Origin of the sequence: Leptolyngbya sp. Heron Island J, assembly GCF_000482245.1 — a bacterium.
Lineage (GTDB): Bacteria > Cyanobacteriota > Cyanobacteriia > Phormidesmidales > Phormidesmidaceae > Leptothoe.
Genome location: NZ_AWNH01000108.1, coordinates 1 through 45,562 on the forward strand (window position 1 = coordinate 1; position 45,562 = coordinate 45,562).

The 45,562-nt window shown below is 47.0% G+C and carries 36 protein-coding genes and 1 pseudogene; 9 read left to right on the forward strand and 28 right to left on the reverse strand.

All coding sequences use genetic code 11. The features are described 5' to 3' along the window. Positions 1 to 589 precede the first annotated feature (589 nt). From ltrA to N836_RS68235, 3 genes are all read left to right on the forward strand, one after another. A complete protein-coding gene (gene ltrA, locus N836_RS68230; RefSeq protein ID WP_031291219.1) occupies positions 590 to 2,317 on the forward strand; it encodes a group II intron reverse transcriptase/maturase in 1,728 nt (575 codons plus the stop codon). A gap of 50 nt (positions 2,318 to 2,367) precedes the next feature. After that, a complete protein-coding gene (locus N836_RS76145; protein ID WP_200867479.1) occupies positions 2,368 to 2,541 on the forward strand; it encodes a hypothetical protein in 174 nt (57 codons plus the stop codon). A 666-nt stretch (positions 2,542 to 3,207) separates the two neighbouring features. Further along, positions 3,208 to 3,762, forward strand: a complete 555-nt coding sequence (locus N836_RS68235; RefSeq protein WP_023076230.1) for a COP23 domain-containing protein — start codon at positions 3,208 to 3,210, stop codon at positions 3,760 to 3,762. 25 nt (positions 3,763 to 3,787) lie between these two features. Here the strand turns inward: N836_RS68235 and N836_RS73920 are convergent, their stop codons facing one another. From N836_RS73920 to N836_RS68265, 8 genes are all read right to left on the reverse strand, one after another. Next, positions 3,788 to 6,709 carry an AAA-like domain-containing protein gene (locus tag N836_RS73920; protein WP_023076231.1) on the reverse strand — a complete coding sequence of 974 codons (2,922 nt, stop codon included), beginning with the start codon at positions 6,707 to 6,709 and terminating at the stop codon, positions 3,788 to 3,790. Between the two features lie 3 nt (positions 6,710 to 6,712). Next, positions 6,713 to 8,431, reverse strand: coding sequence for an AAA-like domain-containing protein (locus tag N836_RS68245; protein WP_023076232.1), 1,719 nt, complete (start codon positions 8,429 to 8,431; stop codon positions 6,713 to 6,715). A gap of 204 nt (positions 8,432 to 8,635) precedes the next feature. Then, positions 8,636 to 10,267 (reverse strand): DNA translocase FtsK, encoded by a 1,632-nt coding sequence (locus N836_RS73925; protein ID WP_023076233.1) that lies wholly within the window; start codon positions 10,265 to 10,267, stop codon positions 8,636 to 8,638. Positions 10,268 to 10,340: 73 nt separating this feature from the next. Then, a complete protein-coding gene (locus N836_RS68250; protein ID WP_023076234.1) occupies positions 10,341 to 10,850 on the reverse strand; it encodes a hypothetical protein in 510 nt (169 codons plus the stop codon). A 4-nt stretch (positions 10,851 to 10,854) separates the two neighbouring features. Beyond that, positions 10,855 to 11,349: a hypothetical protein gene (locus tag N836_RS68255; protein WP_152532287.1), complete on the reverse strand. Its 495-nt coding sequence runs from the start codon at positions 11,347 to 11,349 to the stop codon at positions 10,855 to 10,857. A 64-nt stretch (positions 11,350 to 11,413) separates the two neighbouring features. Then, the gene (locus N836_RS77995; RefSeq protein WP_268744348.1) at positions 11,414 to 11,539 is read right to left on the reverse strand and encodes a hypothetical protein; all 126 of its coding nucleotides are present in this window, start codon (positions 11,537 to 11,539) and stop codon (positions 11,414 to 11,416) included. Between the two features lie 71 nt (positions 11,540 to 11,610). Next, positions 11,611 to 11,880 (reverse strand): hypothetical protein, encoded by a 270-nt coding sequence (locus tag N836_RS68260; RefSeq protein WP_023076236.1) that lies wholly within the window; start codon positions 11,878 to 11,880, stop codon positions 11,611 to 11,613. After that, the gene (locus tag N836_RS68265; protein WP_023076237.1) at positions 11,823 to 12,884 is read right to left on the reverse strand and encodes a ParM/StbA family protein; all 1,062 of its coding nucleotides are present in this window, start codon (positions 12,882 to 12,884) and stop codon (positions 11,823 to 11,825) included. The genes N836_RS68260 and N836_RS68265 overlap by 58 nt, the downstream gene beginning before the upstream one ends. Positions 12,885 to 13,087: 203 nt before the next feature. Here N836_RS68265 and N836_RS68270 point away from each other — a divergent pair, with 203 nt between their 5' ends. The 3 genes from N836_RS68270 (at position 13,088) to N836_RS68280 (ending at position 18,446) form a co-directional block, all read left to right on the forward strand. Beyond that, positions 13,088 to 13,312 (forward strand): ribbon-helix-helix domain-containing protein, encoded by a 225-nt coding sequence (locus tag N836_RS68270; protein WP_023076238.1) that lies wholly within the window; start codon positions 13,088 to 13,090, stop codon positions 13,310 to 13,312. A gap of 268 nt (positions 13,313 to 13,580) precedes the next feature. Continuing rightward, complete coding sequence (locus tag N836_RS68275) at positions 13,581 to 13,877, forward strand: Pepco domain-containing protein (protein WP_023076239.1); 297 nt, start codon at positions 13,581 to 13,583, stop codon at positions 13,875 to 13,877. A 3-nt stretch (positions 13,878 to 13,880) separates the two neighbouring features. After that, positions 13,881 to 18,446: an HD domain-containing protein gene (locus tag N836_RS68280; RefSeq protein WP_023076240.1), complete on the forward strand. Its 4,566-nt coding sequence runs from the start codon at positions 13,881 to 13,883 to the stop codon at positions 18,444 to 18,446. Positions 18,447 to 18,508: 62 nt separating this feature from the next. Here N836_RS68280 and N836_RS68285 read toward each other — a convergent pair whose 3' ends face one another. Genes N836_RS68285 through N836_RS68295 form a run of 4 tightly spaced genes read right to left on the reverse strand, consistent with a single transcriptional unit; the run spans position 18,509 to position 20,573 of the window. Continuing rightward, positions 18,509 to 18,895, reverse strand: coding sequence for a hypothetical protein (locus N836_RS68285; RefSeq protein ID WP_023076241.1), 387 nt, complete (start codon positions 18,893 to 18,895; stop codon positions 18,509 to 18,511). Continuing rightward, positions 18,892 to 19,395 carry a hypothetical protein gene (locus N836_RS68290; protein ID WP_023076242.1) on the reverse strand — a complete coding sequence of 168 codons (504 nt, stop codon included), beginning with the start codon at positions 19,393 to 19,395 and terminating at the stop codon, positions 18,892 to 18,894. Before N836_RS68290 ends, N836_RS68285 begins: the two co-directional genes overlap by 4 nt. 45 nt (positions 19,396 to 19,440) lie before the next feature. After that, entirely contained in the window at positions 19,441 to 19,725 is a 285-nt protein-coding gene (locus N836_RS77760; RefSeq protein ID WP_023076243.1) for a hypothetical protein, read from the reverse strand. Beyond that, entirely contained in the window at positions 19,722 to 20,573 is an 852-nt protein-coding gene (locus N836_RS68295; protein WP_023076244.1) for a ParM/StbA family protein, read from the reverse strand. Before N836_RS68295 ends, N836_RS77760 begins: the two co-directional genes overlap by 4 nt. A gap of 644 nt (positions 20,574 to 21,217) precedes the next feature. Here N836_RS68295 and N836_RS68300 point away from each other — a divergent pair. From N836_RS68300 to N836_RS68310, 3 genes are all read left to right on the forward strand, one after another. Beyond that, entirely contained in the window at positions 21,218 to 21,535 is a 318-nt protein-coding gene (locus tag N836_RS68300; RefSeq protein ID WP_023076245.1) for a hypothetical protein, read from the forward strand. A 10-nt stretch (positions 21,536 to 21,545) separates the two neighbouring features. After that, the gene (mobF, locus tag N836_RS68305; RefSeq protein WP_023076246.1) at positions 21,546 to 24,194 is read left to right on the forward strand and encodes a MobF family relaxase; all 2,649 of its coding nucleotides are present in this window, start codon (positions 21,546 to 21,548) and stop codon (positions 24,192 to 24,194) included. 198 nt (positions 24,195 to 24,392) lie between these two features. Next, complete coding sequence (locus tag N836_RS68310; protein ID WP_023076247.1) at positions 24,393 to 25,163, forward strand: hypothetical protein; 771 nt, start codon at positions 24,393 to 24,395, stop codon at positions 25,161 to 25,163. A 366-nt stretch (positions 25,164 to 25,529) separates the two neighbouring features. Here N836_RS68310 and N836_RS68315 read toward each other — a convergent pair whose 3' ends face one another. The 16 genes and pseudogenes from N836_RS68315 to N836_RS77765 form a co-directional block, all read right to left on the reverse strand. Continuing rightward, positions 25,530 to 26,189 carry a phycobilisome protein gene (locus N836_RS68315; protein WP_023076248.1) on the reverse strand — a complete coding sequence of 220 codons (660 nt, stop codon included), beginning with the start codon at positions 26,187 to 26,189 and terminating at the stop codon, positions 25,530 to 25,532. Between the two features lie 150 nt (positions 26,190 to 26,339). Further along, positions 26,340 to 26,882, reverse strand: a complete 543-nt coding sequence (locus tag N836_RS68320; protein WP_023076249.1) for a hypothetical protein — start codon at positions 26,880 to 26,882, stop codon at positions 26,340 to 26,342. A gap of 26 nt (positions 26,883 to 26,908) precedes the next feature. After that, complete coding sequence (locus N836_RS68325; protein WP_023076250.1) at positions 26,909 to 28,933, reverse strand: hypothetical protein; 2,025 nt, start codon at positions 28,931 to 28,933, stop codon at positions 26,909 to 26,911. Between the two features lie 15 nt (positions 28,934 to 28,948). After that, the gene (locus tag N836_RS68330; protein WP_023076251.1) at positions 28,949 to 30,337 is read right to left on the reverse strand and encodes a baseplate J/gp47 family protein; all 1,389 of its coding nucleotides are present in this window, start codon (positions 30,335 to 30,337) and stop codon (positions 28,949 to 28,951) included. Further along, entirely contained in the window at positions 30,330 to 30,809 is a 480-nt protein-coding gene (locus N836_RS68335) for a hypothetical protein (RefSeq protein WP_023076252.1), read from the reverse strand. The genes N836_RS68330 and N836_RS68335 overlap by 8 nt, the downstream gene beginning before the upstream one ends. Positions 30,810 to 30,818: 9 nt before the next feature. Beyond that, a complete protein-coding gene (locus tag N836_RS68340; protein ID WP_023076253.1) occupies positions 30,819 to 31,187 on the reverse strand; it encodes a hypothetical protein in 369 nt (122 codons plus the stop codon). A gap of 10 nt (positions 31,188 to 31,197) precedes the next feature. Then, complete coding sequence (locus N836_RS68345) at positions 31,198 to 33,264, reverse strand: hypothetical protein (RefSeq protein WP_023076254.1); 2,067 nt, start codon at positions 33,262 to 33,264, stop codon at positions 31,198 to 31,200. A 33-nt stretch (positions 33,265 to 33,297) separates the two neighbouring features. After that, positions 33,298 to 33,891: a hypothetical protein gene (locus tag N836_RS68350; protein WP_023076255.1), complete on the reverse strand. Its 594-nt coding sequence runs from the start codon at positions 33,889 to 33,891 to the stop codon at positions 33,298 to 33,300. A 1-nt stretch (position 33,892) separates the two neighbouring features. Next, a complete protein-coding gene (locus tag N836_RS68355) occupies positions 33,893 to 34,393 on the reverse strand; it encodes a hypothetical protein (RefSeq protein WP_031294312.1) in 501 nt (166 codons plus the stop codon). 31 nt (positions 34,394 to 34,424) lie between these two features. After that, positions 34,425 to 37,847 (reverse strand): hypothetical protein, encoded by a 3,423-nt coding sequence (locus N836_RS68360; RefSeq protein ID WP_023076257.1) that lies wholly within the window; start codon positions 37,845 to 37,847, stop codon positions 34,425 to 34,427. Beyond that, a complete protein-coding gene (locus N836_RS68365; RefSeq protein ID WP_023076258.1) occupies positions 37,831 to 38,085 on the reverse strand; it encodes a hypothetical protein in 255 nt (84 codons plus the stop codon). The genes N836_RS68360 and N836_RS68365 overlap by 17 nt, the downstream gene beginning before the upstream one ends. 51 nt (positions 38,086 to 38,136) lie before the next feature. Continuing rightward, the gene (locus tag N836_RS68370; protein ID WP_023076259.1) at positions 38,137 to 38,574 is read right to left on the reverse strand and encodes a hypothetical protein; all 438 of its coding nucleotides are present in this window, start codon (positions 38,572 to 38,574) and stop codon (positions 38,137 to 38,139) included. Between the two features lie 16 nt (positions 38,575 to 38,590). Beyond that, positions 38,591 to 39,928, reverse strand: a complete 1,338-nt coding sequence (locus tag N836_RS68375) for a hypothetical protein (protein WP_023076260.1) — start codon at positions 39,926 to 39,928, stop codon at positions 38,591 to 38,593. Between the two features lie 83 nt (positions 39,929 to 40,011). Further along, entirely contained in the window at positions 40,012 to 40,770 is a 759-nt protein-coding gene (locus tag N836_RS68380) for a hypothetical protein (RefSeq protein WP_023076261.1), read from the reverse strand. Positions 40,771 to 41,285: 515 nt separating this feature from the next. Beyond that, the gene (locus N836_RS68385; protein WP_023076262.1) at positions 41,286 to 45,149 is read right to left on the reverse strand and encodes a strawberry notch C-terminal domain-containing protein; all 3,864 of its coding nucleotides are present in this window, start codon (positions 45,147 to 45,149) and stop codon (positions 41,286 to 41,288) included. After that, positions 45,146 to 45,562, reverse strand: a pseudogene (locus N836_RS77765) (IS701 family transposase); the annotation flags it as partial. The gene N836_RS68385 and the pseudogene N836_RS77765, both read right to left, overlap by 4 nt.

The following is a 45,562-nucleotide window of genomic DNA, read 5'->3' on the forward strand; positions in this document are numbered from 1 at the left end:
GGTGCGACGTGAAAGTTGCACTTATTGAGTGAGAGGTCGTCCTCTCTGGGGATGTTCTTCTCCCCATCGTCACGTAACGGAGTCACTGACTCTGCCTACGTTGTTAGTAAGTAATGAACGCAATGGAATGCAAGGCACGAAAGCAAGACCACTGATAGCCTCCAACCGGTGGGAATGCAAGACGAAGACTGTTAAGGGTTAACGCCAGTGAATCATCATACGTTTCGTTACAGTAGCCGAGTGAAAGAGGCTGAAACACTCTGACCAAAAGGTAAGTGGGTGAGCTATCAAAGTCGATCAGTTGATAGTGAAGAATTCGCACTCCCACCGGAATATAGATGGAACCCGAAACAGTTGACTCTCATAGGTGCGGAACACGGTAAACCCGATGGGTTCTTTGAGGGGATTGACCTATCAAAGTAAGCAAACCGTAAGGAATGCCGAGAGACCCAGCGGGTAAAGGAATCTGGAGAAAGCGAACGCTGTGGGTAATGCCGCAGATAGAGGTTCAAACGTTACCTTGACCTGAAAGGGTGCTGACTTCCAGGGGGTCTCAACTGATAAACCAACGTAAGGGAACCTAATCTTTGTGAAAGATAGAGTCGGCAACGACATCGGAGCAAAGCCACCGTTAACGGACTGGTCTTCCTTAGATTGGAAGAGCATTAACAAACGTGTGCGGAACCTGAGACAGCGAATTTATCAGGCGACCGAGAAACACCAGTGGAATCGGGTGAGAAGCTTGATGAAACTGATGCTGCGCAGCTACACAAATCTGTTGTGGTCAGTGCGACGAGTAAGTGAACTCAACGCCGGACGAACCACCGCAGGCATTGATGGTCAAACGGTTTTAACGCCGGACCACCGGGTAAAACTGGTCCATCAGATGCACGTGTACAGCCTAGGGCAGGTACGCCCGGCCAAACGGATCTATATCCCCAAAGCCAACGGCAAACAACGCCCGTTAGGCATTCCCTGTATTCGAGACCGTGTCGCGCAAGCGATGGTTAAGAATGCATTGGAACCGTCTTGGGAAGCACGCTTCGAGGCTAACAGCTACGGGTTTCGCCCCGGTCGCAGTTGCCAAGATGCGATAGACCAGACGTGGATTCGTCTGAACAAAGGTCACGACAGTTGGGTGTTAGATGCCGATATTCAAGGCGCATTCGACAACATCAGCCATGACTTTATTCTGCAAGCGATTGGGCAATGCCCAGGTCGAGAGCTGATAAAACAATGGTTGAAAGCAGGATACATGGAAGCGGACGTGTTTCATTCCACCCCAGCGGGAACGCCGCAAGGTGGCGTGATATCGCCACTCTTGGCCAACATTGCACTCGATGGCATGGATGCCCTGCTCAAGCAGTTCCATGATATCAAGCCCTATAGGGTGCCTGCCTCGGGCAAACGAGGGAAACGCAAGGTTAGTCGCTATGGCTTCATTCGCTACGCGGATGATTTTCTGGTGACGGCCCGCAGCAAAGAGGCCATTGACGCGGTGATTCCGATTCTCCAGGATTGGCTGGCGGTGCGCGGACTGCGATGGCATCCTCAGAAGACTCGCATTATCCATAAGGATGAAGGTTTCGACTTCTTAGGATTTCACATTCAATCGCGACGGGGAAAGTGCCTGATTACACCTCAAGCAGACAAGGTGAACGCCAAACTGCATGAGGTCAGAGCTTGGCTCAAGGCCCATCTGCACACCCCGCCAGAATTCGTGATTCGATTTCTCAATCCTCGGTTACAAGGATGGGGACACTACTACCGACATGTCGTTAGCAAGCGAGTCTTCAATGCGATGGATGACCAGATTTGGAGAGCGATTTGGCGATGGTGTCTTAGACGGCATCCCAATAAATCCAAAACATGGGTGGCCAAGCGCTACTTCCAAACCCTAGGCCATCGGCACTGGGCATTCGCCGCGACGATTCAAACTTTGGCCGGTCATCAGAAGACGATTTCACTCTTTCGATTGGACTCGTTGACCATTCACCGGCATATCAAAGTTAAAGGCTCCGCTTCCCCGGACAACCCCAACCTTCGCGACTATTGGCTGCAGCGGCAATTGCAGCATGGCAAGCGGTATTGGGCCAAAGGCTCCAAATATTATCAGCTGGCACAGCGGCAACAGTGGCGCTGCCCCCAGTGTGGTGAGGCGTTGGTCGCTCCAAGGGGAGGTATCCATGCTCATCATCTTCATCCAGTTAAACTGGGAGGACGGGATACGAATGCGAATCTTGAACTTTTACATGCTCACTGTCACAGGCAAGTGCATGGACAGGCAGCCGCTGCCTCTCGATTGCAGGAGGCTTGAGCCGGATGAGAGGAAACTATCATGTCCGGTTCTGAGGGGGGAGAGGGGCTGTGAGGCTCTTCTCTCCTACCCAACAACACTCGGAGCAGCAAGTTGTGATGGTGCTGACTTTAAAGGATGGTTCGTATCAAGAAGCTAGTTTTAGTGGTAGCGATCGCATCGTTTCCTCTACATTGCCAGATTTTGCCCTGACTGCTGAGCAGGTTTTTAACCCACCCGAATAAATCACCAGCGACTTGATGCTTTGTAAGGACCGTCAAGAATGCCTGAATACTCTACCAATCAAAAAAATATTAATATTTATTTCGAAATAATTAAAAGCATTAATTTCGACAACAAAGGCTTTCAAGCCTAATACATTTGCAAATTTTACAGTTAAGAACTTGTGATTGTGCTGAGTAAATCTTGGGTGTCTTGGAACCTCCATAAAACTTAAATAAGTCAGTTCCTCAAAAGCTTGTCTCAAGCTTTTTTACTAAAGGGTAGTGTAGTTCTGTATTACGCACTGTTAAGGAGCCGCACCAAATGGTAACTGTCTTTTTATCCGAATCGGTTTATCTAGGCAATCCTTAATAAAAATACCTACAATAAGGGCGTAATAAGTCGATTGCCTACTGTCGAGTATTGTTTGGTTAATGTTACTCTTAGATAGCTCATCGGAGATTTCTCAAGACTGAGCTACTATAGGCGATTACCTTCTTAGCTTCCTGATTCGAGCAGTAATCTATTCGAATGAAATATACGTTAAATGATTTACAAGGTGTTTTTATCTAAAGTTAATTTGCACAAACAATGAGGTTTGTATTATGAACCTAAGATGGGCTAGATTACTTTTTTTTCGATCTCTTATTGTGTTTTCGGTAGTATCTGTAGTTCTAGAGAGTCCCTCTATGGCCGAAAATGAGATCTCCTCAACTAGTGTGGCAGATGACTCTAGCATTACTTTTTATTGTGGGACTTCCAGAGAAAGTCAATCAGCAACTCCAGCAACAATTATCGATAGCCCACTAGGTACTTATACTGTAGTTCAGTGGACTAAGGAGTTTTATCCTGAGACGAATGAAACTCCAATTGAGCGCTGTTTAAGCGTATCTTCAGTTTTTCAAAATTACTACAAACAAGATTTGCTTAGTGATATTTCGAGTGAAGAGTTTCGTGATACTACAGCAATTTGTACATCTGACTCATCAAGAGCTTCCTGTGCAAGAGTAATATTTTTGCTCGACGAAGGAGAAAATGGACAGGAAATTGCCGAAGCGTTGCAAGGTGCCCTCAGAATCTTATTTTCGTCAGACACATCTGTATCGCCTGATAGAGAGCTTATTGCCTGGTATTTAGAACGGGTAAATGGGATAGGTCCTAACAGCACCAGAAGACGTTTCCCGATCTATAGAGAAGCACCTGAAGGAATTCCTCAGCGCAGATTATCTGGCGGTACTCGCTAAAGAAACAAAATAAGAAAACAAACAACTATGAGCAAATATCTAAAATCTTAGGATACTGATTTGCATAGCCTGATAACCAATCACAACTACGCTCCAATAAGCCACTTAAACCTTCTAAAGGATAACTGTTTAGAGTTCCATTTCTTTCCAAGAACAGTAGCTTATTGTTTTGAGAAAAGGTAATATCAACAATACTATCATTTGGATTGAGCTCAGCTACTTGCATGCCTGCAAAGCTCCAAACTTTTATACTTCCATCGAATCCAAGTGTTGCAACCATCTGTTCATCAGGATTCAAAGCAACCTTTCTAACTCTATCTTGATAGCTATTAAAACGCAATATCCCTTGTTGCAGCTCTTGAAGATTCCAAATAAAAATTACCCCTTCCAAATCAGTAGCAGCAAGGTAATTACCTCTAGGACTGACAACAATATCTCTTATAAAACTTTCTCCTTTGCTTCTTAACGTATATTCTTGATTAGTAGGTAGCTCTAAAAGCCTGATTTCACCGTTGCCATAAGCTATTGCGACTGTTTGAGTGCTTGGCACAACACTGATGTCTACAACCAAGCCTTTATCTTCAGAAGCTATATGTTCTCCTTGAAGTTCACCTGCTTTATCCCAAATTTCAATTATTCCATTGAAATCTCCCGTAATCAAATAGTTGTCGTTCCAAAAACTAATGCTAGAAAGAGGACTATATGTTCTGAATGGGCGAAATTCTTGATCACGTTCTCCTAAAAAGGTGATACTGCCATTGGGCTCTGCCAATGCAATGTATGATGCATCGGCATTAAACGTTGTCGCGCTATTCAAGGGGATTCTCTGTCCCATCTTTTTTTCGACCCTTCCTTGCGATTGAAGTTCATTTAAAATGATTTGCAGTGCTAAGATTGGGCTAGTTGTGGGATATTCCGAAAATGTAAGCTTATCTATAAGCTTTTCTAACTCTTTTCCAGCAATAACAGCTGAGATTAGTATCTGAATATTTTTCTCGTTTTCACTTTCTCGAGTAAATGCAGAGGTTTCCAAAAGTTGTTCTGCAACTGCTCCACCGATTCGAAATTGATTTATAATGGCAACTCCTGTCTGTTCAAGTTGAATGCCTTTCTGAGCAAAATCAGCTGTTCTTTTAGCATCTTCCAATTTCCTCGTGACATCATCAAGAAGCAAAATTCGTTTGTCTAATTCTTGTTCTATATTTTCTTGCGATTGTGCTAATTGGGTAATATTTTTCTCTGCGAGATCGGCACGTTGAAGAGCTTCGCTAGCCTGAGATTCTGCTTCGTTTAATTTTCGTGAAGATATTTCTAATTGTTCACTTACCTTTTTTACTTCTTTACTAGCTTTTTCTTCTTCTTGTTTTGCAGAAGATAACTCTCTATTGATTTCTCTATTGGCATTATTGATTTTTTTGTTTTCGGCAAGGAGAACCTTATTTTCCTTTTGAAGGCTGTTCCTCTTATTCAAAAGTTTGCCCATGTCTCTTTCGAGTGCTTCTTTGTCAGTCTCAGCTATTTTTGCTAAATTAATGTTCCATATTGCAATTCCTCCGGCTGCTAACGCCAAAGCCACCATGACACCTAAAATGACTTTGCCACGTCTAATGAGCCAACGTGCTTTAAGGTTGGCTGCCTCCAGAATTTGAGCTCGTTCTCGAACTGCTTGTTTGTCAACTTCCTGGCTTGCTGATAAAAACTGGTAATCGACCTCTCCTAGACTTTTTTCCTCAGCCCAAGCTTGTGCATCTTCAAGCGATTTACCCCTCAACAGCTTTGACTCATCCTGCCCTTCTGAAGCCATCCATGCATTCAACGATTCTGCATAAGGTCTCAACTCGGCTAATGCTCTATCTAACCAAGTTAGATTGAATACCTCTGCATAGATCCGGTTGTAAACTCGCAAATAACCCGCCTGCTTAACTACCAATCCTGTTAACCGCAGTTCTAACTGCTCAGAACTGTCATCAGCTATCACTTCACCCTGTCGTAAAATCTGTTGATAGAGTCCAAGCAATCGTCCCGTCCGTTTATCTCCACTGCGCAATAGCCGATCTCGAATTGTCTTCAAATGTTCTGGAATATCCTGAGCTTCCCAATTTTCAATTATTTGTTCCCGGATCAAGCCTTCTAACCATTTTGTCTCCTGCTCTCCCGTTGACGGGAACTCTGTTTGAGAAACCAGTTTGCAGACTTTCTGTGTTAGGAATGGTTGTCCTCCAGTCCACTCCAGCACAATCTGCATCAGATTTTCAGAATGATTTCCCTTTGAGGTCAGTCCTTGTGTTAACGGTGTGGACTCTTCTAATCGAAAGCCTGATAGCTCAATTGGAAGACCAATATTAAAGGGCGTTCGTTGTTTATCTTGAATCAGGTCTGATGGTGTACATACTCCCAAAAGTACAAATGTCAATCTTCGATGCGCTGAATTGTCTGCTCGCTGGTTATAGCACTCTCGAATAAATGCAAAAAAATCGTCGGTGTCGAATGGCAAATTTAGAACACTATCAATCTCATCAATAAAGATCACGATGTTTTGGGGAATTAACTCCAGCAAAACATCTTCAATGAAGTGGCTGAATCGTTGGATGTAAGACAGTAGATGGTTTTCTTCCCACCAGGCCTCAAGATTGAACTGATTACGCAACCGCATTGGACGAACAATGCGGTTAATCATCCCCACATACCATTGCTCTTCTGTGATTGACGTACCAATGGCCGTGATATCGATGGCAGCGCAAGCTATTTCCTCTGCTTGCAGGCGTTTCATAATTTGAACTCGCAAGCTAGATTTGCCCATTTGCCGGGAGTTGAGCACATAACAAAACTCGCCCCTTTTGACAGCAGCATAGAGGTCGTCATCTGCCTGCCGTTTCACATAGGTTGGCGAATCAACAGGGAGGCTACCTCCTACTTGGTAATCAATAGGGTAATTTGGTGTGCTCATGACTTATGACACCTCCAGTCGGTCCTTGAAGTATCTGCAATAGAGATCACATAAGGGTATTACATTATTGCCTTGAAAACGCACTAACCCCATACTTGAGAGCTTAAAAGCGTCTGTTGCACTAATCGAAACAGGCTTGTCTTGAGTCACAATCACTTCTTTAAAGGCCTGTAACAACGCTTCATTTTCCCCTAGATTATGTAAATGACGTCGCAGATGCTCACTGTAGGCCCATTCTTCGGTTGGGCCAATCTCTATTAGCTTTGCCATTGTCATATCCTTTCTGGCAATGTGATATAAAGCCACTCTGACTAAATAGGGATGGCCACCCATTAACTCCATCAGTTGATCAACTTCCGCATCAGACCATTCCAAGCCATGACGTTGAATCAGATCCGCCACTTGTGTATGAGTTAGGGGGGGCAAATCAATCGGGATTCCCACATTAAAAGGTGACTGGTTACTATTCAGGGGGATATAGACTTCTTTAGAGTGAGTGATGACAATACGAAGATTCTGCCAAATCGGATTGATTTTAGATTCTTCGTGCCAGGCTCGTAGCAATCCAAAAAAATCACTAGCTATCTCACGATGTAAAAACAACTCATCTACTTCGTCCAAACAGAGAACTAACGGCGATGAGATGGCTTCAAGGAGATAGTATTCAAAATAATCAGTGCATTTGTCATTACCACCCATTGGACTTTGCCAATATTCATCTAACTTATTGGGCAGGTTCAACTTGCGAGTAATGCGGGCACAAAACCAGTACAGAAAACTATCCAGGCTAGACAATACTTTGCCACCAGAGGCTTGTAGGTTCAGGAGTACTACTCGGCAGCCTTGCTCTACAGTATGATTCAGAATCCTCAGCATCAATGAAGACTTGCCCATCTGCCGAGGAGCTTTAATGCGAATCAGTGCCCCGCGCTTGATAATCGTTTCATAGCATCGTTCTTCGATTGGTGGCCGCTCAATATAAAATGCAGAGTCTAGTGGTACCTGCCCTTCTGGTTCATCAAGGGCAATAACCGGCGAGGACACATTAGGAGTGGTTAGTTTTTCAATCGATTCTGAAACGCTAATATTACTAAGATGCTCTTTTGGGGCTGGGGAAGCATTACTTGGAGGGCGACTTTCGACTAAGTCTGATTTGCATTTCAGTACAGGTGTCAGATCTTCTGGGATACCTGCCATTAGGATGCTGACACGAGCCAGCTTAAAGGCTCGCTCAATTGAGCAACCCGAACCCAAAGCGTCATAAAAACCGATGGCGAATTCTAAGGCAGCTTTATCGCCAATAGCCTTGTTCATACCAATCACATAGGGCACATGCTCAGCAATAGCAGTTGCCTGTACCTCTGAATAACATGCATTCAAAAGCACGCAGTCTACCGCACCTGCATACAGTTCAAATAAACTGGCTAAAGCTTCAGTAGACACTAACTTGGTTTGGCCAGTCGCATCTTCCATCACCAAACCATCTTCTCCAGTTCCATGGCCAGAGAAATGCACAATATTAGGCTCAAAGTCTAGCAGTGCCCGCTGCATATCCCGAGGACGAACTGCCCATTTTTGTTCTAAATTAAAACAGTCTCGGTTTTTAGCAATCCGTAACGCCTCATCAATTTCCCGAACTTCTTCATCCAAACGTAATTGCGTCGTCGCCTTTGGATTAGCTGCCAAAATTAGGATTCTCTTGACCGCATTACCATTGTCCATGCCGAGTCCAGGGATTGCTTTTTCAAATTATATGGCTTGTATAGGGATGAAACCGCATTCTTAAGCTCACTATTCGATAGTGCGATGTGAAACTTCGAGGCGCTCAAAATTTTAGGAATTTAGGCAATTTGGGTTTATGCCCTCTAGTGCATAGTACGAAACCTAGGATTTATCTATAAGGTACTGGTAGCAATTCATTTCCTGTCAATTGTCATTGTCCAGTTCTGACAAGCTGATCAAGGTACTCTTACCCTCTCTGGACAGTTCTACTTTTCCCTGGTTTTCAAGCTGCTTCAGTAGTTCCCCGACTTCCTCTGCATTAAATCGTTGAGCTAGCGCATTACGTTGAAGCTCCCGCTGTGTGGCTTGTCCACCTTGCCCAAGCAGGTAATTGACAATCGTTGACAATGGATCGTCAGCCTTTTCAGAGGCTCCCTTTTGATGTACAGCTGCCAATCCCCAGGGCCTTGCAGGTTCTACCGAATCGACATATTTGTCAGAGAACCGATCGATCAGCGTCTGGTTTACATGTAATGCTTGCAACCGCTCTGTTTCCGTCGTTGCTAGAAAGCAATCCCCTTTTCCCAGTAGGTTTACGGCTGATCCGTCGTCATTGCCAAAAATCATGCGACTGTCTGCGTCCGTTTTGGTACGCAATGCGATCCGTCCTGGGAGGTTGGAGCGGATCAACGGTGTGAGGACTGACGCTTCAGGTCTTTGGGTGGCCACGATGAGGTGGATGCCGGTGGAGCGGGCTTTCTGGGCAATCCGTACCATGGCTGTTTCTAACCGCTTGCTGGTAGGTAGTTCCGATTCCTCCTTCAAGGTCTTGGCAGGTAGTACGCACATGCAATCGGCCAGCTCATCAAATACGGCTAGCAAACGTGGCATGGGTTTAACCAAATGCTTCTGGTTGTACACGTCGATATCTTTGCAGCGGGCAGCGGCCAGCACCCGATCGCGATGGTCCATTACCTGACATAGGTGCTCCAGGGCATAGACTGCCTCGGTGGCTTCTGACACTACTGGTCCATAGAGCCAGGGAATATTCTGAAAGTCAGGAAACTCAGAGCGTTTGATGCTGATCAGTAGTACCTTGGCCAGATCCGGGGAATAGCGCCAGAACAGACTGTAGAGCATGGCGCGAATGACGCCGGATTTGCCGCCGCCTGTAGTGCCGCCCACGAGCAAATGGCAACTGTTGGCATCGGAAATATCCACTTCTCTTAGGGTGCCATCTAAACCTACGCCTAAGGCTAGGGTGATTTTTGAGGGGGGTGACGATCGCAACTCTGACTGTACATAATCCTCAAATAGGACAAACTGCCGATCCGGACGCGGTACGTCCAGGGCCACACAGCCTGATTGGGCGGAAATGATCGGCACGGTGTCTAACCCCAGATGGACTTTCAGGTCAGTGGCCAGAGCAGAGATGGCCGATACCTTCACCCCCAAGCGTGGCTTGAGTTGGTGTCGGGTGAAGGTTGGCCCTGGTACTTCTCCCAAATAATCCACCTGCACTCGAAAGGCTTTGAGCACTGAGACGATTTGACCACCCATGCCCTTGGGTAATGGTTCTGCTTGGGAAGCTTCAGGGTCCGTTCCTTGATTGGGTTCATAGGCAGGTAGGTTGAACGCCTCTTCCGCCATCAAGACATTCCAGCCGGTTTCAAATTCTTGGCGATTGCTGACTACTCCCAATGCCATCGCTACCTGAATAAGGTCGCGCCAGATTTGCTGCCCGGAGACGCCCTGAAATTCTTGGGGATATTCTTGGGTGTATTGGTTTGCGATCGCACAAAACTGCTTGAATCGTTGGAACTGTGCGGGGGACATGATGACTTCCTCTAAACATGGCAAAGGGCGACTACCCGGAAGCAGTCGCCTGATAATGGGTGTGTGGGCTGACCTACACCAGTGAGCCGGTGATTAGCCAGTGCAGACCAACTGCGCCAAAGGCCCCCAGGGCAAAGCGAGTACACCAGGCGACTTTGCCATTGCCATCGCGGAAGAGATCGTTAAAGATCCACCAGGCGGTGGCCACCAGGGGCACCAGTAAACCGGTCTTCCACATGGGGAAATAGTTGAGATTCTCCAGCAGGAGAGCGACCCAAAGGGTAAAGCTGGCTGTGGTTAGGGGCTTGGGATTAGGCCATTCGGAACAGAATTTGAGCAAAGTTGCAACAGCAACAGTCCAGCCGAAAAATACGAGATGGTCCATCCCTGGTACCAGGCGTGGAGCCAGGAAAAGGCCCGCAATAGCAAGGAGACCAGCAAAGCCTACTGCTGCCAGTAGTTCATCTCCAGAGGATTTGCCCAGGCTAAAGTTTTTGATGCCCGGCATCGGGGTTGAGGTTCCGGCACCCTGGACTGGCGGTTGCATGGTGGAGATTAGCCGCTTTAGTTCATTAAAACTCATGGTGTTAGTCCCCCTCGGTGATAAGACCAATACACAGCACTGTGAGCACAGCGAAGAAAATGGCTAGAAACCCATTGGTGGACTCTCCTCCAGCTGTTGCCTCAACCTTGTTATCTACAGTCAGATTGATGGTGGGGATCATCGGCGGGGGCGGCGGCATGTTGAATTGTTGCTGGGCCAGCTGACTCAGGAGATCTCGATGGGCTTGTTGTTGAGCTAACAACATCTGTTGCAGTGTTGCCATGTGGTGGGTCATCTGCTGCGCCTGCTGTTGTTGCAGTCCCTGAAACTGGCTGATCAGGGCGCAGAGTTCCTGTTCTCGATGTTGGGCCAGTCCCTGGCAGATATCTGCCACCATCTGGGCGGTTTGGTAGGGCTGAGGGATGAGATTAAATACGTCATAGAACAGCTGTTGCCGCTCGGTGTCGAGCTGGGTGGGGTGGATGATGTCACCCGCTAGCACAGGCATGGTATTGGGACGTCTTACTAAATGTGTCATGGTTCATATCGGTTGAATTAGGTAAGGATCTGCAGGGATAGAAGAGAGTTTGAGTCTGGTTAGTTTACGGATTTGTTAATCGCTGGGGGACCTCGCCAGCGCGGTGGAGTGGGTCAGTTTTGGAGATAGGGGATGTGTTGGCGGCAATTACAACAAGGAGTAACAAGATTGCGCCCAGTGCAATTTTCATCGTTGGTAACCTCCCTGGAGTGGATGGTATGGAGATTCATGGACCTATTGAGGTGGGAAATAACAGAAATATCAGGACCAGAGGGGAGCTAGATGGGTGCCAGGATCCCTTGGAGTGGTGGACTGTTCTGGAAGGGTGACGGGCTGAGCAGTTGGTGTTGAGGGCACCTCAGGCATGGTGTCAGCGCCTGGCTCCAGCTCCCACGTGGCCTTCAGGTGTCGTCCGTAGCGGGTTAAGAGCACTCCCACCACTTCGGTCAGGCTGCCTAGCCGAGTGTTTTCTTTCAGGTCATTGGCAATGGTGAGATGCTCTTCCCGCAGGACAATCCGTGCTTGCGCCATGGCTTAGTCCTCCAACAATCCATAGAGGCTGATGAGTTGGGGGCTGGGCTGTTCAGGAATCTTGAACCGTCCGTTGCTGGTCTCGGCCAGAGCCGTGGCCAAGGTAGCCGATCCACCGACAATTGAACTTCACCAATTTCGGCAGCCTGCTTGACCCAGGTTTCTCGTAGGGTGGCCTGAATATCCGCCAGCCAATCCTGACGGCAGCGCTCGAACAGTCCGGCAAAGCTCTGGCGCGGACCAATAGTGAAGGTGCCGGTGGCAATGGCATCCATAATCAGCCCCAAATCGGGACTATATTCGGAGCGAGCCTTGAGGGCAGCGGCAATTTTATTGGCCAGGTCAAAGGTACCGGGCAGTTTCACATCAGCGGCCCGCTCAATCAGACCATTGGGCAGAATCACCCGCGCCAGAGCCGTTCCTCCGCCGAGATCGAGCACGGCGTTTTTGCGGTGATAGCTAAACAGACCCTGATTCCAGGCATAGCGCCAGGCACTGAGGCATTCATCGACCACCTCCACCCGGTTGATCTTGGCGGCAATTTCCACCCCATTGCGTTTGAACTGGTGCAGTCCCTGCAGGGCGGTTAACCGTTTTACGGCTTGCTGATCACGGGTATCGGGTGTGGTGACGACCAGGGTATCAATCAGAATATGGGTGCGATCTTCCGTTGGCTCCAGGGCGGCAAGAAATAGCTTTTGGGCCAGGTTGGCTTTGCTGTGTTGGTAGGTGGGCTTTCCCTTCAATTCTTGGGCGACTTGACCGACCACGTAGCGGACGCCGTTGGATTCGATAATCATGGTATCCGAGTCTGGCAGGGCATCTTCCCAATCTTCCAGGGGTTTGATGTAGGAGGGAATGCAGCGAGGCTGATGGTCTGGGCTAACCCATTTGATGAAGCGGTTACCGCCATCAAAGGCAAAGCGGCGATAGGTGAGGACGCTATTGGGTGTTTGGGTGACGGGTTGCGTGCTGGTTTCGGCACGCTCAATGGCAAGTTTCATAAAGGTCAATGCCTCCTTGAAGTGATGTGCGATCAGGTTTGACAACTGCTTATAAGCTCAAGTCCTGACTGAAAGAGCAAGTACGAAATGCGGATCGTTTTGACGTACCTGTATCTGATTACATCATATTTACATCTAATAAGATACGTAATAGGTGTAATTAAATACGAGGCGCGTCTAAAGCGATGTAAGGGGATAGACTGATGTACGAGTTGATGCAAGGGCAAAGTGTGAGCAAGCGGATTAATGTAACCCTGCCGGATGCGGTGGCTGAGCTACTAGAGAAATGGGCCGATCATGAAGGACGACCCACAGCAAATTTGGCAGCTTACATTATTGAGACGGCGGTGCGTGAGGCTGAGACGAAGGGCAAGTTTCCAAACGTAATTGATGATACGCAGGCTAATCCGACAAAAGACGATCACTGAATGGGCTTATTTTTCAAGCTCCCATTCACTGAAAACCTTTTTTGACGTGTCAAAGTTACATAACCTTGTTAGGTGTACTACATGTAGGGTTTGGCAAAAAGATTGGCGCTATTTATAGCGGATAGTCATGCTGTAAGTAAATTTATGTAATACAAATTTTTGCTCATTCTATTTAAACAACGCAAAGCTTGCTAGATCTTTGATTTAGAACGTATATCTTGGAAAAGATTCAAAGCTACAAAAACTAGGCTTTATGAGCGAAAACTCCATGGAAACGGTTCCATTCCTGGTAAAAATTCCTAACGAAGATGAAGAAACAAAGGGGCTTTTCTCTCCAGATGCAGACGTTGCACTCCAAGAGATTCCAATTGAAAAACTGAAACAGAACTTAGAGCGGGTATGCAACGGTATGGCTGTGGCCTTAGAGGATATTAAGAAGGTTGGTAGCTTTAAACTCAAGGAAATCACAGTTCAGGTAGAGGTAAGTGCTGAGGGAGGAGTAGAGTTTATCGGTACCGCTAGTTTGGGAGGCAAAGGTGCAATTACGCTGACCTTTTCGGAGTAAAACATGAAAAAACGTCGCGCATTGTTAATTGGAGTTCCAGATTACGAAAGTGAAGCAATTGAAGACCTTACTGTTGTCCGCCATGATCTTGAAAATCTTCATTCAGCTTTAGAGCAATCTGGTTACTCAGTACGCTCTCTTGGTACTGAAGGGATTCTTCAAACGGGCCGCAGTAAGATTTTACAAGCATTGCGCCAGGAATGTCGCAGATCAAAAGGGGTTGATACGTTACTTTTGTATTTCTCGGGGCATGGAATACACTATCGAGGACAAGACTATCTGATCCCATCAGATGCTGTGCTTGAGGATGCAGATTTTATTGAAGATTACTTAGTCTCTACGGAACTAGGGCATATTATTGATCTTGCTGAGGCCAAAACAATATTGTTCTTCATTGATGCCTGCCGTGAGGGTGTCAAGTTGGATGCCAAGAATACTTATTTAGCTAGTTGGAGTCGTGGTGAACGTAGAAAGGCAACACAGCGCAGCTTTGTAATTGTTTTCTCATGTGGGCCAGGCCAAGTGAGTCAGTTTGTGCCTGGAGATGAAGGATTTAGCTTGTTCTCTAAGGCGCTTTCCGAAGTTGTCGAGCCAAAACATCCAGCTTGTACTTTGGAAGATATTATACAAGCGACTCAAGATAGATTAGATGCCTTGGTTGCTGAACATGGCAAACGATCTCATGAAATTCATCATTTTTTTGAAAGCTCTGTTAATGATGATGTATTCTCACGAGTGATTTGTGAGGGTACATTGTCTGAAACTATTGCTGAAGAAGGAATTGATCCCTGGAGTAATGCTGCCTGGCAATCGCCATTATGGAATGATGATGAAGCAAAAGATAACCCACATATTACACAACTCAAACAGCAAGTTTTAGAAATTATTTCTATTTGTTGGCAACAGTGGCAGCGTGCCATTTCAAGATTGCCAAACGACCCCTGGCGAGACGCAGAACTACCAATTCGAGTACTAGAATCCCTTGACTTACTAGTTTTACGTTCTGATCCTCAAGTAAAATTATCTTCTGCTGAAACAGCGTTAATAGTTACGATCCCTTTTTTAAGAGAGGCTGTTCTAGCTAGTGGAATTGTTCATGCAGCTGAAGCAAATCCTTTGGCACTAGGCAAAAACGATACATCGTCAACTTTTCGAGATGCACTTGATAAAACTCATCAAGGACAACTTCGCTTCTTCCGAAAAGCCCAGAGACTTCAAGATAGAGGATGCCTTGATGATAAGAACGCTATATTAGCGTGGCTTATGTATCAATGTCTTTTTACATCTTTAGAACTCTGGCAACCCAAGTCTGAAGGTGGATATCTCTCTGAAACTTTTATTGGCAGCCTGGATCGAATTCGCTGTTGTAGCTCTCGATTAGTCCAAGAAACGCTATCAAGAAAGAGGTTATTAGAGTTGGCTCAATGTGTTTTCTCTAACTTAGAACGCATTGATCGTGATGATCGACCTGGTGGTCTACAAACTAAACTCACTGTTGGTCGATATCGAGAAGAACAGATTATTCGGGAAAAAATGCTAGCTTACCTGCTTCACCTGGCAGGTGCTCTGGCAGTAGACTTCCGGTTGCTTTCAGATGTTCTGGTTGATCACATTGGGTTATCTGATCCTCTGACACCTGGACAGATTCGAGAAACAGTTTGCCAAGCACGCTGGAATCCGTCTGGACGCGGACGGGTATTAAGAGTGATTTGTAGCCATCCAGCAGTTGATTTAGCTTTACATCAACATGTTGAGATTGCCGACTCGGTTCTAACTCAAATCTTTAGACAAGTTGGCGAAAAACGGCATGGGATAGAGGCTCTAGCAGGTTTACCTACTCACTTTATGGCAGATGGGATAACGGCTGAATATCGAGATGGAGTTCCTGTTTACCAAACACCTCATATTAATTTTCAACTTGCCCATGATGAGGTACGTGAGTTGCTTATGGGGGAGCAACTCTATGGTGATCCAATGCTAGCAATACGAGAGTTATATCAAAATGCTTTGGATGCCTGTCGTTATAAGGAAGCGAGGGTCACCTATCTAAAGCAAAAGAATGAGTACGATGGCTCAGAAGAGAATTGGAATGGTCAGATATTGTTTCGGCAAGGAATTGAAGATGGCAGAGCTTATTTAGAATGTGAAGACAATGGAATTGGAATGGGGATTCAGCATTTATATCAATGCTTTGCCCGTGCAGGAAGACGTTTTGCAGATTTACCAGAATTTATTGAAGAAAAGGCTGAATGGTTAAAATGTGATCCACCAGTCTATCTATATCCAAATAGTCAGTTTGGAGTTGGAGTGCTTAGTTACTTCATGCTAGCTGATGAGCTAGAAGTAGAAACATGTCGCTTAGATCGTCATGGTAAGCCTAGTCAACGCTTGAAGGTTCACATTCCAGGAAGTAGTGGCCTTTTTAGAGTTCAGAAATTAGAAGTTAATCATTATTCAGAGATACGGACAGGAACACGAATTCGTTTATACCTGAATCGTACACATCACAAAGGTAAGCTAATTTCTTGCATTGAAACATTGCGAAAACTGCTTTGGGTTGCAGAATATAAAACAGAAGTTTCTCAATTTGGGAGGCATGAGGTATGGCAACCCAATCAGCTTAAACATCCTGAATATCCTCCAAGCTATTGCCTCAATATAGAAGATACTGATATCTGGTGGATTCCTGAGAGCGAATATTGGTGGGTTAGCAAAGGATGTATTTTATCTGATGGATTGTGGACTGCTGAAGCCCAACCTGGCTTTGTATTTAATTTGCGTCGCGATAAACTTCCAAAGTTAACGGTAGACCGTAAGAAGATTGTTGAATGGAATAGAGCTTGGGTTCGAAAAACTTTGATAGAGAACTCAGAGAAGTTACTTGAATATAAACATCTCGATTTGAATACATTATGGAAACTAGCACGAAAGCATCCTCCCGTAGCTTCCAATATTGTTAACATCCTCTCAGAGAGAGAAGTGAATATTGAGTTGATGAATAAAAGTACAAGCAATGTGGAAGTACCAATTGCTAAGCTTGGATGCTATGAACTCGATACTTGGCTGGGTTACTTCAGATATGGACTTTCTGTGAAAAGTATTGTAAATCAAGGAACAATTCCATGGTGGATACTTCCTTATCGAGTGATTGCATGGGAAAAGTATGGATTATTCAAAATCTCAGAAGATTTTTTGAATAGTTTGCCTAAATCAATGGATCCCGATGTGCTTTTGCGACCTGAGCCTGGAGATGGGTTGGCTATTGAAGAAGATTTTCCTCCGGGGGGGTATGGATATGATGGACTTTCTGAATATGCTCCACCGGCACATATAATTCATGCTGCGTACAGACTTGATGAGCCTCTAAAGACCACGGTTCAACGATTTCAAAAATTTTCTCAACTAGGCTTGAAGATTCCAAAAATTGCTTTAGAGGACTTAGGCTTAATCAAAATAGAAGAAGAGGACATAATTGCTTTATCCAGAAGAATTGATGATGTATTTGATCCTTTAGAAGAAAGAGATAAGATCTCATGGAGAAGGCCTTGGCTAAAAAATATAATTCCATCATCGCAAATAGTTCTAACATCAACGAGGCTAAATGAATCAATTCCTGAATCGATTAAGCGTTTTCAGAAATTTAAACCTTTGGGCCTAGATATAGTTGAACCTGATTATGAAAAGCTCAAAATTCTCAAAGTCAGTCCCGAAGACATGATCGCTCTTTCGAAAAAATTAGATGGAGAAGAAGCATGGCATAGTAATTTCATCTCTCCAGCTCAGATAGCCTTCTCTGCAAAAAGGCTGAATGAATCTATAGCTTCTACACTGAAAAGATTTCAGAAATTTTCTTGTATTGGTCTGAGACTTCCTTTAGTAGATATAGAAGCCTTGTCTAGATTTGCAGCGAATGAAGAAGATTTTATCGCACTTTCTGAAGGAGATCTAGGTAACAGGTCGGCTTGGCCTGAAACCCATGTATCAGTGGCTAAGATTGTTCAAGCTTCATGGAGGCTAAATGAATCCTTGAGTGATGTCATAAAACGTCTTGCAAGATTTGCCCCATTAGGTTTGTTGATGCCAGACATAAGTGCTGACCAAGTCAAGAATATCTCCATTGAGCGTAATGATGTAATTGCATTTTCAGAAAGTATTGATTCTAGCTATTCTCTTGAGGGACACTCCTGGAAAGATAATGTTGTTACTCCAGCTCATGTAATTGCAGCTGCTAAGAAACTCAATGAGCCCGCAGTTCAGGTGATGAAGCGTTTTCAAAAATATGTACCATTAGGTTTAAAGATTCAGCAGATGGATTTGGATGCCTTAGCGGAATTGATTGATTCGGAAAATAACCTGATTATCTTCTCTAAAAAACTGACCGATGGTTTGCAAGACTCTCATGATTTATTAAAAAATAAGGTTCATCCTACACAAATTATTCTTGCTGCACTAGCTCTTGAAGAACCAATTTCTGTGACCTTGAACCGTTTTCGCCGTTATGCACCTGTGCTAAATCTTAGTTTGCCAGAAGGTAGCCCTGATACTTGGAAGTTATCTTCTATTTCATGAGAAGGGATAAAATCAGGGGTTTGCAATAGAGACAAACCTACAATTCTGATTCTTTTTCCATCCTACTCACCAAGCTCAACTCTAGGAATATGAGCAAGTCCTGCTCCACTTTGCTGTATATCTTTCGCAATCTCCTGACGAATCAATCCAAAGCGCTGTAGATCCTCTCGTGTTAACCAAGCCTCTAGTTGATAGAAGCTCTGCCCATTCTGTTGCTGAGTTCGCAACGTCAAAATCGTCTCCGGTAGATGCGTCGCATCTCCTTTAAACTCAATATTCAAATTCCGCCCCCGCTCCACAATCGTATAAAACTGCTTTCCCTCAAATACCCGCTGCCCCCTAGGCTGATGCCTACAAAACCGCTCCAATATCAGCACAGCCGTGCCCGCAATTTGCTCTGCCGTTTTGCGGTCTACTGATATCGGTACTCTGGTCTGAACAGGCTTCACGTCAAATCATTAATAAATGGATTTAGCCCCGCCATAATCGCTGCATCCTCCCCCAGGAAAGCTCGCAGTTGTGGGTCTACCGGTCCTGAGTCGGTGGTTGGTTCCATGGTTATGGGTGCTTTTGAGGCAGCGATCTCACCCCCTGACTTTTCCACGGAGATCCCATCCCCCCTCGCCTTAACCCCTCGGCCACCATGCCCCAACGATAGCCCGCCCAACCCAGCCTCCAGTCCTAATAACTCCGGCAAAAACTGCTCCTGAATTTCCAAAATCTGTGTCGTCAACTGCCGAATCGAACGCAACGCCTGCCGTCGCACTTCATTAGCTGACGCATCCACTGCCACCATTGCAAACGGAGCATAAAACCCATTCAATGCCTGGCGGGTTCGATAATGCAGGTCATGACGCGACTGCCCCCGGCAATAGCCAATCACCGCTACATCCAACGCATCCCGGCTAGAGTACTGAATCCGTGCCTTTGTTTCCCGTTGACTTGTCATCTGTCTGAACTTTCCCCTTCAATAACCCGATAGATTTCAGAACCGTTAGCGCGTCTTCGCTGGAGTGCCGTTGTACATAAACGTCTTGAACAGCCCATATACATCGGCCCATCGCACACTGGTAATCAGGTCCGGTTCAGCCGTGCCAGACTCACCCCGTAATACATCCGTCATTTCCTGACGCAACGAGTCTGCCCAGGTGATTTGGGGTGTCAGCCCCCGCTGCTCAAAAAACTGGGTCAGCTCAGCTTGAATAAAATAGGCGGCACCTCCACCGACGATCACATCTACTTCAGCTGACGGCAGCCACTCCACCAGGAACTGATTCACCCGACCAGATAAAACTCACGGGCATAGCCACAGGCTTTGGCTAACGTCAGCGGTTCCCGTCGCCCTGGAATGCGGAACGTTTCATGGCCCCCCAATACAGCTTCTAGCAAGGCCGGATCATCCGATGCGATCGCAAGCAATTCCGTTGCACACTGTTTCAGATATTCCACAAACCCTGGCCCCTGGGAGGTGCTGTTCATCTCCTGGGGTGTACTGCCCTTTTCAAAGGTGAGGATGGATAGATTGCGATGGCCAAACATCAGCACGACGACGGTGCGATCTCGAATCGCTACATTTGCCCGAGCCAGTTGTAATCCCTTGGCCAGATACAGGCCAGCTCCCTCCGGCTGCATTTCAATCCGGGTCAGCTGCCCCAACAGGGTTTTGCCTCGGAAGCCAAATTCTGCGATCGCAGCCTGAATCTGGGCCTTCAGTTCTTTGCGGTCTTGCCAGTATTCCTCTAATGGCAGCAGTAACCCTATCTGGGCTTCAAACTCATAGCCGGTTTCTGTGGAGGCTTCTCCAGAGTGGGTCTTTTCGGCGATTACTCCTAAGGTGGCCAGGATTTTGTAAACGGCGCGATCTCGTTTTGGCAGGGCCAGACCGGAGTCGCCTTTTTGTGCGATCGCTAGTGCCCCGATCGCATAGGCGCTGTTGCCCACCATCACATAGGCACTATCCTCTGGTTCCTGACTGGTCAACCCACCCAACATCAACCGGTCTAATCGTGTAGGGTTCAATCTGGCTACCTGTGGATCCAGGTGCAGTAATGAGGGCCTGCCATGCCAGTAGAGACATTTGGTGGCGGAGCTACCCATATCGATGTAGGTCTGAATGATTTGAGGCATTGGTTTGGCTGCCAGTCACAACAGTTAATCAACTACTTGAAGAGATTGTTATCGCCCATCAAAAGCTGGTAACAGCTTTATTCTGATTTGGCTGCCCAGTAAACGACATCTTCACGACTTGATTGTTATCTTTGGCAAAATAAATCACTAAAGTTATCTCATATCTATTCTTGAGAACTCTGGCAATCACGACTTATTGACGACTTGAGCCTGTTAGAAAAACGGCTCCTGAACTTTCCAAGGCAATGACTCCTGCAATTTATAGCCAGTTCACGACTGGGCCACGGCTCTTGACTGACTCAATCACAACTTCTGTCGTTAATCCCTACTCAAAATCTCTTTCTTGAATCACATCAGTGATATTCAATAACAATGTTGTACACCCTGGATAGGGCATATCCCCAGGATTCTCACTGAGTTACAACAGAAGGCATAGTCTCACACCAGGGCCAGATACTTTCTCCTGGTGAAGCAGTATTAGTGGATCGAATAGGCGAGCTACGCCACTCCACTCTGTTTCGTTGCTTCGCGGTTCCACACACCACGCCCAGCCATGGGTCAGGGGATTCTGGAAACCCTATATAGCAATTGTTCTAGCCATCGGCGTGCATTGTCTCTCATTAATAGCATTCGAGCAAAGACCTATGGGTAAAGGATTTAGCGTATCGCTGCCCCTCGAAGAGGCAGCCATGATCGAGAAAGAAGCCAGTCGTCTGGGGCTGCCTGCTGCCAGCATCATTCGCTTGATGATGCGCGATGGTCAGCAGCGTCGCGAGCTGGAACAACAAATGGATGATATGAAGGCCCGCATCGAGACATTGCAGATGCAGTTTCAGGGTCTGCAGATTCTGTTGGAGACTATCGCTCTGGAGCAGGCAAATGCCCGAGGTCCGCAAATTCTGGAAAATCGCAAAGCTCTGATTCAAGAAATCCGTAAGCGTCAGGGCTTTGTAAGCGGTTAGGAGGTGGTCCATGCTTAGCCTTACAGTTATCAGTGCCAACCAGGGTGAAACCTATTACACCGCCGAGAACTACTACTCTCCCCAGGAGAACCAACAACATTCCAACTGGTTTGGGAAGGGAGCCAACCAGCTGGGGCTGTCCGGGCAGATTCAAGGCAAGGCTTTCAAGAACCTTCTGCAGGGTTACAGTCCTAGCCGTACTAAGACTCTGTCTGGCCGCAAAATCAATCCTGAAACACGGCGAGCGGGCCTGGACTTGACCTTTAGTGCTCCCAAGAGTATTAGTCTGGCGGCCCTGGTCGATGGTAATGAAGCGTTGGAGCAGGCCCATCGCACTGCGGTGAATCGCACCCTGGCGATTATTGAAGAACGCTATGCTCAGACTCGTGTTCGTACCTCGGCAGGGCGGAAGGCGATCGGCACCGGCAATCTAATTGTTGCTCAGTTCCACCATGACACCTCTCGTGAGAAAGACCCTCAGCTGCATACCCACTGTGTGGTGATTAATGCCACTCAGTTGGAGTATGGTCGCTGGCAGTCTCTCCATAATGATGTGCTGTTCAAGCAACAAAAATTACTGGGCATGATTTATCAGAATGAGCTGGCGGTCGAGGTGCAGCGTTTGGGCTACGCTATTGAGCCCAGAGCCCATGGTCAGTTTGAACTCAAAGGTTACTCACCCAAGCAACTCCAGGCCTTCTCTAAACGCCGAGAACAGATTTTGGAAGCGGCTGGGGAAGAGGCCACCGCCCAGGAACGAGAGTTGGCTACCCTGATGACCCGTGCGCCTAAAGGCAAGGAGATACCCCGTGCAGAACTTCAGGCTTACTGGCAGCAGCAGGCTCAGGTGTTGAACCTTCAGCATCCTCAGTCTCAGCTATTGAACTGGCAAAGTCTTCCCAAGCAATCTGTTCAGGCTGGTTTGGATCATTGTGCTGAGCGAGATGCGGTGTTCAAACGGGAAAAGGTGGAACGCTTTGTTCTGGAGAATCATCTGGGCCAGCAGTTGTTTGAGGATTTGGAGCAGACGCTTGAGCATGATCCGCAGGTGATTCATACGCCGGACCAGCGGATCACGACTCAAGCTGCCGTCCTGCGAGAGTTGGATACGATTCGTATGGTGCTGGAGGGACGAGGCACGGTGGGGGCAGTTGCTTCGACAACGCTGGTGGATGAGTTTCTGAAAGACCAGGGACTGACCGCTGGTCAGCAGGCGGGTATCAGGTTAGCGGCCACTACCCGTGATGCGTTTATTGCCTGGCAGGGGGTGGCTGGAGCGGGGAAAAGCTATGCGTTGAATCTATTTCGTCGGATTGCTGAGTCTCAGGGGTATCGGGTTCGAGGTTTTGCCCCCAGTGCGGAAGCGGCTAAGACGCTGGGGGAGTCTGCCCAGATTCAGCAGACTGAAACGGTGGCAGCGTTGATTCATTCGCAACGGCAGTCGGAACCTGACAATGATGAAATCTGGGTGGTGGATGAAGCGGGGCTGCTGAGTGCCAAGGATGCCCAGGCGCTGATTGAGCGAGCCAGGGACCGGCAGGCCAGGGTGATTTTGGTGGGGGATACGAAGCAACTGTCGGCGGTGGAGGCGGGGAATCCGTTTAAGAGTTTGCAGCAGGCGGGTATTGCTACGGCCTATCTGACTCAATCGTTGCGGCAGAAGAATCAGCAGATTAAGGCTGGGGTGGATCTGATTGCGGCAGGCAGGATTGCAGAAGGGATTGAGCGGTTGAAGCCGTTTATTTATCAGGTGGCGAGTGAGGAGGCGCGGGCACAGGCGATTGCTCGTGATTATTTGGCGCTGACTCCGGAAGAGCGGGCTAAAACGCTGGTGCTGGCTGGCACGAATAAGGAGCGGTTGGCGATTACTCAGTTGATTCGGCAGGGGCTAAAGACTGAGGGGACTTTGGGTAAAAGTTTGCTGGTGAAGCGGCTTAAGGTGAGGGATTTAACTGAGGTGCAGGGTGGCTATGCTCATCATTTTCGGCCTGGGCATGTTCTGATTCCTAATGCCAGTTACAAGCGTTTGGGGCTTGAGAAGGGGCAGCGGTATGAGGTGCTGGCGATCGATACTCAGCAAAATGTCCTTACTCTTCGGGCTTCTGAGGGGGCTGCTTTGGTGGTTGATCCGGCTCGGGTGAGGAAGAAGTCGGTGTATGAGGTGGAGGAAATGGAGGTAGCGGTGGGCGATCGTCTGAAATGGACGAGGAATGATCGCACGCTTGGACGTCGGAATGGTCAGGAATTTCAGGTGGCTGACATTAGCAATGGTCAGATTCTGGTTCGCTACCCAAGTGACAAAATAGACAGTCTCGGCCAGTTAGAGCTTCCTCATCTGGATCATGCCCTGGTCACTACCACCTACGGAGCCCAAGGTAAGTCAGCGGAACGGTTAATTGGGGCATTGGATCGGTATGTGGGGCGAGAGAATTTTTATGTAACGGTGAGTCGGGTGAAGCAGGAGTTGAGATTGTATGCCTCGGAAGAGCGAGAGGCATTGATTGAACGAGTTCAGAAATCCAGAGCTAGAGAAAATCCCCAAGATGCGCTGATTCGAAGTCATGAGGAAGACCTCTTAGCGCAATTGGTACTTGAGCCAACTGATTGGGGACGAACTCAGCCTATTAATCCAACACCAGCAACTCTGGAACTTGACTAATTTTCTTTAAGTTTCAAGATTGTTGGGTGTGGGAAATCGGCAGGATGAAAATATTCCTAAACATCGTTGATCGATTTTGATGCAAATTCTCGCAATCACTCGACAGAATTTGGCTATACAAAATGTGCTTAAGGTTTGCCAGAAATCACTTGCAGCAGGTCATCATACTTTTGTAGATCAGGTCATGGGGGGTAATTCATGTTAGACAAACGTATAAAGCTCAAATATATAGCTTTCATTCTTACTTTGTTTTTTGGCATTGCTATAGCTTTGGTCATTGGACTTTGGGTAAAAACTACCGACTCCAAGATTAATGGGGAGATTCGCGTAGAAGTCGTGAAGTCTCTTCTTCAGTTTGCAGTCATTATTATTGTCGGAGGTACAGTAACGGCACTATTCAAGTTGATCGAAATAGAACGAAATAGAAAGCAGCGCATTACTGAACAAAAGCGTAATGAGAATAGGATTCGGGCTGAAATACGCACAGACTATCTAAAGCGTCTTGGAGTGATTTATCGCAATGTTAAAGCATCACGGCGTGCGCTTCGGGCTATAGGACTGACCACAAAATATAATAATGCTCCTCAATCTTTATCTCCTAAGCATATGGAGACTTACAAAAAACAGATGATTGAGATCAATAACGCCCAACTAGCACTCGAAGGATTAAAGATAGAAGCTAAAAGCCTTCCCGCCTTTATCATACTGCCAACGTTACACAGTAATCTTGAACAAATGGAGGACTACCTCAGACAAATCTTAGGGGAGTATGAAAAATATGGCCCATTGTTTGATATTGGTACCAGCGTCAATTTTTCTGACCTCGAGCGACTTGCAGAATTTACAGGAAAAACCAAAGCGTCTTTTCAGTTCAAAAAGTACGCAAAAAAGACTAATTACCGATTAAAGTCTCACTTTTCTGATGTCTATGAATCTGTCATCGGTATGATAAGACATCAATTAGTCTAAGGCTAGCGCGAAATGTTTGAGTGAACTATCGCTGCTTAGGCATTGCTTGGAATTAAACATGGATACTATCCTGTCGATATATTCTGCATGTGAAATAAGTTGATTTCCTATGATTCAGCCCCAGCTTTGTTTTTATTCAATTAATGATGAAATAGAATTTAGCCTGATTTAGTGATTCTCAAATAGTTGAAATCTTCCTGATTTCTCCCTTCAAGGGATTCAATCAACCCCAATCCAATAAGAAATATAGGTTTACCCATAGCTCACTTAGATTCTCGCCTAAAATTGGGAATTATCTGATTGAAAGCTTAGGCTCCTTTAGCAACAGAGATTCCCACGAACGATTTCAACCCTGCGTTACTTAGTCTAGTCGAATTTTTGAATGGCATAGTCAAAGTAGTGGTTTGCTATTCGTGCTGTTTCAATGCCGAGGTTATGATTGTCTTTCATATGTTGAAGAGCTGTTTGAGGTAAAACTGATTCTATGCCTAATGCCGGAAAGGTTTCTCTCGATTGACTATATACATAATCTATTGGTTCGTAGCTTAGCAAATTACAGGATTCAATGATGGCATCTAAAAAGATACCAAGATCTCGCATGCAAGCGTTTATGGCTGACTGGCTTGGTGGATTATAACCAGAGTTGACAAGTTCTTGAAAAGCATCATTAACTAGCTGATTTCTCTGATTTCCTAGTTCTTGAGCAGCTTGCTTTCCGGCCAAATCAGCAATCCCTCGAATCCAATTGAACTCAGTTCTAATTTCTTCAAGCAGGTTGAAAAGGCTTTGTCTCATCTCTGCAATGCATAAGAACGCTTGGTTGGAATCCATACCCAATGCATCGAAATCTGCTTGAATCTTGTGGAATCTGGCATTGAAGCCTTCGTCAGTCGCACTCTTCTCGGCCTTTACGACACTTTTGCCATCAACCCAATCTTTATGTTGCAGAGTTCGTTGGAAATTCGATTTGCAATTGGGAGCGACTTCGTCGAATTTTTCTTTGTATTGGAAAGAACTGTTAGTCATGGGATCCTCCGGATCTTAAAAACTTTAGAGATTTCAGGATCATCTTATGAAGATATCTACGGTAATTGCTTTGGTAAAACGGATGGAATTTTAATACCATGTTGAAAAAATAGAGATTAGATTTTGGTACCTTGAGCAATTGAAAAAAGACTAATCTAAGATAATTAATCTTTCTTGAGAATTAAGGTAAGGACCATTTGGTGGCTCAATTTGAAGCTGAATTTTAGCAGGTCCTTTAGCATCTCCAGGGACAGTAAATACAATTTTCCTCCCCTTGTCCAAGGATTTTTTGGGTAGAAACCTACCATTCATTAAAATCGCTATATTTAAGCGAGGGTTATCTGGATAAATGGTGACTTCTCCACCTCTCCTTGATGCTTTTGGATAGAAAGTAAAAATGAAGGATCGATCATTAAATTCTTCTCTTATTTCGTTTAAGATGGCGTACAGTTTTTTTCTTATGTCAGCAATGCATGCAAATGCCTGACTATTATCGGATCCTAATGCCTCCAAGTCATTTTCAATATCGTGGAACCGAACATTAAAACCTTCATCAAATGCATTGGACTCAGCCTGAACGACACTTTTGCCATCAATCCAGTCTTGATGCTTCAGCGTACGTTTGAAATTGGACTTGCAGTGAGGGTCAATTTCGTCGAATTTTTCTTTGTATTCGAAAGAGCCGTTAGCCATGGTGACCTCCAGGGTATTGGTAAGGTTTAAGTAGTTTTGGATTGACTGACTGTTGTTTCTCCCCGGTAGCGGCGGCGGCGAAACTGTCGATAGGTTTCTGACACATCAAATGGGGTTAAATCAATAGCGTCATTGCGACTGGTAATGACGTGATCCTGGCGAATGGAAGTAGTATCTATGCCGATGCCTAAGGGGTGAGCCTGTTGAAGCAGGTTCATGAGGAACTCGTACTGCTGTAGATTGAGCGTGGCAGTGTCGTCGGGCAGTTCAACTTTGAAGGTATAGGGGTCTGTTTCTCCTTCGTGAGTCTGAACCACAGCCACCAAAGCCGATAATCCTGCTTGGGCTGGAGGTTTGAAGGTAGCCTGGTGCCCCCTGCCTTTGATACGTTCACGTGGGCGATCTTTGGGCCAAAGAGGAATTGCATACCAACGAAATCGCCTCTTGTCGAGAGCTATGCCATCGGGAGTAGTGTAGGCAACCTCAAAGTTGGCTTCGCTACCAAGAGCCACATGGGCAGGGCCAATAATGACAGTTCCTAGGTTTAGTAGATGAGACAGATAAATACCACTGCGAGTAATGGGATGAATAGTGTTGATGCCGCAAGCTTCTAGAAACCACCTGCCATCGGGGTCGGCTGATGCTGGACGAGGTGTCATCGATTCAAGCAGGCTGGCTGTTTCTTGAGGGTTGGGTTCGTCTGGGGTCGCTTGCGCCTTTTTGAAGTCTTCAAAGTTAAAGTTACCAAGGCGCTCCGCCATCTGGGTTAGCTCCGCCGCTGAAATCGGCGATATTTCCACACCCAGGCCTAACTCGAATAGACTGCTGCCTCCATCTGCTTGTGGGCGTGAATCTTGAGACCGTCGGACTTCCAATGGAGTATTGATGCCTAAGGCACGGCGGCAGCGACCGACCCGATCAAGCACGGTTGCCAGCACGGGGGCGATTGCTTCCTTTGGCGCAAATGTATAGAACTTACGTAAACGCTGCCGTAGTTGATTGATACGAGTTTGGCTGTCTGTGGGCAAATACCGGGCGTCATGAATATTATGGTCCTCCTGAGTATCGCCAGGCCAAATGAGGTAAGTCGCTCGAATGTAGTTTAGAAAATGAGTTCGGTCATCCGGGTCGCCTGAGGCTACCAAATGAATCGCCACGGCAAATTTCTTATCAGTTTCGATTACCTGGAATCGTCGATCAAAACCGAGAGCACTGATCAATCCCTGGTTGGGATTAGCTTCAGTACCAGAGCTATTAAGTAGGGTTAAGACCTGCTGCCGATTGCTCACCATCCAGCGACGATAAATGCCTAGACGCTGCCGGTACTCGTCGTCTGGTTCGGGGTGGTCGAGTTCCGTTGTGATATCGCCAGGGCTGCCAGGGCCAAAATGCCGTTCACCAAAGTTGAACTCGTTAAAAATTGCCGGACGATCAATCTCTGGGGGAGGTTGGAAGATCAGGGTTTCTGCAAACCGGAGCACACCGAGTTCGGCTCCCATTTGGTCTAAAGCGTTATCTCGCGCCAAGGATAATACATGCATGGCCGTCAGTTCTCGAGCCTGGCGACGAATGCGTTGTTTTTCAGCCCCCATCACATAGATAAGTCGCCCCAGGATACCCTCAATCAGGTGAACCTCAATCTGGACGGCAATGTCATTTGCTGCCAGGGAAGTGCTGGAACCATCGGATTCAATTCGCTCTAGTTCTAACTTGAGCGTAAACTTAGCTGCCATCTGAGTCGCCGTATCTACTGTCGGGCGATACAGAGGTAGAAAAGCGCCCGCCTCGGTATAGGGGGCAAAGGTTAAGACAACCGGTTTATTGTTAGGGAGCGTCGCTTTCAACCTCAGACTCTCAGTTCCCAAGGGAGATTTCGGTGCGGCTAATATCAGGGGCTCACGAGTCTTAAACTCAACAGGGACTTGCCCGGTCGAATTAATCTCCAGTTCCACATCCAGCGCTCCGGCTTGAAAAGGGCCGGTCAGGTGCTTAATCATGTGGCAATGAGAATCACTGCGCTTGAGGAGTTGATCTTGTTTGAGTACCGACATCTACCCTGGTCTCCTCTAAGTACGAATAAATAGGTCTGAATCATCGTCCACAAAGACGGGTACCTGGTCAGGCCGCAGAACAATATTGTCACCCTTGGGTTCCGGTTTAGGGGACACTGCAGCAGTGAAATCCAAAGCCGTTGGCGTCGGGGGGTAGCGCAGCAGTCTGAGGTTCTGTACATCCACTACGCCCGGTTCATTCATTAATGACCACATGACTTCTGACCAGCGCACGGGTTGACCAAATTGCAAGCTATCGACATACCGTTGCACACGCCTGAGTAACCTGGCCTTCAGATCTCGAGCCGTCTGTGAATCGCTGATCCAGACCTCGGCAGTAAGACCGACGCTAACGTCTTCGGCTTGTTGAATTTTTGGAAAAATGCTGATGGGTCGCAAATCTTCAATGGCCGATGTAATGTCACGCTTCAGGCCATTGGTCCCCTCCCAAATCGCAGACAATTCTTTCGCAACCAAGACGGTGAAGTAGTAAGGGCTGCTGAGATCTCGCTCTGAGGTGAAGACCCGTTCCAGAAAATTAAACTCACCAAATGTAGAAACCGATAAATCTAAGCCTCCCCATGGATCCCGCACCTGAACCTGGCGTACGCCAGGAATCAGGGATACAGCAAATTCGATGGCATCTGCGGTCCAGAGAGAACGGGGTGCCCGCACAAGCAACTCTCGATAGCGAGTATCTGGCCACTGAAGATCTCCACCCGTCAAGGCTGCTGTGTGCTGAATATCAATCAAAGACTTTGGCTCTAACTGCTTTATAACCTGAGACTGCCAGTAAGCCTTCCACCAATCGGGATGCCAACGATTAATCTTTTGGCCTTCTACATCTGGATTCAAATTGTGTTCAGAACCAGGATAAAAAGCCTCCACGGCCACTTGCCGCTCACTACTGGATGCTGACAGGTCTACCGTTTCTGTAGTGAAAATATGGTGTTCGCCATCCGTCAGGAGTCTTGCTCCCCTGAGTACGGTAAGTGTTGTTTGATCAGCCGGGAGATTGGCTGTATTGAGGGTGAGTGTAACGGTGCCTTGGGCTGGTTGATGCGGGCGAGGGATGCCCAATTCTTCTCCTAAACGGCTTAGGGCTTCGCCGGTAGCGGTACCGATGAAGCTGTTGTCATACATAGACGACAAAGCGGCCCAGGTGCGGGCATCTTCTAGCGCTGAAACTTCCAATAGTTTGCGGATTGCAGAACCAGAGGTGAGGTCCAGGTCATCCCCGAATAAGGATTGGGCTAGGGCTAATTTTTCCGCCAGCAGACGGGCAAAGGGCTTGGCCGTAAACCCGGTCTGGGTAATACCGAATTGGGCTGACCCCGTTGAGCGCGTAACTTCGGCATCAACGGCCAGCACATCGGCCACATTAATTTGAGTGCCGTCAGACATTGAGCGTCACCTCCCCTAAATCGATGGCAGTTTGTTCTCCAGAGACTGTTTCAAACTCTACTCGGACGTTTAACTCACGGCTGCCTGGGACTGGTGCAACTAACTGTCCGTCGTCCAATTTGATATCCACAATGCGGCGAACTCGGGGATCTTTTTGCAGAAGTTGAATGATGGCGATGCGCACTCGCTCGCGGACGAGGACCGGATTGGTTTCTTCAGCAATGGCATTGAGGCCATCAAAGCCAAACTGAATATTAAAAATGTCGCTGCCCAGGAGTGTAGTTAATGCAATGGCCAGATCTTGATTAAGGATATCGAGCCCTGTAACGCGGGCAAAATCTAACCCTGTGGCACTGGTTTCGAGCTTTAAATCTCGTCCTACATCAAGGCTGGGATTAATTTCTTTACAGGCTAAACCCCAACCTAAAAGTCGGCGTTGTAAGAGGATTTTTTCTGAGTCTTGATTAATCATAAAACCCTCCTAAATAGCCGTGAGCTTAGTTTGATTAGCCTCAGCGGTCAAAATACCTGGTGGAGGTCCAACAGTGGTCCCTGTTAATTGATCAGCTAACATCACACCAGTAATACCTACCTTGAGCTTCGTCGCTTCACCCCCTGTCACTGTCGCAGAAGTACAAGGTTCTGTTGAAGCACTGCTTGATGTTTTGCAGCCACTTACAGCGGGACCAATATCATTGCGCAGTAATACAGGCTCTCCATTGACCTTCAGTTTTGAGGTACTGGTTGTGACAACCTCTCCACCATGTACTGGTTCACTTGGAGCGGGCTTGCCTGGAGTTGGTGCGCTAGTGCACTTGATAATACTTTTGGTAGTTAAAACTTCTCCCATAGTGTTTCTCCTAATGCACATTCATTGAATCAGAAACTTGGACATCTACCTTGTGAGCGATCATGGTGATCGTGCCTTGGCCAGCATCTAGCTCAATTCCTTCTTCCTTCTTTTTGCTCTTACTTTTGAGCTTGATAGTCTTGGCAGTAATTTCCACGCTGCCATCTGGGTTCATGACAATCTTTGAGCCTTCTTTTGTGTGCTCAATCGTGACACTATTTTTCTCTTCATTTTTTTCTGGACGCTTAGGGCGTTCACCTGCTTTTTGAAGATTGTCTTTCCCGACCCGAATCGTCAGTTCTCCAACTTCAATGATGCGATTGCCTTCTGCATCAATTAGGTCTTGGGTGACTTTCCCTTCATAGGGTTTTGGTTTGGCATCTTCATCGATCGCCCCTCTCGCCTCAGACGGAACTTCTGCAGGTAAAATCAGCCACCAGTCTCCTGGCTGTGAATCTGGACCTTTGCCCATCTCCCACAAAGCACCGACTTCTAAAGGATCTTGGGCCTGTCCATTGCGATGAATTAGAGCCACACGGGTGCCAGGATATCGCGGTAACACCAAACCGCATTTCCCCCAAGCAAAGGGCGTAGCATAGGCAACCCCTGCTAACTCTAGCGGGGCATCTCGCTCGATCGCCAAGCGGTTAGCCTGGTTAGAACGACGATCTGAGGCCTTGAGGCCTCGCCAGACCGTGAGGGTCTGCCCGGGTAATTCTGTTTCGGACCCTTTACCTTTGGTGGTTACCTGTCGCACCTCCCCCACTTCAGAAAACCGTTTAGAGGCGGTACCGCTATTGGCGATTTGCTTAACGGCTTGAGCAGCGCGGACAGCAGTATCGGCGGTGGGTTTTGCTGAGTCCATGGCAACAGGCTGTGAGCCTTCGGGCGATCGCGGATCCCAGGGCTGTTTGGGATCTAAGATTTCTTCCCCTGAAACGACCGTCGAAAAACCGCTTGTCTTACCTAAGCTATGCTTAACCGACGTGATGTAGAGGGTCACAGGATGTTTCAGTTCATCGCCCAGGGAGGTTACGACACTGCCGCCAAAAGCTCCTACCAACGACCCCAACAAACTTCCCGTGGCTTGGATAACATCTTCCTTTGGAGGCTCAAACTGTACCAGATCGCCTGGTTTGAGATCGGGTCGTCCTTTCAGCGTGAGCGTGAACTGACGCTGCTGAGCTTTGGTCGAAGGATTGGCAGACTTGCTGTCGTCAAAGAACGGATCACTATCCGTCAGGCCCTCAACCTTCGCTTCAATTAACCCCGTTCTTAGGGTGAGGCGTTTAGGCTGATTGGCAGCTTTCGCAGTTTTATCCTTTAACGGAATGGGACGAGGTCCAAAGTGCAATACCCCGTTGCGAATAAGTACCATGCCCCGACCATATTTTCCCGTTGCGGCCTCCATGGCTGCCGCTAAGTCGGCGATCTCTTTGACATAAGTGTTGCCCTTTTCGAGACCCGTTGCGGCACTGCTCAGGTCCTTGGTTCCTGGCATCAGGCCCTTTTTAGTCAGTCCATAGGGCTTAATTTCTGTGCCGGTCAGCTTCTGGATTTTTTGCAGGAGCTGCAGTGGCGTGACCTTGCTTAAGGGTTTGATGACTCGTTTTGACAATGCCTTAAAGATGCGTTCTTGAGCCTGAATCGTAGTTTCGTAGCGCTTAGCTCCTAGTTTGCGGGAGACGCTCACGATAGCCAGTTCGGCAACCAACGCTTGTTTGAGTTCATCTTTATTCAAGCTATCGGTGAGGCCGGTAATGCCTACCAGGTTAGCCAGGTAACCGGTAACGCTTCTATTCGTGTCTCGCCAATAAAGGTAGAGCCTGACTATGAGTTTCGGGGTCAGTTGGCCATAGTGCTCATCGATTAATCCTTCAACCACGAAGGAATAGGTTCCCCCCTCTAATCCTCCCGGCAGGGTGGCCTGGATTTCAGCATGATATTGGGCTGAATTAATCACCAGTACAGGCTTTTTCTCGATCGCCCGATTTTTTTCACGATAAAACGCCAAAATCCAACCGGCATCATTACCGACGATGACATTTTCAAGGGCTGGAGAGGGAACAGGACTCATAACAACACTCCTGTAACGGGAAAAACAAGATTCTTAAGGATTGAGATTGGGGGAGGATGTCTCCGTAAGCTCAGAGGCATCAGATCTGAAAAAGGAAGCCGGTGAAAAGGTGTTGGCACCCTGGCCCACCAGTCGCCAGGCCAAGGAAATCGTGGCTCCAAAATCTCCGGGACCTCGGAGACTGCCTGCACGAATATCCCAGCTGAGAATAATCAATTCCAGCAAGGCACCTTGTGAGGGACTGCCATAATCAGGAATTGTTCTATGGAGTCCAGCCACCAGGGGAACAGAGGCAATAGTCGTCCCCCCTTGACGCACCAGACAGCGCAACGGATGACGAGTTACTTCACCGACATACTTAGCGTCAGCAAGGTTGATTTTTCGTAAGGATGGATTGAAGGGCTGCAACTCAGCTTCACTATGGCTAACCAATGTGGTGGGATCAATCTCTCGCCAGGTGACAGCCAGCCCCGTCGGCATCACAAGCACCAGAGAAATATCTGCTGTCAGGCTAATTTCGTGGGGTAGGGCAGTCAGAAGCTTATTCGTCACCCTGGTGAAACCAGCTGGAATCGTGAGATCAGATTCAGTTACCAGATGAGACTGTACTGGAATCGGAAGCATCATGTTAATTCCCTCCCCAATCGACTAAGGCCGCTATGCCCACCGCTGCCGTATCTAGCAATTTGCCCAGGGACCCTGGCAAAGGCATGTAATCTAGCGAAATCGAGACATCGATCACATCCCGTTTTGAGGCCGATACGTTAAACGACAGACTCTGAACTTGCATGTCGGTGCGAATAGTCATAGACGTAATCAGAATCAATCCAGAGACTCTGCCGCCGGTAAACGTGCCCAGAGCACTCCCCCGCTTGCTGGCATCGGCCAAATTTTCAAGGGCCAGTTTCCAGGCATAACGCTCGGTTCCCACCAAAACCCCACTGAGCGATATGGAATCATCATGGGTCGATACGACAGTTTTTGCCCCAGATGAACCAATGGCAGGCAGGTGATAGTTCTCGTTGAGTGTCATGGCGGTCACCGCCCACAGGGGCACGGTGGTTATACCGTCAGAAATAATGGCGGATGGAACAGCGAGATACTTTTGAAAACTTTTGGTGATGGCCATAAAAACACCTGAAAATTTGGTGATCAAATCTCTAAAAGAAATCAAAAAATTTGGCAAAGTATATGTCGAACTCCTTTAAAGTTCTCTGATATTCAGGATGTTTCATAAGCTCCTGCAAAAGCTTTGGATATCGCGGATCTTTATTCCTTTTCAGATATTGACCATCAAGAGCCCGTCGGAATATTCTTTTGGCTTGTTGCTTTCTCACCTCCAACTCTGCCGAATTTAATCCTTCCTTAGGTCGCTTGACTCGCCAGCGTAGACGAGCAAAAAAGTGGAAGGGGGGCGGTGGTGGATTTTTAACATGCCATAAAACATCTTTTATAAACTCAATCATTACGCTGTCATTATTTAGATAGGATAATTTCTCCAACTCTTTGACTTCTACTGATAGATAACTTAGAGATTTATTTTTAGGCAATTTAAGCTTTATGTCGAATATCCGACCTAAATATTCCTTGCCGGCTTTTACAGAAACTGGAAGTTCAAACTCTAATCGTGCACCAGGATTCTGCCTTAATAAATCTCTCGCAGATAGAAGAACACCTAAAGCTCCTTTGTCTTTTTGTGTCCCAACCATTGCTAAATCTCTAATAACTTCATTGAGACCTCGATCGGTGACTGGAGCAACCTCGTTAAGTGCACCATAAACAGCACGTGCGTTTTTCTGATAGTTATAGCCAATTCCAATAATTCTATCAGCTGCTTTTGCACCAGTTCCACACCACCTGAGAATAACAGAAATACCCTTTGCATCCGCTTTAGTTAGATAATTAAATGTTCTTAAGGCATCTAATAGATCTGATGTGCCGAACGATACTGAATTTCCCAACGTTACTGCCAAAGCTCGTGGATTACCCCCTATTTTAAGGAAGTGAACAATGCCTTTGATTTCTTCCGTATTGGATGCTTCAAGATGCCTGCCAATACCCCTTAGGATGTCTCGAGCAGCACACCTATCTCGAGTAGCAATTGCTAATAATTCAGACTCTAATGAGGGAGCAACAGTTTGCTGTCTAATGACTCTTATACCTCTGGGGCCAAGCCTTTCATTTTGCAATACTAGTTGAGATAAACTATGAGGAACTGCTCTTGCCTGTCTAAAACCTTGACGTCGACGTTGTGTAATTAATCCTGGTGTTGTCGGCAAAGATTCTTCGCGAACTCCACGTTTTCTCTTAACCAGCTTCCTTGGCGCTTCTTGCTGCTGAGGTACTGGACGAGGTTGTGGACTGGCTTGTCTAGTACCTTCACGGCCTTTAAATAGAGTTTGTGCTTCTAACCAAGGCTTGTTTCGACTTAAATCACGTTGCCTCTTGATTTCCACATTCAGTTTATCTGCATCTTTAAGAAATTTTTCAGTACTCTGGGTAACCTCCTGAGCTTTTTTGAGGTCAGAACCTTCTAGCTGTTTAAATTTTCGACTGTTTTTAAGTCTTTGCCATGATGCTTTTATACTGTCGGACATGCCTCCAAGAACATTAAGACCTCTTCGATTTAGAGCACCTCCTGAAAGTCTGGCAAGACCATAAGTCCCTACAAAAAAGCCTAATCTATTAACACCTTGAATATACTCAAGCCCCCATTTAGGACCAAGTTTCTTGATGATCCATCCTCTATGATCATTAATCACCATGCTGAGAGTAAATAAACTCGCTGCACAACGGATTGCAAAAGCATCTAAAAAAGCTAATGCCTCTTTGCCAAATCGTGCCGCGATTACTGCCCTCTCTACTCCAAGTAAGCGAGTCGAAATTTTTTGCAAAAGAGTCTTGGATATACTTCCCCCCGCTGATCTAGCGGTTGCTCCTGCTATTACAGGACCTGAAAATGCAACCATGGGGGCAATGAAAGCAGCCAGAGCCTTAATCTTATCCCATCGGGTTTGTTCCTGCAAATTGTGGAGTTCTATAAGTGATAATGCTGGACGTTCTACAATAATTCCACCTTCATCATAGAGCTTGATCCTGATCCATTCATTGGCATCTAAAACAGTTCCTGTATTGCTGAATATTTCATCAGGAGCAAGCATTAATTCCGGATATTCCGCATATCTACCTTTTGGATTTAGTGCTTGCGGATATTTAACCCAAATCTTTCCTTTTTCAAGTCTTTTTACTTGAATGTCAGTAGAACTTTTTGTGGGAAATATTCCACCCTTAGTAGGTCCAGGTAGGTTAAATGGGAAAATCCACGCTCTTTTCCGCTTATTTCCATAAAGTTGTTCAAGGGCTTGTGTGTAAGATGTTGTACTTCCACGAGCCATTAAGATTCTTTGTGCTTGTGCCATAGAGTCTGGGCTGGCGGCATAAGTTAATTCATCATAACCACAAGCAAGAAAATCCTGGCCTTCTTGATCTTTAGCCATCTTGAATAGTTCTTCTTGACTTGCTTCTGATATTAGACCCAGATATACCTCATTTTTCTGTTCTGCAACTGCTAATTTATTAATAAATTCCAGGGCAATATATTTATAGGTTATAAGGTTGGCCCTGATTAATTTCATGAGATACCATCCAAGTAACTTCGGATACTCAGTGACAATCAGATGCTTGTTTCCACTACTAGATTGATCTTTGACTTTGATAAAGAACTTTTTGGGATAACTGAAGCTTGACCTAGTTAGTTCTCGGATTACTTTTATCCGCATTAATTGGTCTTTCTCTTTATTTCCAAAGATGGAAGGTTTTATCGCTTTTTCAAGAGTATCTAATAATTTTTTGCCTTCACCGTCCTTGGCAAGTTTTTCTAGAGTCTTATCACTTGCATAATTAGCAAAGAAAAATGAAACGTTATCTTGTAGAGAGTCATCTACTAATTTACTGATTACAGTTCGCACATAAGAACAGTTAGAGAGAGATGATTTTATTAGCTGCAAGAGATATGACGCAAGAGATCTTACACGCAAAACCCTTATGCCAAGGAGCCATCTTTCTGTAAAAACATCTATTAATTTTTGGGGTGTTAATGAGGGCTTTAGAATATTCTTGCGTGAGGTATTTTTCTTCTTTTGAGTAAGAGGAAGTGACCTGTTTTCACCTTGACGTCGATAAACTGGTAATTCGTAGACCTCAAAATTTGGATCAAAGCGTTCTTGGACAAAAGGTTCTTTAAATTCACCAGGCAATACCTGAGCTACAGATTCCTTGGCCTTGGCAAATTCATAAATTCTAGCAGTCACTACCGCCTGATCTAACAATCCACCAATCCGCTCCTCAATCTCTACCCGAATCGCCTCTGATACCTTCCCTAACCCATTTCCTGCCCAAACCACCTCTGGTGGATGTACTTTAATCCCCACATAGCCCCCCCGTTCTGCCAACACTACATCCCGAGAATTTTTCAACGCCCGCCCAACCGCTGCAGTCAGGGCATCTTCCACATCTGACCGCCGCTCCGTTAGCGCCCCAGGGTCAACGTGAATGCGAATAGGGATATCAACTCGAACAGGCATTGCTCAATCGCCTCAGTGTTTCATTGATAATGGCTTCTGGATCAATCGGTTCCGGTGCAGCTCGCACCTCAATCTCCACGGGAAAGTGATAATGAATAACGGCTCGTGCATCCTCCATAACCTGCTCGGCCTGAGCCTCACTGCCCGCCGCAGGCAGCACTAACTCCCCCTCATGCACCAGGGCAATTCCGGTACGTTTTACCCGTGCGGCCTGGCCATTCGACGTGTCTTCCGCCATCACTCACTCCTAAAACAAAACCCTAAAAATTCAGAGCGCGATCGCCCCTAACTAGGGAATCTCAACCTTTGCTCCTGTCTTCGGTTCAGAGGCAGCCGCCAAGCTAAAGCCCGAGAAAGTTGCTGTCGGCACGCCCGAAATCGACGCTTCCGTTGGGTTGGCACTGGTAATAATGCATTCCTGCATCACAATGGTCTTAAACGACCAATCTGAACCGTCCTCACTTTCCTGAAGCGTCACATCAAATCGCTTGCCCTGTAGGGCCAGGGCTGTCAGTTGGGCCGCCACATCGCCCATCGCCTTAACTGTCATCGAAAATGACATAGCATCCGGCGTGTACACCACCCCAATATGGGTTTGCTCCAGCGAATGCAGCACCTCAGCATTCAACGAAAATGACGGACTAAAGGAATCAATGGGAGTAATATCGGCTTCATTGCCATCCTCATCTCTATAGGAAACCGCTAATCGAGTTTTCCAATCAGGCATTGTTCTGGCTCCTTAACTAAAATTTCGGGGCTAATGTAACCAGTAATCGATGAACCGCCGGACCATAGGTCACATCCACATACATCTTCACCGTGCGGTTGGCCCGGGCGTCAGCTACCATCCTGTTGTCAGTGGCATTTCTTGCACTCTCAGGAATATTGAGAATATTCAGCACCGGAATATCCACCACAAAATTGGCAATCACCTGCTGACGCTTCAGCACACCCAAAATACTTTCTGTGGATGTTTTCAGCCGCGTCATGCCCATCTTGGTAATGCGGGCATCACCCACCAAGCCAATCAATCCAGCTTTCAATTTGAAATCAATGTCATCTAGCGTCCGCACAATATCGATGTACAACAAGTCAGCATCTGAAGTAAAACATCGCCCTTCCGCAAAATGCAGACTTTCACCCACAATCAAATCTGGGTCGATAATGGGAATAATGTTGGCCTCTGAAAGAGCCCTAATTTCTGAAGGACTATACTGGCTTTCCAAGGGCATTTTGAAGCCTCGGATTTTCTTCAATACCGTGGAAATATGAGGCTTATACCCTGCTATCGCCGCCATGGCAGCCGTTGCCGCATCTCCAGTTGCCCCCCGAGCCGCAATCATCACCATCCGGCTAGAACTACTTTTGAGCGAATCCACCTTCTTTTTAATATCCTCTACATAGCTGGATGTTTTAGTCGTTTTGGGATCAACCATCGCCACACCAATTCGTTTCTGGCCTTGTGCCGACATCAGTTCTACATGCTCTTTGAGAGCATGCAAGTTAGTTGCTGGCTTAGCATCTTTGCCTTCACTAGCTGCGCTTGACGCATTACCAACATCAGTTTCATTTGCAAGCGAGACAAAGGTGACATCATCGGCGGATTCAAGTGCCGAGAGAGCAGAGGTGTAGTCGTCTATATTTGTTGTGTCTTTCCCAGCTTTGTCCTTCTCTTTTACAACCCTGACACCATAGATTTTGGAAGGCTTAGGATCTTGCAAAAATCCTATAGATAGCGATCTAGACAGGTCAGTCTCTTCAAAAGTTATTTTATCAACAACCCATTTTTTGGGGTCACCCTTTTGAGCCAGAGTAACAACTTGTTTCTTGAATTGTTTAATATCATCGAGTGTGTCCACTCGAATAGGCTTATTCGCTTCAGCAATTTGCTCCCGCAGTTTTTTTGAGAGTGCCTTAAATTCCGGGTCACTGATTCCTTCTGGTTTCTCGATCTTAAGTATTTCTTCATCTGACTCTGTTTTGCCAACCACTGCAATCACACCCGGTGCACGTTGGGCTGTCGGTGTAAGACCCTTCGTATCAATCTTGACCTCAATAAAGGGATAAGCTGCCGTTACCATTGCTATGTCCTCGCAAAATTTGAAATTTTCTGCTCAGTTTTTTAGAATCCCGATTCCGTAACCTTCAAACCACTCTTAAATTCCTAAGGGGTCACCACCAAACCAATTCCCTCCTGCGCTAACCATTTACCAGCTGTATCCCGCCGTGCATCCCGTAAGGCAGTTGCATCCATTCCTGCTGTACCTCCTGGCCAATCAGCATCATCAAAGACCTTGCCAGGAATGATCCATGCCACTAGCAAAGGAGGTTTCCTCCGGGGCAAGTCGGGATCTCGCTTTGTTTGAATTCCCTCTGAAATCAGTTGTTCACGAATATGCTTGCTCTCGCTCAAAAGGTCAGTCACCGAAAAACCCTCATCGCGAATCAGCAGAGCCGCTGTAATTGGTAACCTTTTGGGAGAAGGGGCGCTATTATCCGGCGGAGCAAACGTTACTTGCACAGCCCCCTGCTGAACTTTGCCATCGCTAGTCTCTACCTCTGTCCATTCGTTCTGCACCGCTGTTATTTTGCTATTGGCCGGTACAGTCCTCGCTACAATTGCTCCTCGCCACAGAGCATCCACCCATACTGACGAACCATCCCCCAAACCAGATACCTGGAATCGTGCTTCTACTTTTTCCCCGCCGCCGACGGGACTCCACATCCCGTCTAAAACGCCTAGCTTGGGCACCGAGAAACCAAACTGGAGTTCCTCAAAAATAGGCTGATAGGGACCTTCAATATTCATCTGGTCCACTTCGTATGCAGCGGCAACCAGTTGTTCTAATGACTGGTCATTAAAAAGCTGGAGGCGAGAAGTATCATCTGTGAGAGATACCAGTATTTTGTCCTTGTAGTTCATAGGTGTTGATCTACCTGAAGGGATCAAAATTCGGATGGATTTTCAGTAACAATCCAGGCTAAGTTTTTACAAATGTTGTTCCTACAGTAGTGGTATTATCCATCAATGTAAGCACTTAAAGTATTCCACTACATTGGAATAACAGAAATCTCATCCTTGAGACAACCACAACAACTTCTGCCTATAAATAGTCGATAGGCACACTCAAGCGAACCATGCAATTTCGCAGGCTCTGAATCTAAACCAAACTTCAAAATTTACTTAGCTATGCTTTCCCTCCTGATAACTAAAGTTTGAATGCCTTAGATGCATCGAAAGGCTTCTATTCAGAAGCTATGTAAAAAAAATGAGGAATTTGTGAGTATTAACAGACGTATTCAGACTTGTTAACCTTTTCTCGTTAACATGCCTATCTCTTGATGTAATTGGTTGTAATTTGTTTGAGTTAAGCTGTTAGTTCAGGTGAGCGTAATTAATACCTTGCACCAGAGCATTTTAGAGAGGTTGAAGGAATCTCATCGTTCAATGTCGACTGTCATGGGGAAGATTGGAGTGCGATCGCGCTCCAATCGCTGCACAAATGCCTTAAATCGCTGGCAATCCTCAGCAGTAACCATCGTGCGTTGTATCTTGTCATGGTCAACTTCCAGAATAGTTTGTGGATAAGGCTTTAGCTTCCGAACCATTAAACTCTCAAACGTTTGCCGCAGGTCATAAATTTTTCCTTGAAATTGAGTTCCTTGCCCATTGGAGCGTCCTACCGCCGCCAGAATAAATTGAGAAGCCTGAGCAACATACTTTCCCCTCTGCTGCTGCACCTGATAGCGATCCAGATCCTGGGCCATTACCCGTTGAACTTCCTGAGGGAGCGTTAGCTTCTGATCCGTATAGCTTTTAGCCAGCTGCCCCAGTTTTTTAATAAATTCCAATCGCTCTGAGCCTTTCCCCATATCACGGGCCGCTCGATACCATCCCCGCAGCGCATCCAAATCTACAGTGACCTCATTAAAGGAGCTGGCCGAGTGTCCATTCAGTTCATTAGCAGGTGGACCTGTAGCATGAAGCCCTGACGCAGGACCATGGGCAGCCGAATCATTCGTCTGAGCCTGCTGTGGTTCAGACTGCATATCCTGTTTTGGCACTGATGCAGCCTCAGTTGCTGGCACATCCCAGGTCGGATCGCCCCCATCTCCATGCTGGTCTAACTGCAAAGTCTGCTGAAAAGGCTCCAAATCAAACAGGCTGGCTTCCTTTGCCTCAGCTTTCTCTTGTAGAACCTCAACATTATTCGCCGCTAAACTTTGCTGAGCCGTCTCCGCAAACCCCTGGTGATTAATATTCCGGGCAAACATCTGAGCAAACCCTCGGTCATACCCCCGATACTCTCCACCCAACGACTGCACCGCCGTTTCCTGCAGTGTCAGCAGTCCCTGGTCAGAAATGCCCAACACCATCTCAGTATCGATAAACATATCCCCGTTCTGAGTCAGGTAGTGCGTCAAATAGAGCTGGTCCCCATGCCGCTCCACCACCAGAGGAATGTAAGGCTCATTCTCAATCCGCAGGTGAAAATCTTCCCCCTGTAAAACAGATTCAGCCAGTCCCGCATTCTCCAGGAACTTCGCCACCTGTTTCTCAGCCTCACCCGTTTGTTCTTTAGGAAGCGCAATCCGAGAAACAACATCAGGAGACTCTAAAGAAGACTCTGATGGAAGAGAGACGCTCTCCGGCATCGGCACGTCAGCTGATGGCACATCATGTACTTGTGATGAACTGACACCATTCTCTACGCCTGAAGAGTTCAGCGGTGTTGTTCTCTCATCTGCCAACAAAGTCTCCAATTGATCGCGGTTTACCTGGGTCGGCTCAGGCACATAGGGCACATAATCCCCCTGTGCCGCATAGTCGCCTGACTCCAGCAATTCCAATGATGGCAGTGCTTCCCCCAGATACTCCCGTGCCTGATCCTTAAAATCAAACGCCGCCAGCGTGATTTGTTTCTCCTTCATCAGTACCGTCAACACCGGCTCAATCTGCTCAGCAGAGACCACCACTTCCATCCGGTCAGCCACAGAATAAAAGTCAGCCCCCACTACTTCCAGAATGTCCTGATCCAGAAAATACCGTCCTCCTATGCTGGTAGCCTTCGGCGTTTGCACCACATACCCATCCGCCTGACTGCCCGATAGCCGAGCAGCGGCCTGGGTTTTAATCACCAGCACCTCATCCAGGGACTTCACCACCCCCTTATTCTGGGTAAGCTCCGTCAGAAATGCCTTCACCTGGTAAGGCTCACGAAACGCCACCGGCTCTGACCTTAGGGATTCTTCAATATCAAATCCGGCAGGCATCATCAGCCCCTGACGAATCCGCCCTTGGTAGTCCGTGTAGTTGAGAAACTGTCCTTTAGGATATTTCTCAAACGCCCGCAACAGATTGCCCGTGAAAATTTGGGCCTCTCGCCGCTGCTGGGCCTGTTTCAGATCAAACGACTGATAAATTTCCACTGCATCCCAGTTCTGTTCCTGAGGTGTGATGCTGACCGCACTCTCCTTCTGGGTATTCACCTTAGACAGCGGCAGCGTAATCTGGCGAGCATGGTTATCGGTCAACACCTGGAGTCGCCAGTTGGTGGGCGCAGTAGGACTGCCCTGATGCCCCCTTTGCCAGACATCGGCCACGACACCATAGGCAATATTGCCCTGCTCAGAAATTACCTGAACGGTGGTACCCGATGGAAAATCAGCCAGCGTTGAGGTGATATGCGCCAGTTGTTGATCCAGCCGCTCAGTCAATCTTGAGATCGCTTCCGGCGTTTTCTTCTTCGCCATCATTCTGTGGCGATAGTCAGCCAACTGCTGCTTCACCTGGGCAGTTTTCTGCTGAGCTGCAGAAACTGCAATCACTTCAGCCTGGTCAAAATCATGGGCCTCAGCTGAGCGGACTGACTCCAGCCCCAGCTTATCCCGCACTGCATTGATCACCTGCAGCTGGGTCAGTGGCTTTACCGGAATCTTGGCATCCACCACTTCCAGATACACTGGCCCCACAAACTCATTGCGGATGCCGCTCTCATCTGGAATCACTTCCATCCGGGCAATGGTGCGAGCATCCAGATCCAGTTGTTCTGCGGCCAGTACGTTCTCACCCATGGCCTGTTTCCGGGCGATCAGGTCTGTTGTTTCAGACTCGATCAGGCCATAAAGTTGTTCTTTTTCTTCAATTGGCAATAGGGGAATGCGTCCCGTCACTCGACTGATTAGCTCAATATCAGAACTGCCCTGCAAGCTATCAGATGGATAGGCCAGTCTGGCCTCTAGCTCTGGATCATCTTCCAAAATCTCAGTGATCACCACTTCACCGTAGATATTCATAAAGTCCACCACATTGGTGACAGAGAGATCCGAGTCACGGGATGCGGTGGTATTGGCATTGAGAGAGGCCATTTTCTTTGCCAGCAATGCCCCCAACCGTTTCTCTGCAGGCAGGTCAGACATTAACAGCGTAAATTTGGGCTCAACCACCTGACCAAACCGATTGGCTCGCCCCAGCATCTGCATCACCTGGTTAATATCTCGCTCGGCTTGGGCCACGATCATATGACGAGGACGCTGATCGGCAAACTTCTCTGAAGCATGGAGGCTGATGCCAGTGGAGCCTGAGCGGTTGAGAATCACTACATCTAGCTCACCACCATTGAACCGATTCACCACCTCAATCTTGCCCTGGGGACGAGTCTCACGACTGGAGCGACGACCATAGCTCATCTGAGCATCGACCCCATAGTCAATAATGTTCTTACGCCCCGTGATTTCATCCACGGAATGACCTTCCTGTCGCAGTCGCCACTTGATGTAATCAATGGAGCTGAGGGGCACCGTGGAGAGATCGGTGTCTGCGATTAGCTCACGGGCAGCGTCATAGGCGGCAATGCCATCGGCCCCCAACTCGTCATCAGTCAACCGTCGTCGTGTCTGGAGGCCTTCATGGTCTTTGAGTACAACATCGCGGGAGCGCTCCAGATAACGCCCCAGGACGTCACCAAAGGAAATGTCGATGGCTTCACCGGGTTCCAGACCGTTGTCCTTCACATGCCAATCGATAAAGGCATCCATGGTAGAGGCCACCGCAATCAAGGGCTTTTCACCGTTCTGTAAGGCCTGGATCGCCGTTTGCACCGTGGCTTCCGCTTTCTGGCATAGCAATCCCTGATCGATGGCATTGTGCATCAGGGAGGTGAAATTGATGGAATGCACGCCGATCTGACCAATGGCATTATCCTGGCCAAGCTGTTTGGCTTCCTGCTTTAATTCTTTTCGGAGGGTGGTCAGTGCTTTTACCTTAGCGCTCTTTAATGACTCTGGCGAGATGATTTTCAAGGAGGACTCTCTTGTATGGGAACAGCTATCCCTGGAAACTGGTTCATCCATGCAATCAAACAATCAAACCCTTCTGTTAATTGGGGAATGGAAAAAATCTCTAACCAAGGCTTGAGTAAGTTAAAGCTAACCCAAGGAAGAAGAATTAAGCGTAGGTTGTTCAGCCAACTCTTCCAACCCTCTCCATCCTCCCAATAACGGTGTTTGAGAAACGATGAGAACACTGTTGAATCAGCCTGTTCTGGAGGAATGATCCCGTCGGGGCGGAGGGGCGGAGTGTATAGCGTTACCATTAAGTAGGCACTCATAACCAGTTCCCACCACTTTTCAATTTGGGCATAGTTCGTTACTCGAAAATCTGCCCATCCCAGTTCATTCTTGCTTTGTTTCAAACCATATTCGACCCAATTCCG

Coding starts and splice junctions, on each gene's coding strand:
- N836_RS68235 (WP_023076230.1), top strand. CDS start 3,208: ATGGCCGAAAATGAGATCTCCTCAACTAGTGTGGCAGATGACTCTAGC.
- N836_RS73920 (WP_023076231.1), bottom strand. CDS start 6,709: ATGAGCACACCAAATTACCCTATTGATTACCAAGTAGGAGGTAGCCTC.
- N836_RS68245 (WP_023076232.1), bottom strand. CDS start 8,431: ATGGACAATGGTAATGCGGTCAAGAGAATCCTAATTTTGGCAGCTAAT.
- N836_RS73925 (WP_023076233.1), bottom strand. CDS start 10,267: ATGTCCCCCGCACAGTTCCAACGATTCAAGCAGTTTTGTGCGATCGCA.
- N836_RS68250 (WP_023076234.1), bottom strand. CDS start 10,850: ATGAGTTTTAATGAACTAAAGCGGCTAATCTCCACCATGCAACCGCCA.
- N836_RS68255 (WP_152532287.1), bottom strand. CDS start 11,349: ATGACACATTTAGTAAGACGTCCCAATACCATGCCTGTGCTAGCGGGT.
- N836_RS77995 (WP_268744348.1), bottom strand. CDS start 11,539: ATGAAAATTGCACTGGGCGCAATCTTGTTACTCCTTGTTGTAATTGCC.
- N836_RS68260 (WP_023076236.1), bottom strand. CDS start 11,880: ATGGCGCAAGCACGGATTGTCCTGCGGGAAGAGCATCTCACCATTGCC.
- N836_RS68265 (WP_023076237.1), bottom strand. CDS start 12,884: ATGAAACTTGCCATTGAGCGTGCCGAAACCAGCACGCAACCCGTCACC.
- N836_RS68270 (WP_023076238.1), top strand. CDS start 13,088: ATGTACGAGTTGATGCAAGGGCAAAGTGTGAGCAAGCGGATTAATGTA.
- N836_RS68275 (WP_023076239.1), top strand. CDS start 13,581: ATGGAAACGGTTCCATTCCTGGTAAAAATTCCTAACGAAGATGAAGAA.
- N836_RS68280 (WP_023076240.1), top strand. CDS start 13,881: ATGAAAAAACGTCGCGCATTGTTAATTGGAGTTCCAGATTACGAAAGT.
- N836_RS68290 (WP_023076242.1), bottom strand. CDS start 19,395: ATGACAAGTCAACGGGAAACAAAGGCACGGATTCAGTACTCTAGCCGG.
- N836_RS68295 (WP_023076244.1), bottom strand. CDS start 20,573: ATGCCTCAAATCATTCAGACCTACATCGATATGGGTAGCTCCGCCACC.
- N836_RS68300 (WP_023076245.1), top strand. CDS start 21,218: ATGGGTAAAGGATTTAGCGTATCGCTGCCCCTCGAAGAGGCAGCCATG.
- mobF (WP_023076246.1), top strand. CDS start 21,546: ATGCTTAGCCTTACAGTTATCAGTGCCAACCAGGGTGAAACCTATTAC.
- N836_RS68310 (WP_023076247.1), top strand. CDS start 24,393: ATGTTAGACAAACGTATAAAGCTCAAATATATAGCTTTCATTCTTACT.
- N836_RS68315 (WP_023076248.1), bottom strand. CDS start 26,189: ATGACTAACAGTTCTTTCCAATACAAAGAAAAATTCGACGAAGTCGCT.
- N836_RS68320 (WP_023076249.1), bottom strand. CDS start 26,882: ATGGCTAACGGCTCTTTCGAATACAAAGAAAAATTCGACGAAATTGAC.
- N836_RS68325 (WP_023076250.1), bottom strand. CDS start 28,933: ATGTCGGTACTCAAACAAGATCAACTCCTCAAGCGCAGTGATTCTCAT.
- N836_RS68330 (WP_023076251.1), bottom strand. CDS start 30,337: ATGTCTGACGGCACTCAAATTAATGTGGCCGATGTGCTGGCCGTTGAT.
- N836_RS68335 (WP_023076252.1), bottom strand. CDS start 30,809: ATGATTAATCAAGACTCAGAAAAAATCCTCTTACAACGCCGACTTTTA.
- N836_RS68340 (WP_023076253.1), bottom strand. CDS start 31,187: ATGGGAGAAGTTTTAACTACCAAAAGTATTATCAAGTGCACTAGCGCA.
- N836_RS68345 (WP_023076254.1), bottom strand. CDS start 33,264: ATGAGTCCTGTTCCCTCTCCAGCCCTTGAAAATGTCATCGTCGGTAAT.
- N836_RS68350 (WP_023076255.1), bottom strand. CDS start 33,891: ATGATGCTTCCGATTCCAGTACAGTCTCATCTGGTAACTGAATCTGAT.
- N836_RS68355 (WP_031294312.1), bottom strand. CDS start 34,393: ATGGCCATCACCAAAAGTTTTCAAAAGTATCTCGCTGTTCCATCCGCC.
- N836_RS68360 (WP_023076257.1), bottom strand. CDS start 37,847: ATGCCTGTTCGAGTTGATATCCCTATTCGCATTCACGTTGACCCTGGG.
- N836_RS68365 (WP_023076258.1), bottom strand. CDS start 38,085: ATGGCGGAAGACACGTCGAATGGCCAGGCCGCACGGGTAAAACGTACC.
- N836_RS68370 (WP_023076259.1), bottom strand. CDS start 38,574: ATGCCTGATTGGAAAACTCGATTAGCGGTTTCCTATAGAGATGAGGAT.
- N836_RS68375 (WP_023076260.1), bottom strand. CDS start 39,928: ATGGTAACGGCAGCTTATCCCTTTATTGAGGTCAAGATTGATACGAAG.
- N836_RS68380 (WP_023076261.1), bottom strand. CDS start 40,770: ATGAACTACAAGGACAAAATACTGGTATCTCTCACAGATGATACTTCT.